The sequence below is a fragment of the Hassallia byssoidea VB512170 genome (genome assembly GCF_000817785.2).
Classification (GTDB): domain Bacteria; phylum Cyanobacteriota; class Cyanobacteriia; order Cyanobacteriales; family Nostocaceae; genus Hassallia; species Hassallia carrinoi.
The window spans coordinates 57,672-115,342 of record NZ_JTCM02000004.1; the positions used below are offsets into that span (position 1 = coordinate 57,672).

39 protein-coding genes (1 of these 39 only partly in view) are annotated in these 57,671 nt (G+C 41.1%); 9 read left to right on the top strand and 30 right to left on the bottom strand.

All coding sequences use genetic code 11. From position 1 onward, the window contains the following. From PI95_RS03175 to PI95_RS03230, 12 genes are all read right to left on the bottom strand, one after another. Positions 1 to 952, bottom strand: partial view of a glycosyltransferase family 4 protein gene (locus tag PI95_RS03175; RefSeq protein WP_039752631.1) — the 5' portion only. It extends 233 nt beyond the left edge of the window; only the first 952 of its 1,185 coding nucleotides appear in the window; its start codon is at positions 950 to 952; its stop codon lies beyond the left edge, outside the window. Positions 953 to 1,008: 56 nt separating this feature from the next. Beyond that, complete coding sequence (locus PI95_RS03180; protein WP_039752632.1) at positions 1,009 to 2,154, bottom strand: glycosyltransferase; 1,146 nt, start codon at positions 2,152 to 2,154, stop codon at positions 1,009 to 1,011. Next, complete coding sequence (locus PI95_RS03185) at positions 2,151 to 3,491, bottom strand: glycosyltransferase (protein ID WP_039752633.1); 1,341 nt, start codon at positions 3,489 to 3,491, stop codon at positions 2,151 to 2,153. Before PI95_RS03185 ends, PI95_RS03180 begins: the two co-directional genes overlap by 4 nt. Position 3,492: 1 nt before the next feature. Continuing rightward, on the bottom strand, positions 3,493 to 4,470 hold the full coding sequence (locus PI95_RS03190) for a glycosyltransferase family 2 protein (RefSeq protein WP_039752634.1): 978 nt from the start codon (positions 4,468 to 4,470) through the stop codon (positions 3,493 to 3,495). Positions 4,471 to 4,656: 186 nt separating this feature from the next. Then, the gene (locus PI95_RS03195) at positions 4,657 to 5,586 is read right to left on the bottom strand and encodes a glycosyltransferase (RefSeq protein WP_039752635.1); all 930 of its coding nucleotides are present in this window, start codon (positions 5,584 to 5,586) and stop codon (positions 4,657 to 4,659) included. A 73-nt stretch (positions 5,587 to 5,659) separates the two neighbouring features. Continuing rightward, the gene (locus PI95_RS03200) at positions 5,660 to 6,664 is read right to left on the bottom strand and encodes a glycosyltransferase family 2 protein (RefSeq protein ID WP_039752636.1); all 1,005 of its coding nucleotides are present in this window, start codon (positions 6,662 to 6,664) and stop codon (positions 5,660 to 5,662) included. Further along, on the bottom strand, positions 6,661 to 7,680 hold the full coding sequence (locus PI95_RS03205; RefSeq protein ID WP_039752637.1) for a glycosyltransferase family 2 protein: 1,020 nt from the start codon (positions 7,678 to 7,680) through the stop codon (positions 6,661 to 6,663). Before PI95_RS03205 ends, PI95_RS03200 begins: the two co-directional genes overlap by 4 nt. Positions 7,681 to 7,702: 22 nt before the next feature. Beyond that, a complete protein-coding gene (locus PI95_RS03210; RefSeq protein ID WP_039752638.1) occupies positions 7,703 to 8,995 on the bottom strand; it encodes an ATP-binding cassette domain-containing protein in 1,293 nt (430 codons plus the stop codon). 73 nt (positions 8,996 to 9,068) lie between these two features. Further along, entirely contained in the window at positions 9,069 to 10,127 is a 1,059-nt protein-coding gene (gene wecB, locus PI95_RS03215) for a non-hydrolyzing UDP-N-acetylglucosamine 2-epimerase (RefSeq protein ID WP_039752639.1), read from the bottom strand. Beyond that, positions 10,124 to 10,921: a glycosyltransferase family 2 protein gene (locus tag PI95_RS03220; RefSeq protein WP_052325740.1), complete on the bottom strand. Its 798-nt coding sequence runs from the start codon at positions 10,919 to 10,921 to the stop codon at positions 10,124 to 10,126. The genes wecB and PI95_RS03220 overlap by 4 nt, the downstream gene beginning before the upstream one ends. Before the next feature lie 485 nt (positions 10,922 to 11,406). Continuing rightward, positions 11,407 to 12,390, bottom strand: a complete 984-nt coding sequence (locus PI95_RS03225; RefSeq protein ID WP_039752640.1) for a hypothetical protein — start codon at positions 12,388 to 12,390, stop codon at positions 11,407 to 11,409. A gap of 219 nt (positions 12,391 to 12,609) precedes the next feature. After that, positions 12,610 to 14,829, bottom strand: coding sequence for a N,N-dimethylformamidase beta subunit family domain-containing protein (locus PI95_RS03230; RefSeq protein ID WP_039752641.1), 2,220 nt, complete (start codon positions 14,827 to 14,829; stop codon positions 12,610 to 12,612). 221 nt (positions 14,830 to 15,050) lie between these two features. Between PI95_RS03230 and PI95_RS03235 the strand changes: the two genes are divergently transcribed. Beyond that, positions 15,051 to 17,018, top strand: a complete 1,968-nt coding sequence (locus PI95_RS03235) for an ArnT family glycosyltransferase (protein WP_039752642.1) — start codon at positions 15,051 to 15,053, stop codon at positions 17,016 to 17,018. A 188-nt stretch (positions 17,019 to 17,206) separates the two neighbouring features. Here the strand turns inward: PI95_RS03235 and PI95_RS03240 are convergent, their stop codons facing one another. The 14 genes from PI95_RS03240 to PI95_RS03305 form a co-directional block, all read right to left on the bottom strand. Next, positions 17,207 to 19,840 (bottom strand): N,N-dimethylformamidase beta subunit family domain-containing protein, encoded by a 2,634-nt coding sequence (locus tag PI95_RS03240; RefSeq protein ID WP_063842446.1) that lies wholly within the window; start codon positions 19,838 to 19,840, stop codon positions 17,207 to 17,209. A gap of 103 nt (positions 19,841 to 19,943) precedes the next feature. Continuing rightward, on the bottom strand, positions 19,944 to 21,116 hold the full coding sequence (locus tag PI95_RS03245) for a DUF7453 family protein (protein WP_039752643.1): 1,173 nt from the start codon (positions 21,114 to 21,116) through the stop codon (positions 19,944 to 19,946). A 218-nt stretch (positions 21,117 to 21,334) separates the two neighbouring features. Next, complete coding sequence (locus PI95_RS03250) at positions 21,335 to 22,639, bottom strand: NAD(P)/FAD-dependent oxidoreductase (protein ID WP_039752645.1); 1,305 nt, start codon at positions 22,637 to 22,639, stop codon at positions 21,335 to 21,337. A 12-nt stretch (positions 22,640 to 22,651) separates the two neighbouring features. Continuing rightward, positions 22,652 to 23,422: a class I SAM-dependent methyltransferase gene (locus PI95_RS03255; protein ID WP_039752646.1), complete on the bottom strand. Its 771-nt coding sequence runs from the start codon at positions 23,420 to 23,422 to the stop codon at positions 22,652 to 22,654. Positions 23,423 to 23,575: 153 nt separating this feature from the next. Beyond that, positions 23,576 to 24,568, bottom strand: a complete 993-nt coding sequence (locus PI95_RS03260) for an NAD-dependent epimerase/dehydratase family protein (protein WP_039752647.1) — start codon at positions 24,566 to 24,568, stop codon at positions 23,576 to 23,578. A gap of 44 nt (positions 24,569 to 24,612) precedes the next feature. Further along, complete coding sequence (locus PI95_RS03265; RefSeq protein ID WP_039752648.1) at positions 24,613 to 24,972, bottom strand: EamA family transporter; 360 nt, start codon at positions 24,970 to 24,972, stop codon at positions 24,613 to 24,615. A gap of 30 nt (positions 24,973 to 25,002) precedes the next feature. Beyond that, positions 25,003 to 25,404, bottom strand: a complete 402-nt coding sequence (locus tag PI95_RS03270; protein ID WP_039752649.1) for an SMR family transporter — start codon at positions 25,402 to 25,404, stop codon at positions 25,003 to 25,005. Between the two features lie 36 nt (positions 25,405 to 25,440). Then, positions 25,441 to 26,556: an aminotransferase class I/II-fold pyridoxal phosphate-dependent enzyme gene (locus PI95_RS03275; protein WP_039752650.1), complete on the bottom strand. Its 1,116-nt coding sequence runs from the start codon at positions 26,554 to 26,556 to the stop codon at positions 25,441 to 25,443. 1 nt (position 26,557) lies between these two features. Then, the gene (locus PI95_RS03280) at positions 26,558 to 27,169 is read right to left on the bottom strand and encodes an acyltransferase (RefSeq protein WP_039752651.1); all 612 of its coding nucleotides are present in this window, start codon (positions 27,167 to 27,169) and stop codon (positions 26,558 to 26,560) included. After that, positions 27,156 to 28,166 (bottom strand): Gfo/Idh/MocA family protein, encoded by a 1,011-nt coding sequence (locus tag PI95_RS03285; RefSeq protein ID WP_039753930.1) that lies wholly within the window; start codon positions 28,164 to 28,166, stop codon positions 27,156 to 27,158. The genes PI95_RS03280 and PI95_RS03285 overlap by 14 nt, the downstream gene beginning before the upstream one ends. A 48-nt stretch (positions 28,167 to 28,214) precedes the next feature. After that, complete coding sequence (locus tag PI95_RS03290) at positions 28,215 to 29,525, bottom strand: nucleotide sugar dehydrogenase (protein ID WP_039752652.1); 1,311 nt, start codon at positions 29,523 to 29,525, stop codon at positions 28,215 to 28,217. Positions 29,526 to 29,739: 214 nt separating this feature from the next. Then, complete coding sequence (locus PI95_RS03295; RefSeq protein WP_039752653.1) at positions 29,740 to 30,582, bottom strand: ABC transporter permease; 843 nt, start codon at positions 30,580 to 30,582, stop codon at positions 29,740 to 29,742. A 10-nt stretch (positions 30,583 to 30,592) separates the two neighbouring features. Beyond that, positions 30,593 to 31,021 carry a hypothetical protein gene (locus PI95_RS03300; protein ID WP_039752654.1) on the bottom strand — a complete coding sequence of 143 codons (429 nt, stop codon included), beginning with the start codon at positions 31,019 to 31,021 and terminating at the stop codon, positions 30,593 to 30,595. A 716-nt stretch (positions 31,022 to 31,737) separates the two neighbouring features. Further along, positions 31,738 to 33,087 carry a glycosyltransferase family 4 protein gene (locus PI95_RS03305; protein ID WP_039752655.1) on the bottom strand — a complete coding sequence of 450 codons (1,350 nt, stop codon included), beginning with the start codon at positions 33,085 to 33,087 and terminating at the stop codon, positions 31,738 to 31,740. Between the two features lie 1,578 nt (positions 33,088 to 34,665). Here PI95_RS03305 and PI95_RS03310 point away from each other — a divergent pair. The 7 genes from PI95_RS03310 to rppB all read left to right on the top strand — a co-directional run bounded on the left by PI95_RS03310 (position 34,666) and on the right by rppB (position 45,522). Then, positions 34,666 to 36,810, top strand: coding sequence for a GumC family protein (locus PI95_RS03310; RefSeq protein ID WP_039752656.1), 2,145 nt, complete (start codon positions 34,666 to 34,668; stop codon positions 36,808 to 36,810). Positions 36,811 to 36,982: 172 nt separating this feature from the next. Further along, complete coding sequence (locus PI95_RS03315; RefSeq protein ID WP_039752657.1) at positions 36,983 to 37,669, top strand: DUF305 domain-containing protein; 687 nt, start codon at positions 36,983 to 36,985, stop codon at positions 37,667 to 37,669. Positions 37,670 to 37,794: 125 nt separating this feature from the next. Beyond that, a complete protein-coding gene (locus PI95_RS03320) occupies positions 37,795 to 39,441 on the top strand; it encodes an efflux RND transporter periplasmic adaptor subunit (protein WP_039752658.1) in 1,647 nt (548 codons plus the stop codon). Between the two features lie 2 nt (positions 39,442 to 39,443). Next, on the top strand, positions 39,444 to 42,608 hold the full coding sequence (locus PI95_RS03325; protein WP_052325741.1) for an efflux RND transporter permease subunit: 3,165 nt from the start codon (positions 39,444 to 39,446) through the stop codon (positions 42,606 to 42,608). Between the two features lie 149 nt (positions 42,609 to 42,757). Continuing rightward, the gene (locus tag PI95_RS03330; RefSeq protein WP_039752659.1) at positions 42,758 to 43,237 is read left to right on the top strand and encodes a hypothetical protein; all 480 of its coding nucleotides are present in this window, start codon (positions 42,758 to 42,760) and stop codon (positions 43,235 to 43,237) included. A gap of 183 nt (positions 43,238 to 43,420) precedes the next feature. Next, a complete protein-coding gene (gene rppA / locus PI95_RS03335; RefSeq protein WP_039752660.1) occupies positions 43,421 to 44,140 on the top strand; it encodes a two-component system response regulator RppA in 720 nt (239 codons plus the stop codon). Beyond that, positions 44,137 to 45,522, top strand: coding sequence for a two-component system sensor histidine kinase RppB (gene rppB, locus PI95_RS03340; protein ID WP_039752661.1), 1,386 nt, complete (start codon positions 44,137 to 44,139; stop codon positions 45,520 to 45,522). The genes rppA and rppB overlap by 4 nt, the downstream gene beginning before the upstream one ends. 109 nt (positions 45,523 to 45,631) lie before the next feature. Here rppB and PI95_RS03345 read toward each other — a convergent pair whose 3' ends face one another. Beyond that, the gene (locus PI95_RS03345) at positions 45,632 to 47,689 is read right to left on the bottom strand and encodes a substrate-binding domain-containing protein (RefSeq protein WP_201280277.1); all 2,058 of its coding nucleotides are present in this window, start codon (positions 47,687 to 47,689) and stop codon (positions 45,632 to 45,634) included. Positions 47,690 to 48,104: 415 nt separating this feature from the next. Beyond that, complete coding sequence (locus PI95_RS35005; RefSeq protein ID WP_201280278.1) at positions 48,105 to 52,700, bottom strand: rhoptry family protein; 4,596 nt, start codon at positions 52,698 to 52,700, stop codon at positions 48,105 to 48,107. 503 nt (positions 52,701 to 53,203) lie between these two features. Between PI95_RS35005 and PI95_RS03355 the strand changes: the two genes are divergently transcribed. After that, entirely contained in the window at positions 53,204 to 54,076 is an 873-nt protein-coding gene (locus PI95_RS03355; protein WP_039752662.1) for an S-methyl-5'-thioadenosine phosphorylase, read from the top strand. Between the two features lie 94 nt (positions 54,077 to 54,170). Here the strand turns inward: PI95_RS03355 and PI95_RS03360 are convergent, their stop codons facing one another. Further along, positions 54,171 to 55,259 (bottom strand): tetratricopeptide repeat protein, encoded by a 1,089-nt coding sequence (locus PI95_RS03360; protein ID WP_052325745.1) that lies wholly within the window; start codon positions 55,257 to 55,259, stop codon positions 54,171 to 54,173. A 198-nt stretch (positions 55,260 to 55,457) separates the two neighbouring features. Beyond that, entirely contained in the window at positions 55,458 to 57,623 is a 2,166-nt protein-coding gene (locus tag PI95_RS03365) for a caspase family protein (protein WP_039752663.1), read from the bottom strand. Positions 57,624 to 57,671 lie beyond the last annotated feature (48 nt).

Below are 57,671 nucleotides of genomic sequence, written 5' to 3' on the forward strand. Positions count from 1 at the left end.
CAGCTTTGCCTGCATTCATCACTTCATTAATTGCCAATCCCCAAGGTTCAAAATTAGATGGTAAAACAAATACGTCACACAAATCGTAAATTGCAGGCATTTCTGACTGATTGCGAAAACCCAAAAAGCGAATTGACTGCCAATTTGTTTTTTTCGCTTCGGCTTCTAAAGTTAAGCGCAAAATGCCATCTCCCACAAACAACAAATAAGGTTTTGGTTCGATCCCATCAGATGAAAGCAAGCGATAAGCTGCAAGCAAATCTTGCGGACGTTTCACCTCAATCAGTTTAGCAGCGTAGAGAATAATCGGTCTACCAAAATCTAAATTAAGCGATCGCCGCAGTTCTTCACGGTTGGGACGTGCTAATATTACTCGCTGCTGAAAATAGTCATTGTCAACCGCATAAGGCACGCAAAACAGGCGATCGTCCTCAACACCATAGTTTTTATAAAATTGACGGTTGAGAGTTCCGATGTAGAGAAATGCTGCAATCTTCGGAAATAGCCAGTTCAAAAAAGCTCTTTTCGCCCTTTTTTTCAAAGGATGAGTTGGTTCCCCCAAACCACTAGTTTCTCCCCGCAGCAACACTGGAATACCTAAGCGATTGGCTGCCAACACTACTTGGATGCTGCAAAGCCAAGACCATCCATGCACCCAAACAGCATCAAATTGTCCTTGTTTTAACTGTTTGCTAATATCTTTGGCTAGGGATTGTTGGGACATTTGTTGCTGCTTGCTACCCCAAGAGTTTAAAAAACAGTAATCATAACCTTCTATTAGTGGCACATCCCACTCAATTACACGTCCAAATCCCAAATCTTGATAAGGTTTTAAAGAAAAATCATTGTAGAAAAAAACTTTCAGTTCAATTTCTGGATCGGCGGCTATGAGTCGCAATAAAGGAGCTTGATATTGAATCGGATGAGATACAAAGTAAGCAATACGCAGCATAAGTTAAAATTTTCATCTAAAAGTATGGGCATTGCAAAACAAATGATGAAAAAAATTTATTTTAATGATATTTTATTCATCTGATTTTTAACGACTTCAAATTGAGTTTCATAATTCCATTTTTCTAAGATGCATTGCCGACCGCGATCGCCCATTTCTCGCATTTCAACCGGATGCTCTAAATACCACTTTAAAGCAGCAGCAATACTTTCTGGGTCTTCAGGATTACAAGCTAATCCGTAACCAGGTTCAACATACATTTGCTTCCAATCGGGTAAATCTGAAACTAGCAATGTTAAACCGCAAGCGAGGTAGTCAAAAGGCTTGTTAGAAGCACCCACCATGCGTTGCAGGTTAATATCTTCGCTACTTATCGGCATGAATGCTAGCCCTATATCACAGTCCAAGCTTTTTTGCAATAGTTCATATCTAGGCATAGCGCCAAGAAATTCAACTTGCTTGCCAATTCCCAGTTGTTCAGCGATATCTCGCAATTGTTGTGTATAATTTTGATGACCTACTGTGTCATAGCCAATCACGCGCAATTTGACATTATCAGGCAGCATTACCAGAGCCTTTAATACGGCTGTTGGTAGTCGCGATGGCACGATGGAGCCGTGGTATAAAATTTGCAAATTATCACTTTGAGTAAATGAGCGCTTGGCGATCGCTTCGGCTTGAGTGGGACAATTCCAGACGCATAAAAGCTTGCTAGAAGCGTTGGTTTCTAAAGCAAACTGCTCGAAGCGCTGTTGATTTGGCAGAATGCACATCTTCGCTTTGCTTGCCAACCATCTGCGAGTTGTTAAACAAAAGCGAATAAAAAAGCTTGAAGATGTATCGTTTGGCGAGTCATGTTCGTGATAAATAACATTAACACCCGGTAAAAAACTTAACAGCAAAGCCACAGGGCAAGATAACAAATCAGAGGCATATACCCATCGCGGTTGCCAGCGTAATGTTTCAATTAACACCCAAAGACAAAATTGCAGATAATGCAATTTCTGTCGCCAACCTGACGAACAATAGGGCATTAGTTGTACGGTGATGTTGGGATGGGGTGGAAAACACAAAGCATCTGTTCCCAGCGCTTTTGTACCGAGAAAAAGTACCTCCCAGCCATCAAGTGCTAGTATGCAAGAACTTTGTTGAAGGGGTGGGTATCCGGCTGGATTTGTATATTGAATGTATAAAATTTTCATAATTTTAGGCGATCGCTTGAAGAAAGCAATGCCGCATCATAAATTGACAGCATCTGGCTTGCTACTGTCTCCATTGTTTGGGGAGGCTGGATGCCAGCGCTAAGTCGCGTCAGCAAATCTTTGTTTTGGCACAGTCGTTGCAGGGCTTGACTCCAAGCGGCAACGGAAGCAGGTTCTACTAGAATGCCGTTAACTTCCGATTGAACCAGTTCAGCAATACCGCCTAAATTAGAACCTATGACTGGAACTTTTGCTGCAAACGCTTCCAGAACCACCATTGGTCCAGTTTCCAACCACTGGGACGGAACCGCTAACAAATCATAATTTGTCAGGGTTGCTGTTACTTGTTCAGCGGGAACGGCAGGTTTGAAATCGATGCGCGGGTCGTTTGCTGCCATCTGCAATTCTTGCTGGTAGGTAGCATTGCCTGCATGAGAAATGCCATAAATGTCTAATTTAATTGGTAAGTCAGGCACCCCAAGCATTGCTGCAATTAAAATATGGATTCCTTTAGTGGGGTCAAGCCGACCCAAAAAAGCAATTTTTAAAGTTGGTTGTATACCGCTTTGCTGTCTAGAGATAATTTTTTCTGGTAAATCGTGACAAAGCCCTTGACGAATAACAGTTATTTTCTCAGACGGAACGTGGTTAACTAGCAGAACATCTTTGACCCAGTTACATACTGCCACAATGCGGTCAACTTCAGACAGCAGATTATCTATGGCAGCGTGGCGAAGTTTCATTAATTCTGTCATTCGCAAAGCTGTCCAAGCTTTTCCCTGTAAGTTGAAGTTGCTTAACCAGTACCCTATCTGAGGTGGCAGACTACCGATCGCGATCGCAGCAGTTTTAGGCAGTCCCAACCCTTGTAATGTACACTGGGCGCAAGTGTGTAAATTCAGTTTGCCATCGCAGATTTGAGTACCCCAATGCATCAAGGTTCCTCGCTGGCAAGTCACTGTGGGAGTATGGTAGGTAAACACAACCGGAATTTGCCGCGCTTTGGCAGCTTGCACTAACCGCAGAGAAACACCACTGGTAAAAGCATGGAGATGCACCAAATCAGGCTGTTCTGCCTCTAGAATGCGGTTGAACTCTAAGGCAGCTTGTAAGTCTCCTTCTCCATAAATTTCTCGGATATTTTCGACTTTGTTCGAGACTGCAAAACGGTATACAGGTATGTTGTGATAGAAGTAGGATTGACTAACTGCTGCTGGGGCTGCAACTATAACTGAAACTTGTTGTTGTTGCAAGTAGCCAGATAACGCTGCAACATAAACTTCAGTACCACCTACAGGGTCAGGATAAAAACAAAAGGGGACTTGAATGACTTTCACATCAGTGAGTTAATTGCCGAACAAAGTATTTGAACCGACGAAAGTTGAGAGCGATCGCCTCTGCCTGTTCATATCCAAACCATTTTGCCAGAATTCGCAAACTTTTTGGACCATCAGGAAGATAATTCGGATTTAGATTGCGAATTCTGGCAAGTACTTCATAGAATTTTAGGCGGTTATGCTCAAAGTAAAATCGGGCTATTTGCCCGTAAACTTTTTCTAGTGCGACGCGACGCTGTGGAGTTATACTGCCATTAGCTTTCCATATCTCTTCTACTTGGCAAGCATTATCAAAGCAATCTTTAACAAAGCGATCGGGCTGACGGCGCGATAAACTAGTAGCGGTTTTGTGAACTCGATAATCTGCTTGTACACCTGGTACATAAACAAACTTACCCCCTACCAAAGCTGCATCTAAGAGAAAGCGAGCATCCTGAATAATCGGCAGAGATTCATTCCAAGATCCAATCGCCTCGACAATCCGACGGTGGTAAAGTAAGGCAGCAGGTGGTGCCCAAAAGTCTGTAAATATGGCAATTTGCGGATCGTCATGTACATCCTCAATTTGCCTAGCTACAACGTTTCCTAAATTAAACTTACCATCTTCCCCTTCTTCTAGTTTATGCCAATCGGAATAAGCTACATCTGCACCGCTATTAACAAGAGCATTTACCCGTTTTTCTAATGCGTCTACCCGCAATAAATCATCTGCATCTAAATATTGAATAAATCTACCTTGAGCAAGCTGTGTACCTCGATTGCGTGCAGCACTTGCACCTTTATTGAAGGTAAATTCAGCTTTCACTCTTGAACCAAAGGCACGAATCAAACTGGCAGTATCGTCAGTTGAACCGTCATCTATTATAATAATTTCCCAGTCATTTAGTGTTTGCTTAAAGACACTTTCTAGTGTTTCTTCTAAAAAGCGTGCTGCGTTATAGCAGGGAATAATTATTGATACTAAGGGCATTTTAATCATTCAAATTTTGGCGTTGCTGATTTGAAATATTAATTTGAACTTTTTCAGGATGACTGTAACATTAAAACCATTATTTGTAGAGACGTTCCGGCGGAACGTCTCTACGAGTAATTAGAAATTTCAGCCTTTATAGGACTGCAACGCCCAAATTTTATTCATGCAAGAATTATTTTCTCATTCTGGTAATTAACTTTTAGAACAATTTTCCCAATCGGCGATTTTTTCTTGAGCTAGCCTGAAGCCTTTTTGCGAAGCTTCATAAAAGCGACATCTTCTAGAACCATATCGCAAGCGTAGATATAACAGATATGTCTTTGATGCTCTCCAAGCTGGCTGAAATCGCCGTTTACCTCGCAGATAGTCCAGGATAGTTCCTGAATAACTAAATCCTTCTGCCAGACGCAGAAAATAATCTTCTTCCAGACGACTAGCTCGGATCAAATGAGTCAGCTTTAAAGATGTAAACAGTCCTGTGCCTAAGCCTATATCGCAAGCCGTAAGTGCTAAATCTGTGTCACCATCAGAGGTCAACAGTTTACCTTTGCGATCCATATCTGCACGTCTGGGGTCTGTATGAATTAATTCAGCATATTTTTCGGCAACTATCTTACGAACACAAAGTCCTGCTCCGCAAGGAGTTGTTTCACGGTGATGTATTAGGTTTGACCAAATGTCTTGTTCAAATTTTGTAATTGCTAAAGCTGTTAGGTGAGGCTTTGTCCATTCTGGAGGTGGTATTTCAAATTCAGGTATAATCTTTCCACCCCAAGCACCAATCATTGAGCAATCTTTGCTGATTTTGAAAGCGGCTTCTAAATAATCTGAGTCTAAAACATTGTCATCATCAACAAAGACTAAAATTTCACCTGCGGCTTCTTTAACACCTCGTAATCTCGCAGGAGTTAGACCTAACTGTTCTTCTCGAATGTGACGAGCATTTAGATGCCAGCTTAAGTCAATTTCTGAAGACAGCAATTGTTGGCTTGCGTTATCAATTAGCAAAAATTCCCATTGCTCTAGTGGCAAGGTTTGAGATTTTAATGCTGATAATACTTTCTCAAAATAATCACGCCGGGGGTTATGCGTGCAAGTTATAACGCTAATTGGTGCTTTCATAAAATAATTTTTATTTTGAGTTTTTTATTCTGTAGATAGCGCTTTTTAAGTTTATATATTCGGTAAATATTATCTAAGATTTAGGTATTTTATCCATAATTTTTCGGTAATATAATTTTGTGCTTAACTTTAATGCCGATAAAATAACCTTCAATGACGATTGGCAAAGTAAAGCTTCCCTAATTTGGTTTTTAGCACCATAAGTGTCTCCTTTGGCAGCTAATTGCCTTGCATAACCAAGGGCAAAAAGCGCATAGTGTGTTAATGTTTTTTGAGTAAGTTGTTTGGCACGCTCTTTTGGCAAATATTCTCGTACCATCTCAATTGCTTTACGGATGTCTTGAATATTCTTACCAGTACGCACGGAATTTCCACTTAATGAAGTCGATCTTGTGCGGTACAAAGCCAGTGGCTCAACTTCATACCATACTGGATAGTTTGCTGCAATACGAACCCACATTTCCCAATCTTCACCCCAGCAGGAAAAGCGACGGTCAAACCCTCCAAGCTGCTCGTATACTTCACGCCGTACTACAATAGATGGTGTTTGAATACGCTGCCGCACGACAATTTCCTCTAGCCAATTGCTCAAAATACCACTTTCAAGCTGTTCTAGGTCGGAAATATAAGACCAATGTCCTTGTTCGTCCATAAACATATGGCGACAAAAAGCAGCTCCGATTGACGGGTTTTGGTCAAAACCACGTTGTAATTGGCGATAAAAGCCATCTCTAACGCAATCATCACCGTGCAGTAAATGAATCAATTTTCCCCGAGAACGCTGCAAGCAAGTTTCAAAATTTCTGATGTGACCGACATTCTTTGGCTGTTGATAAAACCCAACGCGATCGCCACCCAATTCTTCAACTACCGCAGCAGGATCGTCTTGGGTCGAGCGATCGTCAACCACCTCGATTTGCATCATGTCCGATCCCGGATCTTGTGCCAATACACTCAAGAGCGTCTCCCGCAGATAATTCGCACAATTATACGTAGGAATCATCACAGACCAAATCGGGCGCTGTGTATTATCTGATACTGGCAGTATCGTCCCCCGATAAGGATGTAAATCGCTCATACTAAAGATTGCGCTGCTGTTCGTAATATTCGCTTGATTTGGGCGATCGCTACCGATCGCACAAAGCGAATCAATTGCCTGATTACTTTCATCGACTTGCTACATTTGAGTGCTTCTTGCACCTGAATTAAAGCAGCATTTATATCTCCTAGATCCAGCATTTCCCGTGCATAGCAACTCACGGCATAAACTGCCCAATCTTCTCTACATTGACTTAATAATTCATCAGCCTCTGTCGGAGGTAAGTAATATTTCAGTATCTCTATACACCTACAAACATCTCGAATGTTCTCACCAGTACGCAGATAACGTCCAGTATTGGAAGCAGAGTGCGTGCGATACAATGCTAGCGGCTCAACTTCGTACCATACTGAGTAGTGTGCAGCAATTCTTACCCACATTTCCCAATCCTCAACCCAGGATAGGCGATTGTCAAACCCTCCTAGCTTTTCATACACCTCACGTCGTACTACAATTGATGGTGTTTGAATTCGCTGTTTGACAGCAATTTTTTCTAACCAATTATTCAAAATACCACTTTCAGTTTGCTCCAACATAGAAATATGTTGCCAATGGCTATGCTCGTCCATGTAAATATAGCGGCAAAAAGCAGCACCAATATCAGGGTTCTGCTCGAAAGCTCGCTGTATTTTTCGATAAAAGCCATCTCTAACACAATCATCACCATGTAGCTGATGAATCAATTTTCCGCGAGCGCGTTTTAAGCAAGTTTCAAAATTTCTTGTATGACCTACGTTCTCTGATTGCCGATAAAATCCAACACGTCCCCGACCGAGTTCTTCAACAACTGCTTGGGGATCGTCTTTGGTAGAACAATCGTCAATCACCTCAATTTGCATCACTTCAGCACCAGGATCTTGAGCTAACACACTCTTCAAGGTTTCGCGCAAATACTTTGCACAATTATACGTAGGAATCATTACAGACCAAAGAGGACTTGGTGCTTTTTCTGGAACTGGTGGAATTGTTGCCCGATAAGGATGTTGTTCGCTCATTGGAATTAGCGTATCAAGCTTGCTAAGAAGAGAAAAAAGATATCTCAGTAGACCACTGAGCCTTAGTTAAAATTTTGCAGTGATTGGGAAGACCAGGATTACCTGTACCAAAAAAATCACCTCCCTCTACAGTTACAGATGCTGCATCTTCAATCCAATCAAGTAATTCTTGATCTGCATGTGATAAATATATCGACACTCGGTATAAGCTGTTAACTAAAGGTAAGTTGTTGATTCCGCAAATAATATATCCTTTTTCCGCGTCTATAGTTAGATTACTATTTGTAAAGTTAGTTCTTAGTAAGAGAACTCGAATACCTTTGTCATCAAAAAAATCAAGACTGACTACAACATTATTGATACGTTCTTTTGTATAATTTAAATAACCTATTTCTAAGTAATAATTTTTACCTGATTGTAAGGTATTTTCTTCTGTACCTTCCTGATTTAACACTCTAAAACTAGCAGATTTTACTTTTCCAGAGCCGCTACGATCTTTTCTTTCAATTAAAGGCAATTGAGCAACGTTATAAGACTTATCCAGATAAATTCTGATAGCTTCTTCGGCGTCACTATCTACGTACAAAGTGCCAGATTCTAACAAAATACCGCGACTGCATAAGTAGCTCACCGTACTCATGTTGTGACTGACAAACAAAACTGTACGTCCTTCTCTACCAACCTCTTCCATTTTCCCCAGGCACTTTTGCTGAAAGCGGATATCTCCCACTGCCAGTACTTCATCTACAATTAAAATCTCTGGTTCAAGATGAGCAGCGACTGCAAAGGCAAGACGCACGTACATTCCAGAAGAATAACGCTTGACTGGTGTATCTAAAAACTTTTCTACTTCTGCAAAAGCGACAATTTCATCAAACTTCTTGACGATCTCAGCTTTGCTCATGCCCAAAATAGCACCGTTGAGATAAATGTTTTCCCGTCCAGTTAATTCCCCATGAAAACCTGTTCCTACTTCCAACAGACTGGCTACTCGTCCAAAAATGGAAATTCTCCCAGTAGTTGGTTCGGTAATACGGCTCAATATTTTTAATAAAGTTGATTTGCCTGCACCATTACGACCAATGATACCAACGCGATCGCCTTGCTTGATTTCAAAAGAAATATCTTTGAGTGCCCAAAAATCTTCAGATGTTGGTGAGATATGTTTATATGTAGAAAAATTTAGTAGTTTGTCACCCAGAGATTTGGCTCCATAAACCAAAGCATCTCTTAAAGTTGAATGTTTCTCTTGCTGTTGATGACCGATTATATATTTTTTGCTCAGGTTTTCAACCCGAATCACAGTATCTGACACGCTCTCTATCCTTGGTGTGAAATTACACTAATGCTCGGTCTGCTTGCCTGTGCATATACTTGTTTAATAATAATTATAAGTTAAGTAGTATTTGAGTAATTTGGGTTGCTGCATCACCATTTCCATAAAGTTTAGGGCATTCAGATGGTCGCGTGAAGTTTGCAATTGATTCACTTAAATTTTCTGGTTGTACTAATTGATTCCAGCCGATATCTACAGTTTCTTTCCATTCAGTTTCATTTCGCAGAGTAAAGCAGGGACGCCCAAAAATATAAGCCTCTTTTTGTATACCTCCAGAATCGGTAATTATACAACGGCAGGCACTTTCTAACGCTAGCATATCAAGATAACTAACTGGTGGTATCGCCACAATTGAGTCAGCAGCCAGATAATGACTCAATTCCATCTTGTCAATTTGAGCTTGGGTTCGAGGATGGATCGGAAAAACAACCGGATGATCTAGTTTCGTGAAACTGTCCAGGATATAACTCAGACGCACGCGATCGTCTGTATTGCTGGGTCGGTGAACAGTAGCAAGGTAAAATTCATTCCGGCTCAACTGATGTCTTGCGAGAATATCAGATGTTTGTTTTGCTTTAGCCTGATACTGCAAAATAGCATCCATCATTACGTCTCCAACTAAGTGGACTCCTTGAGAAATCCCCTCGTTTTCAAGACATTGAACTGCCAGATTTGTCGGAGCAAAAAGAAGTTGTGCAAGATGATCGGTTACAACCCGATTAACTTCTTCAGGCATTTGCCGATTAAAGCTTCGCAGTCCAGCTTCTATATGTGCTATTGGTATATGCAGCTTTGCTGCAACCAAAGCACCTGCTAATGTTGAATTCGTATCTCCGTAAACGCACATCCAATCAGGTTTATCATCAAGTAATTCCTCTATTTTCTCCATCATTCTACCTGTCATTGCTGAATGATTCAGGCTATGAATGTTTAAGTGATATTGGGGCTGAGGCAAGTTTAAATCTTGAAAAAATATATCGGACATTAATGAATCAAAGTGCTGCCCTGTATGAATAATAATTTCGTTTATTCCAGCACGTTGAAAAGCAGAACTGACTACAGATGCTTTAATAAATTGTGGTCTTGCACCCAATATAGTAACGATTTTCATAAGTCCTTTTTAGTATACTTGTAATATTGCATTTTGATTTTTTTCTGTTGAAACATTTGCCGGACGATCAGCTTCCTAATATACTTTAAGTGATTCAAAATAACTCTAGCTACACGTAACTTCGACTGCCCAAAAATCCGACTGCTTAATTCGGCTGGATACTCCACAACCTTATATCCGCGCAACATCGCTTCAGCTAAAATCTCTACAAGACCGAGAAAGCCTGGATAAGTAATTGGTACTGTCTCTAGAACTTCACGACGATATGCTCTAAACATAGCTGTATAGGTATAAAGCTTTTGTGGCAATACAAGTCTGTAAAGCAGTGATAACCCTTTACTGAGAAATAGACGCCAACCCGGAACATTTTTTACGCGACCTTTGGGATGATATGGAGATGCTGTGACAATATCAACATTAGCACGCATCAAATCTAGAACCTCAATCAACTGTTGGGGATCGTAAGTGCAATCACTATCGATTGTGCAAACAATATCATTTATAGAGTATACTAATCCTGTTTGTATGGCTGCCGAGAGACCTTTGTTTTTCGGATGGCGGATTATTTGGGCAATTTGTCCAAAATATTGCTCTAACTTGAAAAAAGTATCGTCTGTACTACCATCGTCAACTAAAATAAGTTCGACTGACCTAGTTAAGCGCAGCTTTATCAATACTGGCATTAGTTTTTTCTTTAAAGATTCAATTCCTTCAGACTCATTAAAGCAGGGAACTATAATGCTTATCGATTGTCTATTTTCTGTTATTTCCAACTCTAAAGGTTGTAAATGCATATTTTTGCCTCCTAATAGCAAGTTGCGGTATATAGCGAACGTTCCGAAGAATATTTAATTTTTTCACCCAACTGAGAACTGTATAGTTTATATCTGGTTGATTACCCACAGTCGCTAAAAACCCCTCTGCCAAGAGACAAAGGGGTTAAGGATAAATGCTTGTATGATTAGGCTGTTTTGATTATGTTGCCGAACATTTGAGTATCTTTGATTTACCTAAAGTAGATGGGTATAAATAAACGCGCTTCTTAGTAGTAAGGGCTACCCTACGGGAAAGCTCCGCTAACAGCCCTTTAATGTGAAAATATGAGCGGTAAACCGCTCACCCTCCGGGTTCTGAAGTCGCTCATGGGGGAGACCACGCCAGATGCTTCAAGCCGGGAGACCCGTCCAACGCACTGGCTCCCCTTGGCGTTAGCCTCTCCCTTTGGGAGAAGACCGCGCTGGCTCACTACGATATTTTACGTTTAATTTCGCCCACTTACTTATGCACGAGCAAAGGCAATCTTATCAGCCGCGAATTTTCTCACAAACTTCATTTCTCCACTTTTCACATCGACACTAAATAGAGAATTGGTTTTCTCATTAGTGGGGTTAGCAAGGGCAAATACTTCACCGGATCTAGAAACGGCTAGGCTGAGTAAATCATTTTCCAAAGGTTTACCGTCATATTTCAATTCCGACAGTCTGATAATTTTTCCTCTACCGCTAACGATCGCCTTATTTTCTAAGTCCACCTGTACGAGAGTTGTACCACCTTGCGAACTGAGAAGGGTTGCGTAAATTGTACCATCTGGGGCTTGGGCAAGATTGCTAAATCGCAGGTTCGCTGCAAGTATTGGTAGATCGTCACTATAATTTAATTTGCCGGAGTTCAAGTCCAAATTTACCAAATCAAAAGGCGGAGTGCCTTCATTGAGGCTAACTACACCGAGAAAGTTGTTTTCTTTGATTGCTACTAAACTTTCAAGCGTGCCATTTACTCTTCTGAATCCTGATACTCTTAGAGCTCTTAGAGGTCTAGTAGACTTAGCATCAATAAGTATGATGCGATTGACATTACCCGTCCTTGTGGATGCAACAGAGGCAATAACGAATGAACCATCGGCTAAGGGAGTCAGAGCAGTTAACCGCTCGCTAGGCTCGGTATATAAGGCTTTATTCGCAGTCTCAATCAGCGTATCCAGGTTGTTAAGACTTATACCCGGTAGTTGAATCGTTGCCAGATCCCTACCACTCACTAAGTCGGAACTAATTAGGGTTACTGCTGGGGTAATGTTGACATCGATGAGTTCTCCAACCTTGATGCCGATGTTGATAATGCTGCTGCTACTGGTAAGACTCACTCCATAAATAATTGATTCTGCTTGCTGTGCAACGGTCTTACCTGCGAAGTTGGCGATCGCACTTAATGCTGCACTTAAGATCGCTATCTGCCCAAATCTTCGTCGTCTGATTCTCAAATTCATTTTCTCTTCCCTCCTGTGCTATAGCAATAAGCAATGCGTCAACGAAGAGTTCTTGAAAGGGTAAAGGGAAAAGGTGTAAGAAATAAAGAGTTTTATTTTATTTTTTCATGCGGATTTTTCTTTACATGAACCCCTTTTTTCCTTTCACGGCAGATGCTCCACGCAGGTGAACCCCGCTCCCCGCACTGCCTCCCCTTTCAAGAACTCTTGGTCATATTGTTAAGGGACAATTATGCCAGCTCCTGGAGTCTGAGGTTTAGCTCCCATATCTGCAAAGACGTTGACAGCAATTTGTTTAGCGCGGTTATCTTCTTTGGCTGGAGTGATGCGATCGCTATCTAATCCCCACATCCACTGATTGGAACCAGTGGAAAATACTTTGGCTCCACTGGCGGCGGTGTAGCGGACTGCATGAGATACTTGTGTATTAGTACCAGCAGGCAGATCGTCATCCACATTAATTGGGCTAACTGTGGACTGTCCCAGAATCACCAAACCACTTGGAGCCGCACCGTTGTTAACAACCGCATCCCACTCAAAAGCGACCAGCTGAGTCAATTTGCTACCGTTGGTCAGATTGGTGTTGGCGTAATATGGGTCTGAACTATTGGCAACTACAAAGTCGTAGCCACTGTAGCTGTTGGTGCTACCGTTAGGATCGCCCCAAGTGTAATACAAGTCATCGCGATCGCCTGTGTACATAATTCCCAGCAATGCGTTTTCTGGTCGGTTGTTCTGGGTACTTCTCCACTTATTTGTCGGCGCAACCGTATCTGCCGTGTTTTTGTAACATGCCATAACTCGGTTGGCTTGCCCTCCATTTGAATTTTCAAAGCGCACCCGCCAATAAGCAGTATTGGATGAGAAAAACGCCAAGTTGATTTTAGAACTGCGGGCTTGTTCAACAGCATTGCGCTGTTCTAACGACCAGTACTCGTCATGACCAACTGATAAAAATACTTTGTGCCCCTGTAATATTTGCGAATTGGTCTGAAAGTCGATATTTGTGATATAAGAAACGTCATAACTTTGAGACTCCAACCAACGCACCATATTGCGTTCCCAAAGAGTCATTTGGTTGTAGTGATGCCATTCAGAGGTGGTCATTGACAGGGGGCGATCGCTAGAAACCTTGTATCCTCTTTGACCGCCGACACTCTGATATGCGTAGGTGCTGTAACCACCAGTGTTATTGTATGCAAAGTAAGTAGTAAAGCTGCTTTGGAAGACAATATCTGAGTTTCTGCTGTCGTCGCGGACAACAAACCACACCTGTGACTGCTTACCTGTTGCCTGTTCTGTTAATTTGGCAATATACAGCCCGCTCGTCCAGTTATTGCCGACAGCAACAGTATAGGAGGTTGACCAGTTCGTAGCTTCATATAGCTTGGTAGCTGAGTCTGTAAGTGTCAAGGCAGGTTGGGTGATGCCACTGAGCGATCCGCTGCTAACTATCAGTCGCCCTCCATTACCTTGGTAGTAACCCAAGCGGTAGATATCGATTGTAAATTGTCCGGGCTGTGCTAGGGAAACCTTGATTGGCAGCGAACCGCCCTTATTGACGCTAGTTGCTGTAGCATAGCCGACAATTTCATTACTAGTAGACTGGTTGGTGATTTTCCAGTTTGTAGTGCCCGGTTTTTTGTTTTCTAGATAAATAGGATTGGGGTTCTTTGGCTCCGCTAAGGCACTGAAAATAACCGTGCCAATGTTGGCAGCTGTTGCACTCACGGTATTATTTGTTGCAGGAGTTGTTCCCAAGGTCAGCACCGTGCTTGCCTTACCGTTGGCATCAGTTACGGCACTGGTGGGTGAAACAGTTCCTCCGCCATTAGTAACTGTAAAGTTGACTGTAACTCCCGCTTGTGGATTGCCAGAACCATTTTTAACTTGGACAACCAATGGGTTGGGTAGCGCAGTTCCTACTGCTCCCTGTTGATTATCACCGCTGACTTTGGTGATACTAGGAGGAAGTTGAGCAGTAAATACGATGTCGCGGAAATAGTTGGAACTATTGTAGGAATTAGTAGGCATTGCATTCACATTGCCGTACACTCCATTAGAACCATCAGCAACTGAACTCACATTTCCATTTACCACCGAGCTTGTCAATCCTTGAACGGTAATTGGGAAATAGGTATTGGCTGTGTTAACGCTTATCACATAAGTAGTATTAGCGCTTATTGTCAGCGGAGAAGACAGAGTTTGCTGCTGCCAACCCGAAGCCGTCTCGTTGGCGAAAGTTATACTTGCCAAAAGAGTATTTGATGTTGACCAGATTTTGCCTACATGAGTGCCACTCTCGCTGGGTGCTTTCCAAAAGCGAATCGCGACAATCTGACCATTCTGGGCGCTTCGGAACTTCATTCCGAGTTCATATTCCACACCATCGGTGGCGTTGCCATTATTTGGCTGTTGAGTTGTAAAGACGCTATCCATTTGCTCAAAGGATTTGTTATGTTAAGGAACTTTGTATTAGCTGACACTTTGCTTGGTTATATTACGAAAAACTGTTTTAATTTTATATATAAATATCTAAGCATATATAGTGCGTATATATTACTTAAGTGCAAACAAAATTGACAATGAAATTAAGCCGATCTGCCAAGATCGAGTATTAGCTTTGCATTCTTATATCAGCCAAAAAGATAAAAATAAATATGGTATATCCTGCTGACTCTGGCGTGCCGAGTGTTAAAAAGCATCGAAAGATAAATATTCTGCAACGTGACCCGTGGTTATTTTTTGTACTTGCTTGTTTTATCTTGCTGGCGTTTGTCAGTTGGGGCAAATTAGCACATCCGATATTTGATACCGGGCAAGAAGCCGAGATAACCGCTCGTCTGCTGGCAGGGGAAGTACTATACCGCGACTTGCAAAATTACTACGGACCTCTCCCTTACTACGTCAATGCGCTTGCACTGCTGCTGTTTGGGCATCACTTAGAAGTTTTCTACGCAGTTGGTTTGGTCTTGGCATTGGCAGTTACCTTGCTAACTTATCAATTGACTATAAGGCTTACCAATAAGCCTTGGGCAGCACTTTGCACAATTTGCGTGCTGATATACTGTGCTTTCGCTCCCGGAGGGCTGTTTAATCTGATCGTTCCTTATAGTTACGGTAGTGTCTATGGGACGGTATTTTGCTTGCTGGCTTTTACTGCTGTTGACCGCTACGGACATACTGGCAAAACCAGATGGTTGGTAGCAGCTGCGATCGCCTGCGGATTAGCCGGACTTTCTAAGCAAGAATACGGAGTATCTGGGCTTGTTGGTGTGTTGGTTGGTGCAAACCTGCGTCCGAGAAATCTCAAGGGCGTGGTAGTACGTAGCATTTTAGTAATTTTAGTTGCAAGTATCTGTGTAATAATACCATTCGCATTGCTTGCCCATCAAGTTTCCTGGGAGACGCTACAAACTTCAATCCTGCCAGTTTCCAAGTCCCAGGTTCTTACCAAAAGCGGACTTTTTGATGTTTCCGCTGGCAAAACCCTGAATATCACAAGAAGTACTTTCAACGTTTTTACAGCTACTTCAATCGTGATTTGGCTAGCACTGGCATTTGCTGGCTGGCTTTCTAGACGCGAGTGGATACCCAATAATCGATACAAGATACTAATTGAGGGAATTGTAAGTATCGCTTTCTCTTTATTAGGTTTGGTTTTGTTGCGAATCAACATTTGGGAGAATGCCTTCAAAATTGGTTTAGTTGTTTTGCTAGTAATTTGCGTTGCTTCCCTAGCTACGAGGTGGCTTTCTAGACGAGAGTGGATACCCAATTCTCGATCGCTTCGGCTTGCAGTCAAGTCGCTTGTGGTTCTATGTTTTGTATTTTTATGCTTTTTAATACTGCGTCGGTTGGCTTGCTGTTCTGATGTTGTTTTCCACCCTTTGGGGAATATGGCTTGGCTTTTACCGTTATTGGTGGCATGGTTTGCTTTGAGTTTCAGGGAGTTAATTCAGCACCGACATGCACCTCTACTGTATGCCTTGTTCGCTTTCTCTATGTTGCTCAACGCTCGCTTTTTGTTCTACATCGGTTTTTATGGAATTTATGCTGTAACAGCATTAATACTGTTTTTCACGTTTTTATACAATTTGGCTGAAAAAACTAGTTTGCCAATCTCAAGGTTTTTGTTGATTTGCTTGCTGATTGGTGGTGGTATGAACTTGGTGGAGTTAGGACAGTATCGCTATGCAGTGCGATCGCCTGAAGGAACTATTTACACTAAATATGCTGACCTCGCTGTTGCCTTCAACCAAACTATTAAATATATCAACGCTTCTAAAGCCAAATCTGTACTGGTAGTTCCCGCTGGAGCCACTTTAAATTTTCTTACCAAAACTCACTCACCCAGTCAAGAAACTATCTTTCTTCCAGGGGTTGTTCCTACTCCAGATGCAGAGCGGGAGTTTATCGATCGCATGAAAAATAAACCTCCATCCCTCATAGTTTACGTACATGTTCCTTTTTGGTGGCTTCAACCAGGCTATCAGAGTTACGCCGAGTTCAACCCGCTGATTGACCAATGGATTACTAAAGAACATCAGTTAGTTTACTCATCACCTCAAATACTAGGTTTTGGAAATGGCAAAGAGTGGGCTATAAATATCTATGCTAGTAAATGAGAAATTAGCTTGCTGTATTTGCCATTTTGATTTCAGCTAGGCTGACCGAATAATTATTAATTCATAATTCATAATTTAGGGTACAGAGCAAATCAATTTATTGATGGTAATAAATTTTATTCCTCACTTTCCGTCCCTACCAAGAGGCGTGGGATAATAATTATGAATTATTAATTATGAATTATTAATTATATTGACACCGCTGCTTTCTGCTCCCTGCTTTCAAAGTGGCTGGAAGTATCAACCTTAAAGTTAAACGGTATCAGAGGCTTGGCACCCATATCTGCTAAAATGTTGATAGCCATTTGCTGGGCGCGAATATCTTCTTTAAAAGGCTTGACGCGATCGCTATCCAGCCCCCACATCCACTGAATAGAGCCGCTGGCAAAGACCTTGGCACCACTATGCGCTGTGTAGCGGACTGCATTGGAAACTTGGGTATTGGTTCCAGGGGAAAGATCCAAATCTCGAGATTTTGGCTCAACTGGTGAAGAAGACAAAATAACCAATCCCTTAGGAGAAAAGCCGTTATTGACAACTCCATCCCATTCAAAACCTACTAGTTGACTCAACGAATCGCCATCTTTCAGGTTGGTGTGGGCATAATATGGATCTAAACTATTGGCAACTACAAAATCGTAGCCGTTGTAGGTATCAGTAGTCCCGTTAGGATCGCCCCAAGTGTAATACAGATCGTCGCGATCGCCTGTATACATTACTCCGATTAATGCGTTTTCCGGTCGCTGATTTTCTCGACTTCTCCATTTATTTGTCGGAGCAACCGGATCTTGGGTATCCTTATAGCAGACCATTACCCGATTGGCTTCTCCACGACTCGATTTCTCAAAGCGAAATCGCCAGTAGGCTGAATTTGCCGAGAAAAACGCCAAATTGACTTTCGCATCGCGGGCTTGTTCGACACCATCCCGTTGTTCTTTCGACCAGTATTCATCGTGACCAACAGAAAGAAATAATTTGTGTCGCTGGAGAATATAAGGATTAGTATGGACATCCACATTAGTAATGTATGATACATCATATCCTAAATACTCCAACCAGCGCATCATATTGCGTTCCCAAGACAAAAAGTGATTGTAATCGTCATGTCCAAGAGTTTGGGAGAAGGGTCTGTCGAAGGAAACTTTAACAGCTTTTTGGTTATGTTTTGAGCTGTATTCATACAAGCTATAACCACCGTAGTTATTGTAGGCACAAAAGGTGGTAAAGCTGCTCTGGAACAATATATCAGACTGACTGCTGTCATTACGGACAACAAACCATATTTGTGACTGCTTGCCTGTTATTTGGTCTCTAAGGTTAGCAATATATAGTCCGCTAGTCCAGTTCTTGGTTACTTTGAGAGTGTAGGAAGTTGACCAGTTACACTCAACCAACCGGGTATTGGCATCTGCGATCGCACAAGCAGGTTGAGTGAAGCCGTTGAGTTGACCGCTGTCTTTTATCAGTCGCCCTCCTTTGCCACCGTAGTAACCTAAGCGGTACACTTTGATCGTAAACTTTCCCGGTTGTGCCAAAGAAACTTTTATGGGCAGCGACTCGCCTTGATTTACACTAGTTGCTGTAGCATAGCCAGCAATTTCATTGTTGGTAGCCTGGTTAGTAATTTGCCAGTCAGTAGTCCCAGGTTTTAGGTTTTCCAAATATATAGGATTGGTTGTCGTCGGTTGAGCTGTAGCACTAAAGCTGACGCTGCCAATGTTAGCTGCTGTGGCGATCGCGTTAGTTACACCAGCGACTTGCCCCAAGGTCAGCATTGTGCTTGCCTTACCGTTGGCATCAGTTACGGCACTGGCAGGTGAAACAGTTCCTCCCCCATTGGAAATAGCAAAGTTGACTGTAACTCCCACTTGTGGATTGCCAGCAGAGTCTTTAACTTGAACAACTAATGGATAAGGTAAAACAGTTTTGATTGCTCCCTGTTGATTATCACCGCTGACTTTGGTGATACTAGCAGTCACTTGAGCAGTAAATACGATGTCGCGGAAATAATTGGAACTCATGTAGGAATTTGTTGGCAAAGCATTCACATTGCCGTACACCCCATTAGAACCATCAGCAACTGAACTCACATCTCCATTCACCACCGAACTTGCCAATCCTTGAGGGCTAATTGGGAAATAGGTATTGGCAGTGTTAACGCTAACTACATAAGTAGTATTAGCTTGAATGACAAGTGGTGTACTCAAAGTTTGCTGCTGCCAACCTGAGGCTGTTTCGTTGGTATATGTGCAACTTGCTAAGAGAACACCGTCTGCCGTCCAGATTTTACCAATATGAGTGCCACTTTCGCCCGGTGCTTTCCAAAAGCGAATCGCGACAATATTACCATTCTTGGTGCTTCGGAACTTCATTCCCAGTTCATATTCCACACCATCGGTAGCATTTTCATTATTTGGCTGTTGATTTGTAAAGACGCTTTGATTGTTGGTAGCCTGGTTGGTAATTTGCCGCTCAGTAGTCGCAGGGTTTTGCTTTTCTAGATAAATAGGATTGGTTGTCGCAACAGCTGTAGCACTAAAGCTGACGCTGCCAATGTTAGATGCTGTAGCGATCGCGTTAATTACACCAGCTTCAGTCCCCAAGGTTAGCATCGTGCTTGCCCTACCTTGGGCATCGGTTAAGGCAGTGGTTGGAGAAACCGAACCACCACTTTTGACTGCAAAGTTGACTGGCACATTTGCTCTTGGATTGCCAGCACTGTCTATTAGCTGCACTACCAAAGGTTTGGGTAACACAGTTTTTATGACACCGCTTTGGCGATCGCCGCTGATGATTGTAAATTGACTCTGAGGTAGATTCATTGTGGATTGCCCTGTTGATTTAACAACGATTCCCTACTTGGTTGAAATTGGGGAATCTTAATGTTGAAATCACACAATCAATACCCATTTCCAGAATTATATGTTATTTTGGCAGTCCACCCCTACAATCGCGCTTGCGTCGCAAAACTGTACCCAACGCACCTACTGTCAACAAACCCAACGCAAAACCTGGTTCTGGAACAGAAGTAGTTGGCTCTTGATGATCCGAGTCTGCGCGGAATACCCCAGTTCTACCATCTGCAAGTTTGGCATAAAAGGCAAACTGGTTCTTATCGTTTAACCCGCGATTGGAAAAATAAAGGTCTGTTACTGTCGAGCCAAACAGAGAATCACCCAAAGCAATGACTTTATCAGTTTCCGGGTTTGCTCCTGTGTAAATACCCAAACCCCCTCCCTTAAGGACACCTTTAAAAGCTACAGTACCCCGTTCGTTAATTGCAGGGTTCTCGAAAAAGTCAAAAACACTGCTGTTGTCAGCTATTTTGGTCAGAGTTTGACCGTCACTAGTATAAATGCCTTCACCTGCCAATTTATCAAGAACACCCTTAAAGGCTACTGTGCCTGCATTGTTGATGGCAGGGTTGAACAAAAAGTCAAAGTCTCCATTCGTGTCAGCGATGGTGGTCGTATTTCCACCATTAACACTGTATATACCACGACCTCTATCTTTAAGTTCGGCTGTGAAAGCGACGGTGCCTGCGCTATTAATTGCGATTCCCTCAAAACGGCTATAGGGACTGGTGTCACTGGTATCGGCGATGGTGGTATTGATTCCGTCGTTATTGGTTAAGACGGCACGGACTCCTTGATCTAGAATTTGCGAGAAGGTTACAATACCTTTACTATTGATGGCGAGATCGCCTAAAGCAGCAGGAACTCTGCTGTAAGCAATGGGAGCAGTATTTTCACCCGTATAAATGCCAACACCCCCTTCATCCAAAGCAGCTTTAAAAGCGACAATACCTGTGTCGGCGATCGCAGGAGTAAAAAATGAGCTAAACTGACCGCTGCTGTCAGCAATCAGACTCGTATTCTCCCCACTACCAATGTAGATACCACTTCCCCCCGCATCTAGATCGGCAGAGAAGGTAACAGTGCCTTCGTTGTTGATCGCAGGGTAGAAACCGAACTTACTAAAAAGGTCATTGCTGTCAGCAATTTTAGTGTAAGTGAAAGCAAAAGCCTCACTGTTAACTAGCAAGCTCAAAGCAAGACCAACAGCGGTAGCCACTGATAACCGTTTTATTGCAATCATGGAAATTAATAGTATTTAAATATACACTATGATACCAAGTTTCCTGAATCCAAAAATGATTCAGACAGGCAGGTTAATTAAATTAATCTTAATATACAAAGTAATTAATAAATCTTCAATACACTTCAGCATTTCTACTGAATAATTTCCTACTGCGTACAAGCAAACTTAAAATACTCTTTTTCGTAGTGAGCGGTTTACCGCTCATATCTTCAATTTTAAGCACTGAAGTGCTTACTACTAAATTTTTCGCTAAATTCGTTAACATGCCCGACAACTGTATTGTTATTTAAAGTGTCATTGACAAACTGTGAAGTGTTGAGAACGAAAAAATCATCGTTTTCGGTGACTATCTTTGGTACCAGGTGGGAATAATTTAAAACCTGTAGTGGTTGCATTTTCATCGCACGATTAATATGTGCTGCCACGATGTCATCTGCCTTAAGTTGTGGAAACATTAAATGCAAACCCCGAAAAAACAATGAGCGCAATTCATCGTCTGTTTGTTTTAAGAGAGGATCGTCGGAATGTACGTATTTCGGTAAGTAGGTAAGATGCAGTCCTGCTGTCTCCTGTAAAGAAACTAAATTACTCATACCCAAAACCCCGGTAAAGGGAATACGTAGATCGGCAAGATTGACTATGTAATAAGGAACCAAAGCCTTGCGGGTAATCAGTGACATGCAGATTACACCGAGATATTCTACTGTAGAGTCGCCAATTTGCACCAAGCTGCGATCGGCAATTTGTTGGAGAATATTTACAGGTCCGGTAAAGATTACTTTGTCAAAATGCTCCTTTGCCTTATTATGTTCAACCCACAGTCCACCTTTTGAATCTGGTTTAACATATTTAACTGCAACACCAGTGCAAATATTACCCCCAGCAGCACAAATTAATTTTTCTAATTGGTCAAAAACAGTTTTGTAACCACCCGCAACATAACCAAGTTGTTCTTTATGCAACTTGCTATCACGAGCGGAAAACAGCCGTTTAATATACGACCAAATAAAGACTGCTGAGACACGCTTATAATTCTCTCCTAGTTTGGCTAACAATAAAGGTTGCCAAAGCTTTTCGTATGTATTTCTCCCGGAGATTTTTAACAGCCAATCTTCAACAGTAATTTTCTCCAACCGTCGCCAATTCTTCATTCTCGAACCATATAGCAAAGTTAAAGCTAACCGAAACTTGCCGATAATAGTTAGCGGTGGAAAGCGGAGAAATTCTATGGTATTGCTAATTGAATACAATTTCTGGTCTATGTAACATCCTGTAAGAGTAGGACGCCAACGCAGCTTATCCCCTAAATTAATTTCCTTAATAAAATTTATTAACTGAGTATCAGATGGTAGAATAACATGATAAAATCGATCCCAAACGAAGGAACCGTAATCATGGTAAGTAGCAAGTCCGCCGAGTTGGTTGTTGCTTTCAAAGACGGTTACTTTATGACCTTGCTGCGAAAGTCGATAGGCTAATGTTAGCCCCATCATTCCGCCGCCAATAACGGCAATATTCATGATTTAATATATTTACTTGATTGCTTCAACATAAAGACTCTCGGAGGCTCTTATTTGTTGGTCGATAGATAATTCATCCATCAACGACTTACCAAAAGCCTGCCTTTGCACTTTTGAGAAACCATATTTGTACAAAATAAACTCAAGGGTTTCATAATCGTATGCATATTTATGTTCATAGTGTTGGCGAAATACAAAGTTGATTAATTCCATTCTGGTATTATATTTAAATTTAAAGTGGAAATCTGTGAGATCCGAATCCAGAGGTCTAATAATACTTAGTTCTTCCCAACCTCCCTGACAGTAAGCATACAAATACTTTTCAATATCTGGAACAATTATACGTATTATTCCTCCCGGTTTTAAGACTCGATAACATTCGGATAAAAATAATGGTACTTCCTCTACATAATCTATATGTTCAAAGAAATGTTCAGTAAAAATACCTTTTACTGAATTGTCTGGGAACGGAAGACTCTTGCGACAATCACAAACACAGTTAATACCTGGAGCTTCGGAAATATCTACATTAATCCAGTCTGCTTTAGCATGAGGACCTGCACCCACATTTACTAATAAATCCTTAGCATTTTCATACTTCTGGGATAATTTTTTGCTTTTAGCTTTTATCAGTGCCGCAGATATCTCATACTGAGAATTTAAGTATGCATATTGTGGGATTAATTGCTCTTGCCAAAATCTATTAATTATCCTATGGTGATAGTTTACATACGTTTGTAGAGGAATGAGTTTATATAGTAAACGTTTAACTAGCTGTTTCATAAGATTTGCTCTTCGACTCAGAATTACAAAACATACTTTTTGTTGCTTCAATAAGAGAACCCCTGCGTGCGAGTGGCTTCCAAACGAAAAATTTTAGTTTAAATTCAGTACGATTCGAGAAGCGATCGCTTTAGAGCAACGCTTCCCAATCATTTACACGCAAGCTCTAATAGTGCGATGCCATGCAATAGTTTTAGACAACCCTTCTTCTAATTTCACCTCAGCTTTGACACCAAGAATTTGTTCGCAACGGGTGCTATCGGGTACACGTCTTCTCACATCTTCATATTTGTTACCTGTAAAAGATTCATAGGGAACAAATTTCACCTTGAGTTCTCCAGGTGTGTTACTAAGTCGCTTGATAGTTTTAGCTAAATCAAGGATGGTTATTTCGCGATCGCTACCAATATTGAAAATTTCCCCATTAGCTTCGGGTTTAATCGTCGCAGCGTAAATACCTGCTACAGTATCGCTCACATAAGTAAAACTCCGGGTTTGCAGTCCGTCACCATGAATAGAAATTTCACCATCGTTTAATATTTGTTCAATAAAAACTGATTGCGGTCCCCCCCACCAAGACAGGTGATGGCGCGGTCCATAAGAACCAAAAAAGCGTAGAATGACAACTGGAATATCATAGCTATCTTGATAAGCAAAAGCTAAATGTTCATCAAACAACTTAGATACAGCATAGCTCCAACGAGCTACTTTCGATGACCCAATAACTGAGTTATCGTCTTCGTTAAAAGGTAGTTTGGGATTGCGTCCATACACGTCAGAAGTTGAGGCAAGTACGCATTTACAATTTAATTTTCGGGCTAATTCTAAAACGTTGTCTGTACCTTGATAATTAATTTTCAGAGTATCAATTGCTTTGCCGTAACGAGGTATTTTGAAAGCAGCAAGGTGAACGATGCAATCGATATCCTTTTCTAAATTTTCAAATGTGCTTTTTTCCGTGACATCTTTTTGGAGAAATTGAAATGCTTTATTGCTCAAATGTTCAGCAATATTTTCTAATTTACCCATTGAGAGGTTATCGATACCAATAACCTCATGACCTGATGCCAATAGCTTGTCTAGTAAGTGAGAACCAAGGAATCCAGCGACACCTGTAACTAAAATTTTGTGAGGAGCTTCAGCCATATAAGTTTCTCTTTGTTACAATAAAAAAATAAAGATGGGCTTATTTATGTCTGGACAACAAGAATTACACCTGCTACAATAACAGCTATTCCTAACCATTGGCTAAACACAACATTCTCACGCAGAAAACGATGAGAAGCCAACGGTACGAGAGCAAATGTTAATCCTAGCGCTGGAAATGCCTGACTCAGAGGAATTGTCCGCAATACAATCAGCCACAATACAGTCACAACTACATAAGAGATAAACCAAATCCAAAAATAAGGAGAAAATAACAAGTCTCGAACTGAGTTGCTTGTTTCCTTAGCAGAACTAGAACCTTGAAATGCATACTTGAGCGAAAGTTGCCCTACTGTACCCAGCACAACTACAAATAATAAAATCAGCCAAGCAATTATATTCATTTCTGAATACCTTTTGTGTTTACTGTAACTTTAACTAGCTTTTTTGTGGATTTGGCTATTCTTAATTGGAAGCGCTACCAAAAGAACTCCGATAAAAATTAGAACTACTCCAACTACTCTAATTAGAGTAATTTTTTCATCAAAAAAGTAGTATGAACCCAAAAGGATGCCGACGTAGTTTAAGCTAGTAAGAGGATAAGCAATACTTAGTTTGACAGTTCGCAGAGCAAATATCCAATTGACTATTCCGAGACTATAAACACTCAAAGCTAAAACTAATTGCTGAATAAATGTCCAAGTAAATAATTGTTCGGTTTTATTGCTCATCGTATGTTTCATCAGCAATTGTCCAACGATACCAAAGGCAATGCTGAGAAACAAAGTTAGATATGAAATTAACTTCAAACGAGAAGGAGATGATTCAGCGTTCATCACAAATTACCATGAAAAATCAACGAAATGGTGCTGTTAAGTTAATGCAAAAAAAGCTTGACTTACAGACTCAACAACTACTTTTTGTGCGGATGCAGTCAATTCTGGAAACATCGGCAAAGATAAAACTTCATCGCTCAATTGTTCGCTGATTGGTAGTGAACCAAGGGCATAATTCAAGTTAGAGTGTACCTGCTGTAAGTGGAGAGGGATAGGATAGTACACCATTGAACCTATTCCTTTTTCTTTGAGGAATTTCTGCACCTTAGCGCGTTGTTTATCTAAAACCCTGATGGTAAACTGATTCCATACCGATCCTGACTGCATTGTAGGTAGGACAATGCCTTTAACATTTGCGAGTTGATTGATGTAATAATTTGCAATTTCAACCCTGGCAGAATTCCACCGATCCAAATACTGTAACTTGACTAAAAGAACTGCTGCCTGTATAGTATCTAAGCGGCTATTCAGTCCTAATTCTTCATGCTGATATTTAACTTTACCCCCATGTCGGCGTAAATACTCAACTCGCTCTGCAATTACTTTATCAGAAGTAGCGATCGCCCCTCCATCGCCAAAGCATCCCAAGTTTTTGGTAGGGAAGAAGCTAAAACAACCAACGTCTCCAATTGTCCCGACTTTTTTACCTTCCCAGACAGCACCTGTAGCTTGAGCGCAATCTTCAATCACTTTTAAATTATACTTGCGGGCAATTTCCATAATTACCGTCATATTGCAAGGACGACCGTACAAATGTACTGGTAAGATAGCTTTGGTGCGCTCTGTAATTTGAGACTCAATTAAGTCAGTATCGATATTGTAGGTATTTAAATCAACATCGACAAAGACAGGAGTCGCTCCCACTATACCAATTGCTTCTGTGGTGGCAATAAATGTGAAAGGTGTCGTTATCACCTCATCACCAGCACCAATCTTCAAAGCTCTTAGAGCTAAATGTAGCGCATCTGTGCCAGAGTTACAAGAAATTACTTGCTCGCAACTCAAATATTCAGCAAACTGTGCTTCAAACTCTTTGACTTGCGGACCCATTATATAGCGTCCACCTGCCATGACTGCACAGATATTTTTTTCTATGTCAGCTGCTATACTTTGATATTGACAAGTTGCGTCAAATGGGGGAATATTCACAATGTCATTCTATCCTTTTAATTTGATTTTCACCGCAATATTCATACGTGCGATCGCAAGCTTTACAAACAGTAGTTTTTTCAAATTCATCTAACTTTGCACCGCACTCACACATCCAACCAACTTGCTTTGCCGGATTTCCATAAACTAGTGCGTAATCGGCAATATCTTTTGTCACAGTTGAACCAGCACCGATAAATGCATAACGTCCAATTGTATGACCGCAAACAATTGTCGCGTTTGCACCAATTGTCGCTCCTTGCTTCACCAAAGTTACTAAATAATCATCGATTGTATTGCGAGGAAAAGCAGAACGCGGTGTATTAATATTGGTAAAAACACAACTGGGACCGCAAAAAACATCATCTTCTAAAATTACACCCGCATAGACAGAAACGTTATTTTGAATTTTCACATTTCGCCCAATTTTCACCTCAGAAGCAACAAATACATTTTGTCCAATTTTACATTTTTCACCAATCACCACATCTTTCATAATGTGGCTAAAATGCCAGATTTGACTTCCCGCACCAATAGTACACGGCAAATCAACATAAGCTGATTCATGTACAAAATAATCTAAACTTTTTGCTGTCGAAGTACTATCCGTTGACAACTTGAACCTCCTTTAAGTAAACAGCTTTTCCTGAAGATTCTAGCGATTCTTGAGCGGACTGTAAAACAGTCAAAACATCAATCCCGTTTTTAACGCTGGTTAAAGGTGTCTCTCTGCTTTCTACACAACTGAGAAAATGTTTGCATTCTTGCGTGAGAGGTGATGCTGCCTCAAGAGGAATGACAATTTTAGAATTTAATTTGAGTACGGGAATATTATCTTGCAATTCAGCTTGCTGGTCGTAAAAAGTCAGCTTGGCATCTACAGAAACATCATCAAAGACTAATGTACCAGAATCTCCAACTACTACTAACCGCTGTTCTTTAAAAGGATGCAACCAACTGACAAAAATATGAGCTTTGATTTGCTCAAATTCCAGATTTACAAGGCAAAAATCTTCAACTTTACCTAAGTTAGCACTACCAAGAGCTTGTACAGATACAGGTAATTTGCCAACGAATCCGAGAATTGAACATATATCATGAGGAGCAAAACTCCAAAGCACATTTTCTTCAGTTCTAACTTTACCAAAACTTAAGCGATTGGAATAAAGATATCGCAGTTTACCAATTTTTCCTTCAGCTACAAAAGCGCGAAGTTTAACTAAAGCTGGGTGGTACTCTAGTAAATGTCCAACCATGAGAATGGCATTGCTTTTTCTCGCAGCAGCTTCTATCAAAAGTGCATCTTCTAACGTTAAAGCCAAAGGTTTCTCAACAAACACATCTTTGCCGGCAGCTAATGCTTGCACTGCCAAACTTGCATGAGTTGGCGCTGGTGTAGCTATTATTACCGCTTGTACATCTGGCATTGCTAATACTTTGGCAAAGTCAGAAACTGCCTCAACATCATATTTTGTTTTTAAGTCTTCTAGAATTTGCTGGCTGGAATCACAAATTATCCGCAGTACACCTAATTGAGCAAATTCTCGAACTAAATTTTTACCCCAGTATCCACAGCCTATTACTGCTACATATTTATCACTCAGAGGTATCATAAACAATTCAAAATCCCCAATAAAAAAAGATAGCAGATTATTTGGCACTCAAGCAACAACGGTATTTTTTGTTTTTAAACCTTTTGCCGCTAAAACGTTGCGGGTATCAACAATTAAGGATGAATGTTCGGCAACCAAATCATAATCTACATTATCATGATCGGTGGTAATGATGACCGCATCAAACTTCTGCAAATTTTCTGGAGTTAAAGATACAGATTGTAAGTTGATTTCTGGATAATGACGATGATTGGAACACGTCAGAGCATAAGGATCGTGATATTCTATATCTGCTCCTTGCCTTTGTAAAAGCTGAATTATTTTCAAAGAAGGACTTTCTCGCTGATCGTCCACATTTTTCTTATAAGCTACTCCTAAAATTAGAATTCGAGAATTTTTTAAAGGTTTGCTGCGATCGTTCAGTGCTGCAACTAACTTATCGACTACATAGTTAGGCATTAAAGTGTTAACTTCACCTGCCAATTCAATAAATCGTAAAGAAACATCATATTCTCTGGCTTTCCATGTTAAATAAAATGGATCTATAGGAATACAATGTCCACCCCATCCGGGACCTGGATAAAAAGCATGAAAACCAAAGGGTTTGGTTTTTGCGGCTTCAATCACTTCCCAGATATCTATATCCATTTTTTGAAGCAAAATCTTTAATTCATTTACCAAAGCAATGTTGACTGCACGGTAAATATTTTCGAGAATTTTAGTTGCTTCTGCGGTTTGAGTTGATGATACGGGAACAGTTGTGGCAATTATTTGATTGTAGAGAGTTTCCGCTAAATCGCGGCATAAAGTTGTGATTCCACCTACTACTTTTGGGACATTAACTAAAGAGTAGTTTTCATTTCCCGGATCTTCGCGTTCGGGAGAGTAAGCAAGCGAAAAATCTTCACCTACTATAAAGCCGCTGCGAGAAAGTATGGGTAACACTACTTCTTTGGTTGTACCTGGGTAAGTTGTACTTTCTAAAATAATCAACTGTCCTATTTTTAAAGAACGAGCGATCGCATAAGTTGTATCGACAACATAACTTAAATCAGGCTCTCTATGTATATTTAAAGGAGTCGGAACACAAATGGCGATCGCATCAACTTCCCCCAAACGACTCATATCGCTGGTGACATCAATTAAGTGATTTTTTAAATCTTCGTCAGGAATATGTTTTATATACGATCGCCCAGCTTGAATTTGATTAATTTTCTGTCGATCTACATCAAATCCTAGTACTGAAAAACCTTTTTTGGCAAAAGCTGTTAAAATTGGCAATCCTACATATCCCAATCCAATAATTCCAATTTTTGCTGATTGATTTTCGATTTTATCTTTGAGTTCTTTTAAAAGCATTTTTATTTACTCCCAAAAAAGGATTTTAAATTCAGTTTACTCGCAGAAGAAATTTGAAGTTTTACTATATATCCAACACCCTATAGGACTCCTCGGAAGATTTTTTAAATACACGTAGGGTGCGTTAGCGGAGCGTAACGCACCCTACAAAACTTATCAGCAACGCCTTTGAATTCTTTATCGATATTATGAATTATGAATTATGAATTCCTATCTAAATTACGTCAGCAAATGTCCGTTCCATTTTGCGGAAATACCAAATGCCGCTTATTAATAAAAAGAAAACTAATCCTACAGATAGCATGAATCCAGGCATGTAAATTTTTGAAGTTCCACCTAAAATAGCCCAGCGAAAGCCATCAATTACGCCTACCATTGGGTTTAAAGAATACAGTAAACGCCATTGCTCTGGAACTCGGTTGCTACTAAAACCTACGGGCGATATATATAAGCCAAATTGCACAATAAATGGCACAATATACCGAAAATCTCGGTATTCTACATTTAACGCTGCTAACCACAAACCGACTCCGATTGATGCGGCAAAGGCAATGCCGATAAATAATGGTAGTGTGAGTATGCGCCAACTGGGAACAAAGTTATACCAAGCCATCAGCCCCAAGAGAATCATGCCGGAAACCATGAAGTCTACAAAGCTGACAATCACTGCACTAATGGGTACAATCAAACGCGGAAAGTAGACTTTAGAGATTAAGTTGGCATTGCTAACCAGACTGTTGCTGCACTCAGCTAACGCAGTGGAAAAAAACTGCCAAGGTAGCAGGGCGGCAAATACTAAAATCGGATATGGCACTCCCTCCGACGGTAATTTTGCAATATTTCCAAAGACCACGGTGAACACCACCATTGTCAAAAATGGTCGGATCAATGCCCAAGCCATGCCGATCGCAGTTTGCTTGTAACGCACCAAAATGTCACGCCAAGCAAGAAAATAGAACAGTTCGCGATAGCGCCACAAATCTTTCCAATATTGCTTTTCGGCGCGTCCGGCTTCAATCACTAACTCGTGCTTGGAGGCAATCTCTTGACTACTCATAGATTGATGCTTAACTGACAAATTTGAAATCTTTGATGCCACTGCAACCAACTAGCCGTGAATGCCTGCGAGTAAACTCTCCCACAGAAGGGTTCCCCTGAGGATCGATTACTCCTGATACCTGTTGCCAAAGCTCGCGTGGCGCTGCTGAAAGTTCATAGGTGCGCTCATCGGACTTACGAACGTGATACCATTTTGTCGCTTGGCACTGCTCGCACCAAAAAGCTTCTAACCATTCTCCATCTATAGGAACTGTAGTTTGGGACGCTACGAGCATCAATGCACTTCGCCGGCTCATACCCCGTTGCTGCAACTGCCCCGGGCGATCGGCAAACAACTGATATTTTTGACTCATGCTATCGAGATAGCAACTATGAACTGGACAATATATGGCTCGTCGTTTTGAACGTTTCCGATTTCGGTCACACCTTCTCTGCAATTTCGACCTCCCACGATAAAAGATTAGACAATCATGAAGGTTACGTTGGAGGGACTGAGATCGAAAAGACCATCGAAGCCCAAACTCCTAATTCATAAATAATTATTCAATTTTCGTTTTTCATGCCTTATCTGTTTCCAGTATCGGCATCAATTGAGAATAATCTCAATAAAAATCAATGTTTTTTTATTTTAGCGATATATGTAATATCTTACACTTTTTTCCTCACATTTTTACTCTTAACTCAATTAAATATGAAAACAAAATAAACTTATTTTCCAGTTGACAACAAGTTAGAAAGTAAGAGAAACTTAGCCCAAGCAAACAATTGCAAGTGCTGTTACTATCTGGCAATAACTTTTCTTAACCTGTTAAGTGTTCATAATATTTAATCCTTCAATATCTAACTGTTTCGCCACAAGAAGATGGAAATTGTCGGTTAATTTGAGCCTCATTATCTGACTCAAATTAAAAAGGTAAATGTTTACTCACCGGAATTTGACAGGTTTGTTGCTCCAGTAAGTATTCAGGATGACAATTCATAGTAATATAAGTATTACTAATCTTATTTTTGATGGTAGATACTTTGTCAAAACGTGGTAAATTCTATTGCCTCCACTCAAGAGAATATTTAGATTGGGTAACAATAAAAGCGCAAATATTTATGTTCCCAAGCTGAATATCTATTGGCAGAACAAAACAATATCCCCAATAACTTACTCTGTGAGATTTTGAGACATAAATCTCACATCTTCAGATAATATCACTCTTGCCAAAACATCAAAGTATTGTTTGGAGATAATTTTGGGTGTGAAATGCGATCGCAAATATTGACGTCCGGCTTTACCCATGCGTTCCCCTAGTTGGCGATCGCGACTCAGCAAGCGAATAAATTGAGCTAGACCATTACCGTCTTTATTCTCAAACGTGCCACCACAGTTGGCTTCGGCAATGAGTTGTCTCAGGTATGAATACTGTGAGCAAATCACTGCGATCGGTCTTCCCGATGCTAAAGCTGAGTAAAGCTTGCTTGGCGTGACTAAATTTTCCGTACACTCATCCACACTCACGAGCGACAGATCGCAAGCTGTTAGTGAGTAGGGCAACACCTCCTTGTCTTGATAGGGTAGAAACATAAAATTGCTCAACCCTAATTGATTCACTTGCGAAATCAACTCATCGCGTTTTGCTCCACCACCAATGCAGACGAACTGAATTGGCTCATCTTGCAGTTGCTTTGCCGCTTCTAGGATGGTATCCATGTCATGACACCGACCTAGATTACCGGAGTAGAGTACGGTAAATTTCTTAACTAGGTTGTACTTCCAGGCAAACCAGTTTTCTTGCTTGGCAATTGGCACAATCGAGTCAGGGTCTGCCCAACTGTGAATCACAGAAATCTTATCGGCTATCTGCGAACAATGCGCCGCTACTTGTAGTTTCATCGCTGGACTGAGAACGACGATCGCCTTAGCGTTTCGCCAAATTTTTTTATTCAGCGCTTGCCATAATCGCACTAGCCAGTGATGCTTGGGAATTACACCCAGAGCGATCGCTATATCCGGATAAAGGTCATAGAGGATGCAAACATAAGGAATTTTAAACAACAGATAACCCAGATATCCCACAAGTGGCAAAAATGGCGGAGCTGTTGTCACTAATAAGACATTGTTGCGATGTCTCGCCCTAAATAGATGCAGCCCTGCCCGCAACGTATACAAAATACCATTGACAGCTTTGCCGCGAATTCGCCCAAGCCAAAGTTGAGCAGTGCGCGATCGCTGAATTCGCACTCGACCTATCCGTTCAACTGCTGGAGCGTATTGAGTCCGAAACGCATATCCAGGCTGACTGGTAAAAACCTCAATGTCTATCCCAAGATACCCTAAATGTCTCACAAGTTCCTCAACCAACTGTCCTGTTGCCGCATAGTCTGGCGGGAAAAACTGAGTAATTACAGACAATTTGATCGACTGTTGATTTTTTAGAGAATGCTGATTCTTACTTTCTAACCCAGAAGAGAGCGATTGAAATAACTTGATATTAATCCATTCATTAAGTCTCATCGGCTACACCCTAATCTTCTTTAAAACGCCACTGAAATACTCAAGCCAAGCTATTAATTCACATGAAAAATTTACCCGGCTTTATAAATCTGTACAATTGCTTGACTGCGATGTACGAGTGTTAATTAGCGGGTAAAATCCCAAGAGTCACAGAAAGTAACGGCAAGCCGACCTAGTGGTGCAGATTAATACAAAGCTAAACTCATTCGAGCTGGGCGATGTATTAGTCTGTGCAAAATTTTCCTGAAACTCACAGGACGTATCTGCAAGCTTTGTAGCCTATTTATACAAAGCAGCATGTCATTTGAGTTGATAATACGTACTTCTTTTGGACAGAACAACACATGACACAGACATGAAAACACACAACACAAAAACAAATCTGATTAACAACATTTGCTACTACTCAAACCTTAGACTTTAAGGAAAGTCCCTATGCTTTCTCTGAATACAGAACTTTTCTTGACTTTTTTTCCAGAGACTATTAAGGTAGTAGCCGCCATTCTAAACTGCCTTCTGGTTAAAGAAGGAGGAGCACCTCTAAATTAAATGAGATTGGCATCATATCATATTAGCCTTCAAGTGATTTTTTTTACTATTACATGTAATTCTTGTCCAGAATATGCTGTTCCTTTTTTATCTTTACATGTAATTTTTAATTAGAATACCATGTTTGAAATTTACTTATGTACTTCATGAAAAATTTATATAAATATGGTTCTTTTTTACATTATCTTAATAAAATTACGATTCATTTATGTATAAATCCCTAATGAGTTTATACAAAAAGTACAATACCTAAGTATTTATTCGGTCAAAGCCTCAAGAGATTTATTTGCTCAAATATAAGTATCATCTTCATTTTTAATTATTTAATCTGCGATATCAATTATCGTCAGCACCAAAAATAAATAGTATAAAATACAACTTAAAGTTGTCTAATCAGCCAAAGGAATTATTTTATTAACTGTATAATATAGATGCGTAATAGCTTGAGCTAAAAAAATTATGCGTTTTTTAGATGTCTAATAGTTAAATCTAAAAATTCTTCAAAAACCTGGCAAAATAGTTCAATAAAATGGAAAAAAGTCAAGCTAAGAGAAAATCAGAAAAATAAATTACTTTCAGCGTGTTTTGGGGTTTATGAGGAGTGCGATCGCACTCGCCAAAAGTTGCTACCCTTGGATCTGAGTCTGACGGCGGGCGATTTATTTACCTACAAAGTACCGTGGACCGTGGGGTTTCACAAACGATAGACAAAAATGGACAGCCTTTTTTAATAGATCCGCAACACCCCACGATACCAACAGATGAAGGCTGTTCATTTTTGTCCAGGTTCAGCCCAAGGGGACGAGGGCACTTATAGCGTTAAGAATCACAAATAAAATATATTAATTAATGTCATAATAAGTGATAAGCCGTGTTATATACGGATTAAAATAAGCTTGTCAGGCATCAGCTTGCAATAACCTTCTACCATAGTGCTTGCATCACTAAGATTGCTGTTCTGGTTGAATTATTATTGCTGGAAATTTTTAGAAAAATCTTATTTGACTTGTTAGCAAGTATTCAGAAATAATGGAGAATAATTCTTCTCAACCCTCAAGTTCTGACCAAAATAGGAACTTTAGCTCTCCATTTCTTCAGACTCAACCTTTTACGGAGTCGGAAGGACAAGAAAATGATTGGAATTTTCGTGATTTTCTGGGTATTTTACGGCGGCGATCGCTTATCATTGCAGGGGTAGCCACTGTTGTGATGGCAATTGTTGTCAGCCAAGCACTCTCGCAAAAACCAGAATATGAAGGCAATTTTCGGCTATTAGTGGAACCTGTTAATGATGATACCAAAATGCTGGATGTTGTCAAAGACGCTAACGTAGCCAAGTCTAGTCTAGATTACGAAAGTCAAATTCAAGTCCTCAAGAGTCCTGAACTGATGGGGAACATTGTTAAGCAATTGCAAGGTTCCTATCCAGAAATAGATTATGATTCTCTTCTAAATTCTCTGACTATTATTCGCTTAGGTACAACCAAGATTATAGAAGTTCGCTATCGAAGTAACGATGCAAATAAGACTAAAGTAGTACTAAATCAAATTGCTACAGATTACTTAAATTACAGCCTGGAAAAGCGGCAAACCAAGTTGCGTCAGGGGATTCAGTTTGTTGAAAAACAACTGCCATCCTTACAGAAACGAGTTGATGAAATTCAAAAAGATTTGCAAAATTTCCGGCAAAAATACGACTTTATCGACCCAGACACCCAGGCAGAGCAAATCGCCAGTCAAGTCAACATATTATCTGGGCAACGATTAGCAGTTAATCAGCAATTGGCACAAGCTCGTGCTAATTTAGCTGGCTTACAAGCACAAGACGGAGAACTGGCAGCGTTGAATAATGCTACTGTATATCAGCAGTTAATTATTCAGGTGCGTCAATTGGAAACTCAGATTGCTGCGGAGTCAGCTCGTTTCCAGTCAGATAGCCCAAACATGCGAACATTAAAGGAGAAACGAGACAACCTGCTGCCTTTGCTACGTCAGGAAGCGCAGCGCTTTTTGGATGTAAAAGTTGCAGACGTAGCGACTCAAGTTCAAACTTTAGAAGTGCAGAGCCAAGAGCTTGCCAAAGCCGAACAGAAACTTGAAGAAAGACGCAAGCAATTGCCAGTTTTGACACGACAATATACCGAAATGCAGCGAACATTGCAGGTTGCAACTGAAAGCTTGAATCGTTTTCTTGCTACCCGCGAAACACTGCAAATTCAGGTGGCTCAGACAGAACTACCTTGGCAGTTAATTCAAGCCCCAAGTAAACCTGAAAGTCCTTTATCTTCGGATATCAAACGTAATTTGATTTCGGGATTTTTCGCTTCGCTAGCCATAGGAATTGGCATCGCCATACTAATTGAAAAACTGGACAATACCTATCATACCGCCGCTGCCCTGAAAGAGAAAATCAAACTGCCGTTGTTAGGAACTATTCCATTTGAAAAGCAACTCCAAAATGGTCAACATGGCACAACCAAACAAAACATTCCCATAGTCAGAGTAACAGATTCGCTGCGTGAGAGTGTTCCTGGGTTAGCTGTAATACCCGACCAGGACTATAGCAATTATTCCCCCAAATTTTTGGAAGCTTTACGGGTACTTTGTACGAATATTCAACTGCTCAGTTCCGATCGCCCAATTCGCTCGATAATTATTAGTTCAGCTATGTCTGGTGACGGTAAGTCTACAGTTGCATTTCATTTAGCTCAAATAGCTACAGCAATGGGGCAACGAGTACTACTTATAGATGCCGATCTGCGTCAGCCGACGATTCACACTTTATCAAATTTAAATAATCTTTGGGGATTGAGTAATTTGATTTCGACAAACTTGCCAGTCAAAGAGGTGATTCGGCAACTACCTTCTATGAACGAATTATCTGTAATTACTTCGGGACCCATACCACCCGATCCCACCAAGTTGCTCTCCTCGGAAAAGATGAAGCGACTGATGGAAGAATTTCATAATAGCTTTGACTTGGTGATATATGACGCTCCTGTATTAGTTGGACTAGCTGATGCTAGCCTGATAGCACCCCACACTAATGGAATTTTGCTGGTGGTAAGGATGGACAAAACAGACAGTTCTGTTCTCAAGCGAGCTTTGGATAACTTGAAACTTTCGCGAATGAGTGTTTTAGGCGTCGTTGGTAATGCTCAGAAAAATAATTAAATAGTTGCAACCGTCGTAGAGACGTTCGGTGCGGAACGTCTCTACAATATGTGTAATTAGATGCATATTTCTCGGAAAATTCGCTTTTTTTAAATTTTCTTTGCAATCTTGTTGACTCTCTAGCTGAGTGGAGAGTTGACAATGGAAGAACGCAAATCAGACGAAGAAAGTTATGCAACTCCTGTCTTTGAAAAATGGCTTTTTGGCGTTAACCTTGAGTGCGATCGCCTCAACTAGCGGGTTACTTGCAGCTTGTACTGCTGACCAAAATCAAGCTCAAACACCAAACACCACCGCTACCAATGCTAGCGACAAGCAACAGATGCACGGAAGTGGCATGAATCACAGCATGGCAATGGATTTGGGTCCAAGCGATGCTAATTACGATTTGCGGTTCATCGACGGTATGACACCGCACCATCAAGGAGCGATAGAAATGGCTAAGGAAGCACAGCAGAAATCAAAACGTCCGGAAATCAAAAAGCTAGCAGACGAAATCATCAAAGCGCAAAACCAAGAAACGCAAGAAATGAAGCAGTGGCGAACAGCTTGGTATCCTAAAGCTGGTGATAAACCAATGGCTTATGACGCTCAAATGGGTCATATGATGGAAATGTCATCTGACCAAAAGAACAGCATGATGATGAACATGGACTTAGGCGCGGCTGATAAAGATTTTGACTTGCGCTTTATCAATGCAATGATTCCTCACCATGAAGGCGCTGTCACAATGGCAGAAGATGCGTTGCAAAAGTCTCAACGCCCGGAGATTAAGAAACTCTCCCAAGAGATTATTAAATCACAAAATGCCGAAATTAATCAAATGAAGCAATGGCGTAAAACTTGGTACAACAAGTAAGCTTGATTTCATCTTGATTTCATTTCTCAATGCCAAACTGAGAGATAAGCGCAATTCCAACTCCTAGGGAGTATCGCGCTCTAGATAGCGCATGAAACCCAGTACTCAAGGATTATTGAATCGCCATGCCTAATCTGCGTTCCCAAACAGCGATCGCAATTCGCACGCTATCTGGCACAATCTTAAGTGTTTTTTTGCTGGCTTATCCCGCAGCAGTTTTGGCACACGCCGGACACGGAGATGAATTTCATCAAGAAAGTCAAGCTACTCAATCTAATGGCTCGATTCAAGTTGATGCCCAAACTGCTCAACGTATAAAAATTAAAATCGAGCCAGTTAAGCGCCAGAAGCTCGCTGTAGGCATTAAAACCACCGGACAGATTGAAACTCTACCCAGTCAAAAAGTGGAAGTAACTACGCCAATTTCTGGCGCGAAAGTGGTTGAGTTATTGGTCGAACCTGGTGCGACAGTCAAACAAAATCAACCTGTAGCCGTTTTAACCAGTCCTGACTTGGTGACGCTGCGTGTAGAATCTCAAGAAAAACTTGCTCAAGGTCAAGCTGATTTACACTTCAGCCAAGCTGACTTAAAGCTAGCACAACAAAACTACGAGCGATATCAGCAAATAGCGGCTGCGGAAATCGCTCAAACACAAAGTCAAGTGGCATTTGCTCAAGAGAAATATAACAAAGATAAGCAGTTAGCCGATGCTGGGGCTTTGCCAAGACGCAATGCTTTGGAATCTCAAACCCAGCTAGCAGAAGCCAAAGCCGACCTCGCTAAAGCTTCCAGTCGTCGAGATGTAATTGAGGCGGAAAATCAATTGAAACGCGCTTCCGCCGCCGTTGAAGTAGCTAAATCACGTATTAATCTCAGTAATAAGACGTATACAACTCGGCTGCAACAACTGGGAAATTCTGCTAATGCCAAAGGATTGGTGACGGTGACGGCTCCGATTTCTGGTAAGGTTGCCGACAGGGAAGTTACCATCGGTCAATCTTTTGAGGATGCGGGTGGCAAGTTGATGACGATTGTCAATGACAGTCGAGTTTATGCGACTGCAAATATTTATGAAAAAGATTTGAGCAAGATAAAAACAGGTCAAGCAGTAAATGTCAAAGTTGCTTCTGTACCTGACCGTACTTTCACTGGTAAAATTGCTGTAGTTGGGTCAGTGGTAGAAGGCGAAACGCGGATACTACCAGTAAAAGCGGAAATAGTCAATTCGGGTGGAGTTCTCAAACCAGGGATGTTTGCAGAACTTGAAGTTTTAACTGACAAAACATCGACAGCTATCTTAAGTATTCCCAACTCGGCTGTAGTTGAAGCGAATAATAAAAAACAAGTTTACGTCCAAAATGGTAACGCTTACCAACCAGTTGAAGTTACTTTAGGTCAAACTTCTGGGGATATGGTTGAGGTGAAAACTGGTTTATTTGAGGGAGATTCAATAGTTACCCAGCGTGCTACTCAACTTTACGCACAGTCTTTGCGGGGGGGTAGCAAAGAAAGAGAGCAAGAAAGCAAGAAAGTAGCCGAGAAAGAAGTAATTGGTAATTTCCCACTGTCTTGGTTGGTTGCAATTTCTGGAGGAGCTGCGTTAGCAACTGTAGCTTTTATGGCTGGTACATTTTGGTCTGGTAGACGCACAAAACATCAATTAATTTCAGTATCAGAAACACAGGTATCAGAATCAGCCAATAGTTCGGCAATGCCAGAAACAGCATGGGATGATAACCACCACTCTCATCAGCATAAAAATTATAAATAACAATGCTCAGTGCGATTATTAAATGGGCGATCGCTCGTCGTTGGCTTGTCATTTTGGGTGCAATTGTCGTCACGTTTTGGATATTTCGGACAATCATCCAAATGCCTTTGGATGTCTTTCCCAGCTTTGCACCACCTCAAGTCGAAATTCAAACTGAAGCACCAGGACTCGCACCAGAAGAAATTGAATCTCTGGTAACTTTACCAATTGAAAGTGCAATTAACGGTACTCCCGGAGTTACGGCAGTCAGGTCTTCAAGCGCATCAGGAATTTCCGTTGTCAAAATCATTTTTAACTGGGGAAGCGATATTTATCAAGCTCGTCAACTGGTAACAGAGCGATTGCAACAAGCGCAAAGTAAGCTTCCCGAAAAAGTAGAAACACCGCAAATTTCCCCCATTAGTTCCCCCATTGGTACTGTACTGCAATATGCTTTCACAGTTGATGAGGAGGGGAGGAATTCCCAATCCAAAATCGACTTGATGGAAGTGCGGCGTATTGTTGATTGGCAAGTAACAAACCGCCTTTTGGCTGTCCCTGGTGTTAGTCAGGTAGTGGCGTATGGCGGTGATGTTCGTCAATATCAAGTGTTAGTTAATCCCGAAAAATTGAAAGCTTTTAATATTACCTTAGAACAAGTTGTAGAAGCAGCATCGGCTGCAAATGTCAATGCTCCTGGTGGCTATTTAATAACTAGCGATCGCGAAAAATTAATTCGAGGTATTGGGCGGATTGAATCTATCGAAGATTTACAACAATCAGTAATTACTGCCCGTAATAATACGCCTATCAAAATATCCGATATTGCTGATATTCAAATTGGTGCAGCTATTAAACGGGGTGATGCAAGTTTTAACGGTCAAAAGGCAATTATTATCATGATTAATAAACAGCCTCAAGCGGATACCCCCACCGTTACCCGTGCCATAGAGGGGGCAATGAAAGAAATTCAAGCAGGCTTACCCAAAGAGATAAAAGTTACGCCTACATTTCGACAAAAAAACTATATTGATTCTTCGATTGAAAATGTTAGAGAAGCTTTAGTTGAAGGCAGTATTATTGTTGCGATTATTCTCATCCCGTTTTTGATGAATTGGCGCAATTTAGTTATTTGTTTAACTGCTCTACCCTTATCTTTGCTGCTCGGAGTGTTGGCTTTGAATTGGTTGGGACAAGGCTTAAATACGATGACTTTGGGAGGGTTAGCAGTAGCAATTGGTTCAGCGGTGGATGATGCGATCGTTGATGCTGAAAATGTCTATCGTAACCTGCGCGAAAATAAATATTCTCCTCAGCCGCGTCCAGTTTTAGATGTGGTATTTGAAGGTTGTCAAGAGGTGCGTGATTCGGTATTTGGAGCCACCGTAATTACAATAGTTGTCTTCTCTCCAGTTTTTGCTTTAAGTGGTGTAGAAGGTAGTATTTTTATTCCGATGGGGTTGGGATATCTAGTAGCGGTTCTCGCTTCGAGTGTGACAGCATTAACGGTGACTCCGGCTTTATGTGCAATTTTATTGCCTTACGGTAATTTGCCAGAAAGGGAACCTTGGGTAGCGAGATTTTTTAAGAAGCTTTATCAGCCTCTGTTAACATTTTCTCTGCGGCATTCTGTAATTATTTTAGTAGCAGCCACTGTTAGTTTGGTAGCAGCCACGGTGATTTTTCCTTCGTTTGGAAGAGTGTTTTTACCAGAGTTTCAAGAACAAACTTTAGTCAATACATTAACACTTTATCCAGGTGTGTCACTTGAAGCGACGAATAGCGCAGGTTTTGCACTACAAGATGCATTGAAAAATGATTCGAGATTTCCTTATGTGCAATTGCGTTCTGGACGGGCGCCTGGAGATGCAGACGCAGCACAAGTGAATTTGGGACATTTGGATATCGAGTTAAGCGATGAAGGATTGAAAAATAGAAAAGCGACTATCGAGAAGCTACGAGAAGAATTTGCTAAATTACCTGGGGTAGCACCGAATATTGGCGGTTTTATCTCTCATCGGATGGATGAGGTGTTGTCTGGGGTGCGGAGTGCGATCGCTGTCAAAATTTTCGGTTCTGAATTAGAACAACTCCGCGCTATTGGGAATCAAGTAAATGAGGTGATGAAAACCGTTGATGGAATTGTCGATTTGCAACTTGAACCCCAAGTACCTATCGAACAGATTCAAATTAAGTTCAACCGCAGGGATGCTTCAAGATATAATTTGACGGTAGGCAAACTTTCGGAAATTCTTGAAACTGCCCTTAATGGACGAGTAGTATCTCAAGTTTTAGAGAAGCAACAAACCTTTGATTTAGTTGTCTGGTTAAAGCCAGAAGCACGTCAAAATCTGGATACTATTCGCAATTTATTAGTTGATACCCCTGATGGCAATAAAATTCCTTTAGCACAAGTTGCCACAATTGAAAATGGCACGGGTCCAAATACAATTAATCGAGAAAATGTATCTCGTTTTATTGTAGTTTCTGCTAATGCTAGCGGCAGAGATTTGCGCTCTATCGTCAATGAAATTCAAGATAAAGTTAAGCAGCAGGTGCAGATACCCGCAGGTTACTATATCCAGTATGCGGGTCAATTTGAAGCGCAAGAAAGAGCTACTCAGAATATCTTAATTACTAGTGCGATCGCATTTGTGGTGATTGCGGTAATCATGTATCTTTCAGTAAAATCTATTCCCTCTACTGCCATGATTATGATTAACTTACCTTTAGCATTGGTGGGGGGTGTCTTTTCAGTAGCTTTGACTGGTGGCGTTATTTCTATCGCTTCTTTAGTTGGCTTTATTACTTTATTTGGCGTTGCTACTCGTAATGGCTTGCTGTTGGTAGACAATTACAACACTAAGTTTGGCGAAGGGATGCCTATTAAAGAAGTCTTAATTAAAGGTTCAATGGAACGTCTGAATGCCATTTTAATGACAGCGTTTACCTCAGCTTTAGGATTAGCACCGCTGGTAGTTGACAGTGGTCCTGGTAAAGAAATTTTGCAACCACTTTCGATAGTAGTTTTGGGGGGATTATTCACTTCTACAGCTTTAACGTTAGTTGTTTTACCCGCATTGTATGCGAAGTTTAGTAGGTTCTTGTTGCCTAAGCGAGTGTCAGTTGTCAAGGATAATATAGCAGTCCTAAATCATTCTGAAAAGCTAGATACCCGACTTCTTTAATAAATCGGGTATCTGGATGCGTAAATTTCATCTTGATTTCATCTGATTATGAGAAATTAGGTACAGCAGTGAACAATGCCCAAGCTTAACGAATAATATTTTATTCGCATCGGTCTACTTATTAATTATTTAAAATTAGGAGTAAAGCAATGATACCATTCAAATCAAAGTTAATTATTCTAGGTAGTGTCGGACTTTTTTTCTTGCAAGCTTGTAGTAACGCAAATCAAGCAACTAATACAGAAAATAGTCCAACGACTTCTACCTCAACTACTCAATCTTCGGCTTCACCCATTGCGACAGGGGGACATGGTGAATCTCATGGGGGACAAGTTGTAGAAACGGGAGCCTATCATTTAGAGTTTGTTCCGGAAAAAGAAGCTAACGGAACACATATGGATTTTTATTTACAAAAAGGAGACAATCACGAAGCAATTCCTAACGCCAAAGTAACCGCTCAAGTTCAATTACCTGATGGAACTCAGAAAAGTTTCAATCTTAAATATGACACTGAAGGCAAACATTATACAGCTTTGCTTCCTGTAAATGCCACTGGTCAATATCAAGTGAAAGTTACTTCTGATATTAACGGTCAAAAGGTAGACGGGCGTTTTAATTTTAATAAATAAATTGCCAGTGATGCACTTCTTGATGGAAGATTTATTATTAATAAATAAATCTTCCATCATGTAAAAAGACCAACTATTAGTAGTAATTCTATCTACCGCTTATCGGTTAAAATAGTTGGCAGCGATGCAGAGATTCCCATAGGTGTTGCTGAGTTTCACACATATTAATTATGGGTAATTTTTATGAGGGTGCTGTTAGTCGAAGATGAACCAGATTTAGGTGCTGCTATTAAGCGAACTCTGACGCAGCAAAAATATTTGGTAGACTGGGTTTTAGATGGTAATGAAGCATGGGCATATTTAGATAATAGCTGGACGCAATATACCTTAGCTATTATCGATTGGATGCTTCCAGGATTGTCAGGGTTAGAGTTGTGCAAACGGTTACGCCAAAATAAAAATCCTTTACCTGTGTTAATGCTGACGGCAAAAGACACAATGGAAGATAAAGTTACTGGACTGGATGCAGGTGCTGATGATTATTTGGTGAAGCCATTTGGAATGGCGGAATTATTAGCGAGGTTGCGTGCTTTGCAAAGGCGATGTCTGATGACAAGCCGCTCCGCGTCTACGCCTAATTTTCAACCCCAACAACTTTCTGTTGGCAACCTAATTCTAGATTACAGCAATAGTACGGTTAGTTACAATTTTCAGGGAGATAAACAGGTGATTCTCCTAACAAATAAAGAATTTCAATTATTAGAATACTTTATGAAGCACCCAAACCAAATTCTTACCACTGAACAAATTCGCTATCAGGTTTGGGAAGTAAGTTCAGAAGCCATTAGTAATGTAGTGGCAGCGCAAATGCGTTTGCTGCGTCGCAAGTTAACTAATAGTGGTTGCGCGAACTTGATCGAAACTTTGCATGGTCTGGGATATCGTCTCAATCTCACGCCATGAATCAAAATAAACTATTTAATTTGACCCGGATTCGTTTAGCATTGTCATATGCAATGGTCATGGGTCTGATTTTAAGTTTGTGCGGATTTGGTGTCTATAAAGCAGTATCTCATGCCCATTGGGTAACATTAGACCAAGAAGTAGAATCTGTTGCAGGAACTTTACACGATAGTATTGAACTGAAGTTAAAGCAGCCTGGACGCTTAGAAACAGTCATACAAGAGCTTTTACCAAATATCTGCATAGTTGGAGACAAATGCATTCAAGAACAATCAAATCCCAAACGTCATACTCTTAGTGCCATCAATCAAGGCTACTATTATGTGCGTTTTTTTGATAATTCCGGACGCTTGATTGCGATCGCAGGTTCTTATCCAGAAGGACTGTCTCCTGTTTTGAATAAAAAACTTTGGCAAACTCTCAAAGATAGCCAGGGCAAATCATACCACCAAATTTCTTTTGTACTGCATACCCAAGATAATCGCAATTGGGGATACATCCAAGTGGGGCGAAGTCTTGAAGACTTTAATAGTTATCTAGATGCGGTAAAATTGATTTTAGCATTGGGATTGCCATTAGCAATGGGTTTGGTTGCTGTTGCTAGTTGGTGGTTAGCAGGATTAGCGATGCAACCGATTTACCAATCTTACAGACAGATTCAACAGTTTACAGCGGATGCGGCACATGAATTGCGAACACCTTTAGCAGCGACACAAGCAACGGTGGAATCAGCACTTTTAATGCCTTCTCTGGATGAAGCAGAGGTGCGGGATATTCTGCAAACTCTACAGCGTCAGAATTTACGATTGATTACGCTGGTTTCAGATTTGCTGCTGTTGGCTCGTTTGGATAGACAACCGACACTACGACAGAAATGTTGCTTGAATGAAGTTGTCAGTGATTTAATTGAGGAATTTGCAGCGATGGCGTATACTGCTAAGGTGACGCTGACATCTTCTATACGAGTGGATGAACCTATCAATATTGTCAGCAATTATGACCAGCTTTATCGTTTAATTTCTAACTTAATTGTGAATGCAATTCAATATACACCAACTGGGGGGAAAGTTACTGTTATCTTAGATCGCAGTGAGAATTATGCTGTGATTCAAGTTGAAGATAGTGGTATTGGCATTGCACAACAAGAGATACCGCGAATATTCGATCGCTTTTACCGAGTGAATAGCGATCGCTCGCGTAGCAGTGGTGGTTCTGGATTAGGTTTGGCGATCGCTTTCGCAATTGTTCAAGCAAACCAAGGCAACTTTAACGTACAAAGCGAATTAAATAAAGGTAGCACTTTTACCGTTCAATTGCCCTTCGATGTCGCTCGACTTAACAGCATTCGTTCTCAATTTAAATCGTTGATAGGTAATGGGTAATGGGGATTTTTAAAAGGGAAAAGGGAAAGGGGAAAAGCCCAATTACCAATTCGCAATTCGCAATTCGCAATTCGCAATTCGCAATTCGCAATTCCCGTAGTTCTGGTTATTAGCTTTTTGGTAATTGCTGCGGTTGTTGCTTCTGATCTATCGACATAGGTTTGAACGGCTTGAATGTCTTGATGTCCACGCAGGCAGTACCATCCAGCTTAGTTCTGAGTTCAGCGCTGAAAGTGACTAGCTGCTCGACAAGAACCTCACGGTCGCTTAAGCAACCTTTGATTACCATGAGTTCTCCCAGAGTCCACTCGTAGAGATTTCTGTCTGAATTGTTCATGAGCGCAGTCAGTTCGTTCTTGGTTCTTATGAGTTGGTTGATATAAGTGTTGTCGATTTCCTGGCTAATATTCTGGGTAATCACAGAGATATAATTTTGTATTTTTTCGTCATAAATGTTGTCGATTTGCTGGCTGATGTAGTGCTGAAGTTCAGCATTATTATTGACAAGCTTCTGGGTAATTACTTTGTTGAATGTCTCTCGGCTACCTATTGTGTTGATCAGTTCATCGACGTGCTGTATAACCAAACTCATAAAAGTCCGATTCCAATCGTTGCGGAGGTTCTCAATTTTGTTGTTAGTTTCAGTACTGTTGGCAACTAAGTTCAGAATCTGGTTGTTCATTTCAGTGTTGCTGGTTACACTGTGCTGTAAGCGCTGGTCGATGTACTGCTTTAATTCCTCATTATTCTGAACAAGGTTGCGAGCAATCACTTGCATGTGATTGTGTATTTTTTGCTCAAAAATGTTGTCGATTTGCTGACTGATGTAGTGGTTAAGTTCAGCATTATTATTGACAAGCTTCTGAGTAATTACTCTGTTGAATGACTCTCGGCTAGCTATTGTGTTGATTACTTCATCTCCGTGCTGTGTAAGCAGACTCATAAAAGTCCGATTCCAATCGTTGCGGAGGTTCTCAATCTTTTTGTTAATTTCAGTACTGTTGGCAACCAAGTTCTCAATCTTGTTGTTAATTTCAGTTCTTCTGCCTCGACGTTCCTTAAGTAACCACCAAAGTAATCCTAGTAAAGGAATGGAGGCTAGCAAGAGAAGCCACCACCAGGCAAATCCTTGCTCGGTTGCCTCACCAGTAGATGTAGGTACAAGCGCAATTTGACCATTAGGTGCAGGACTGGGAGAAGAACCAGTGGCTACTACTGACGTTCCTGAAGTTGAAGCACTCGTTATAGATTGACGCACTGCTTCAGCTTCCTGCTGTTTGGCAACTGCTAAAATTTCCTGTCCCGGTGCTGAAGTTGCAAAGCCCAGAAAGGCAAGCATTCCTGGAGTGGCAGTTTCCTTTCGATAGACATAGCCCCGAGGTTGGGAGTAGGGATAACGGGGGTCCGAGGGCATGGTTTTGTGCATGGGAATGACCCGGACATTCGGCAAGTTGAGTACTTGATCTGCGATCGCATAACTGATTCCATCCTTGCCGAGTGCCGGCACAATGGTTGCAGTGTCGTCCTGGGACAGCGTGGTTGTGTTAGCTCCATTCTTAAACGGGGCTTTTTTGAAGATATCGTAGGTGCCTAGCGATCGCCGCGTGTCCCCCCACTCTGGATGGTCAATAAATCGAATCTTACCAGGAGCGCCTCCTACCTGTGACCAGTTAGTTATCTCGCCTCGAAACATCTTGGCGAACTGCTCGAAGGTGAGGTTTTTCTTAAATGGATTGTCAGAACCTACGATAATCGCGATCTTCTCCCGACTAACAGGAGTGGCAACGAGTCCCTGAGCCTTCTCCTGAGCGGTGAGTGGGCGTCCAACCGCTGCCATATTAATGTCACCTCGCAGCAGTGCTGCTAATGCTCCATCCGTTCCACCCGATGCTAGGTCAACTTTAGTGCCCGGAAACTTCTCTTCAAACCGTTTTCTCAATGCTTCGTTAATTACTCTCATGCTGCTGGAGCCATCCACTTTCACTGTTGTCCCACTCGGTAGTGATTTGGGAAGTGGGAAAGAGGGACTTGGACTGTTAGATTGGGCAACGACAGGAGAAAGTATCGATGGGAAAGATGCCACTAGCTTGGGAGTAGCTGTCAGACCTAGCACTACCACCGCAATCTGCACGAACGTTTTCTTAAAGCATTTTTTAGAGCGAAACATCTTAATTGACCTCATTCTTGGGATTAGTATGACGTTTCATTAGTTTCATTTTTAAGTTCTCCTTTTTTAGTAAAGGACGGGCATTTTGCCCGTCCCACAATCAAATCATGTAATTCTCGTTATTAACCTCCTGGCTACTACTGCGGTTGCACGGGTGACGGCGCTCCGCGCAGGGTGTAGGGTGCATGGGTGTAGGGTGAAGGGGGGAGACGGCGTTGGTTGGGGCTTCTAACCCCAACCAACGCAATCGCCCTTTAAGGGCGAGGCTTCTGACCAAGGCGGTTGTTGGGGCTATTTCTTCCCCCACACCCCACACCCCACACCCCGCCCCCTAGGGGCTTGGTGACAGTTTGATGTAGTTCTTGAAAGTGGCAATTACATTGCCTTGCTCGGACAAAGTGCAGTTATGAACCAATTACTGCTTCGGCTCAATCATAGGTTTGAACGGCTTGAATGTGTTAATGTCCACGCAGGCAGTTCCATCCAGCTTGGTTCTGAGTTGAGCGCTGAAGGTGACTAGCGTCTCCACAAGAACTTCACGGTCGGTTAAGCAGCCTTTGATTGCCATGAGTTCTCCCAGAGTCCACTCATAGAGATGTCTGTCTGCGTTGTTGATGATTGCAGTCAGTTCGTTCTTGGTTCTCAAGATTTGGTTGAGAAGCTCGTCCACCTTGATGTTGATGATATTTGCGACCTGGATGTTGAATGTGTCTCTGCCGCCTATTATGTTGATCAGTTCATCGATGTGCTGTGTAACCAGACTTATGAATGTCTGATTCCACTCGTTGCGGACGTTCTCAATCTTGATGTCAATATCTCTGTAGACGTTATTAATCTTGTTGTTAATTTCAGTACTATTGGCAACCAAGTTGACAATCGAGTTGTTAACATCAATGTTGTTGGTGACATTTTGCTGTAAGCGTTGGTCGATGTACTGATTTAATCCCTCATTGTTATTGACAATGTTCTGGGTAATCACAGAGATGTAATTTCGTACCTTTTGCTCATAAGTATTGTCAATTTGCTGGTTGACGTAGTTATTAAGCTCAGTATTGTTATTGACAAGCTTCCCAGTAATGACTCTGCTGAATGTGTCTCCACCACCAATGATGTTGCTCAGTTCATCGACATGCTGTGTAGCCAGATTGATGAATGTCCGATTCCATTCGTTGCGGAGATTCTCAATCTTGTTGTTAATTTCCGTACTGTTGGCAACGACGTTGACAAACTCGTTGTTAACTTCAGTGTTGGTTACAGTCTGCTGTAAGCGTCGGTCGATGTACTGATTTAATTCCTCATTGTTATTGACAATGTTCTGAGTAATCAGATGCAAGTTATTTTGTACCTTTTGCTCATAAGTATTGTCAATTTGCTGGCTAATGTACTGCTCAAGGTCAGTATTATTGTTGACAAGCTTCCCAGTAATCACTCTGCTGAATGTGTCTGTACCACCGATGATGTTGCTCAGTTCGTCAACGTGCTGAGTAGCCAGATTGATGAATGTCCGATTCCATTCGTTGCGGAGATTCTCAATCTTGTTGTTAATTTCCGTACTGTTGGAAACTAAGTTGACAATCGAGTTGTTGACATCAGTGTTGTTGGTGACAGCTTGCTGTAAGCGTTCGTCGATGTACTGATTTAAGTTTTCATTGTTCTGAACAAGCTTCCCAGTAATGACTCTGCTGAATGTGTCTGTACCACCGATGATGTTGCTCAGTTCATCAACGTGCTGAGTAGCCAAACTTAGGAATGTCTGATTCCACTCGTTGCGGAGGTTTGAAATCTTGTTGTTAATTTCAGTACTGTTGGAAACTAAGTTGACAATCGAGTTGTTGACATCAGTGTTGTTGGTGACAGCTTGCTGTAAGCGTTCGTCAATGTACTGATTTAAGTTTTCATTGTTATTGACAATGTTCTGAGTAATCAGGTGCAAGTTATTTTGTACCTTTTGCTCATAAGTGTTGTCAATTTGCTGGCTAATGTACTGCTCAAGGTCAGTATTATTGTTGACAAGCTTCCCAGTAATGACTCTGCTGAATGTGTCTGTACCACCGATGATGTTGCTCAGTTCGTCAACGTGCTGAGTAGCCAAACTTAGGAATGTCTGATTCCACTGGTTGCGGAGATTCTCAATCTTGTTGTTAATTTCAGTACTGTTGGAAACCAAGTTAACAATCGAGTTGTTAACTTCAGTGTTGTTAGTTACAGACTGCTGTAAGCGCTGGTCGATGTACTGATTTAATGCCTCATTGTTATTGACAATGTTCTGAGTAATCGCTGGGATGTGACTTTGTAGCTTTTGCTCATAAGTATTGTCGATTTGCTGGCTGACGTACTGATTAAGCTCAGTATTATCATTGACAATATTCTGAGTAATTAGGTTGATGTTATTGCGTATCTTTTGCTCAAAGGAGGAGTCGATTTGCCCATCGACATGGCGATCGATGTACTGGTTGAGTTCCTGCTTATTTACAAGGTTGTTGATAATTAATTCGACGTTGTTACGTATCTTTTGCTCAAAGGAGGAGTCGATTTGCTGATCGACATGGCGATCAATGTACTGGTTGAGTTCCTGCTTACGTACAACGTTGTTAACAATTAATCCGATGTTGTTACGTACCTTTTGATCGAAGATTTGGTCGATTTGCTGATCGACATGGCGATCGATGTACTGGTTGAGTTCCTGCTTATTTACAATGTTGTTGACAATTAATCCGATGTTGTTACGTATCCTTTGCTCAAAGGTTTGGTCAACGTACTGGTTGATCTGCTGGTTAATTTTCCTCGATATCTCAACGTTGATCCTATCTTCCACTAGCTTGTCTAAGTAGCTAGACCAGCCTTGCAATTGCTGGTTCAGACTAAATTCCATCTGCTGTGTATAGGCATCCATCGTAAACCTGACCTTCGCTACTTCTATAGCCAGGTTCTTGAAGTGCTTCTCGTAGTTCTTCAGGAGCCACTGTTCGAGCTGATCCCAATACTTAGCCTCCAGTGTCACATCGTTTTCATCTATCACCTTGATAGATGCATTAATCTGCTGTAACTGCTCCTCCCACTTCTTCTTTAACTCGTCTTCGTTAAAGCGGAAGGTGAACTCTGTCGAACTGCTCGCACCCACTGCTTCACGACTGGTAGATCCACCTGAGCCTTGAATATTTGTAACAGTCTCCGAGCTGTTCGCACCCACTGCTTCACGACTGCTAGATCCACCTGAGCCTTGAACATTTGTAACAGTCCGGGTTGTAGTAGTCTGTTGTTGATTTGTAATCTGGCTTGTAGTAGTCTGTTGCTTCTTCTTCTGGGTCAGTTCAGTTGCACTCACTGACTCTATTGCCAGGATAATTTGTCCTTCGTTATCTTCTTTGTAGGTATCAACAAATAAACCTGTTAAGGTAGTTTTTTCTTTGACTTCTAAAATGACTTCATCTTTGAGACCATTCAATGAAGTCCAAGTTTCTTCAACTTCAATGCCAGTCAGTTTTGTAATAAATTTTCCGCCTTTGACCCAAATTAAAGCCCAAGGTTCTAGGTTAAACTTCTTGTTATCTGACCAATAAGTTGCATTGCCTTCACGAATTTTGAGGCGATAGTTTCCGGGACTTAATTCAATGGAGTTAGTACCGGATTGCTTCAAACTTGACAGGTAATTTTCATCCAGCACATAACTATTGCGTTTGCTATCTACTGTTAAAGTATGAGGATTGAAAAATGGCTTATTACTGGTAATCAAAAGGTCAATTGAGCCATTATTATCAGCATTGTTAACATCAAAGAACAAGGCATTGAGAACTGCTCTTTGTTTAACTTCTAACTGCAAATTATCATTATATCCGTTTAAGGTTGTCCAGGTTGCGCCTACCTCATAACCTGTGGTTTTATTGATAAATTTACTACCATCAGCTCCATATATCCAGAGCAAGACAAAAGGTTCTCCTTCTGTTTTAGCCTTGGCATATTTGTAGCGACCGCCAATAATTTTGATATCAAAAGTACCTTTATCGAAAGTAAAGGAAGTTGCAACATTTTGTTGCAAGTTGTTCATTTGGTTGGCGTCGATAACATAACAATTGTTTTTGGTATCGATGGTTAAAATGCTCATACCTTCCTCCCTGATAGTTTTGCTTTCTTGAGAAACTATTGCTGGTGTACCTTGAGAAGTTTTTTCTTGTTTTACTGCTGGTATGCGTTGAGAAGTTTTTTCTTGTTTTACTGCTGCTGGTGTACCTTGAGAAGTTTCTTCTTTTGTTGTTTCAGATTTTTCGTCCGACTTGACTTCTGGGGTAATTTCCGTTGTTACTGCCGTGGCTGGTTCATAAATAGTAATCCCTGCCCAACGACCCTTAGGTTCGGTCATGGTGACTAAAGTTCCCTTACCAGTAGTCGTGTTTATGCGGATTAGTTGACCGTCTTTACCTAAGTTAAAGAAGTTACCAGTCACGCCATAGAGAACATCACCAACAAATTCCATACTGGCAATATTGGGAAAGCCTGTATCACCAATGATCTGGACTTTACTAGTCTCTAGATTCCAACTTACTAATAACTTCTTCTTGTTGTAACCAATCAAGGTAATATAAGCTTTGCCATCAGCATCAAAGGCAACTTCAGCACAGTTGTAGTCTTTATCCGCTACTGTTACTACTGGCGTACCTTTACCTGTTTCGAGATTAATGGCAATCAGTTGTTTCGCTGTTGTGGCGTAGAGGGTTTGACGCTGGCGATTATATGCTAAACCAGCACAAGCAAAGCCAATATCACCAACTACGGTGGCATCACCTGAATTCAGGTCAATTTTAACTAGTTGAGTCTTGTCACCGTCTCGATCAAGTCCATATAGTTGCGAACCGACAAAAGCAATGTCAGAGACTTCTGTAACTATCTCGCCAATAAACGTAGCTTTACCTGTAGCTAAATCCAGGGTATAAAGTTTGCTTAATTCATTGGTGACACAATCTTGGATATAAACTGCCCCTGGTTTGAGCTTAATAGTTTTAGCTGTGCGACTCATACTTTTCTCTTTTTTCTTTCGGTTGAAATTGAAGAAGTTCATACTTTAAAAGATCCATGAGTTTCAATTTCGTAAAGGAATCAAAACCTAAGCAATAAACATGAATTTTCTACTTGGGATTGTTCTTCTAGGCATAAGGGTATGCTTAAATATAACAGAACAAAATCAAGTCTGCAATCGTTTTCAGGCAATTTGCAAATCTCAATTTTTGCTGAACACGCGCTCTTATTCGCATAGTTCGTAACTGCGTACCTAACCCAGTTTTATCTGAATCTCCTAAAAGAGACAGACCATTTTTAGATAAATTGTCCTTGAGTTATTTCTGGTATGTATAGAAAGATTCACTGCTTTATTACAATATAATTTGATTATTATCTACACATCGACCGAGAGGAATAGCTCCATAGGAATAGAAAAGTATCATTATAAGTAATGTTTATGTATTTTGACCAATTCCTAGTAAAATAGCTTGGCATTGCCTTTACATCTAGAGGTTCAGAATCATGGCTCAAGCGAAGATTGGGATTATTGGTGGCAGCGGTTTATACAAGATGGATGCGCTGAAAGATGTAGAGGAGGTGCATGTAGAAACACCGTTTGGTTCACCTTCTGATGCTTTGATTTTGGGAACTGTGGACGGGACTCAGGTAGCTTTTTTAGCGCGTCACGGTCGCAATCATACGCTTTTGCCTTCTGAGTTGCCGTTTCGTGCGAATATCTATGCGATGAAGCAATTAGGTGTGGAGTATTTAATTTCCGCTAGTGCGGTGGGTTCGTTGAAGGAAGAAGCTAAACCTCTAGATATGGTGGTTCCGGATCAGTTTATTGATAGAACCAAAAATCGGGTTTCGACTTTCTTCGGGGAAGGAATTGTGGCTCACATTGCTTTTGGCGATCCGGTTTGTGGAAATTTAGCTGGAGTTTTGGGGGATGCGATCGCTTCTCTCAATTTACCAAATGTATGTCTGCATCGCGGTGGCACTTATGTCTGCATGGAAGGACCGGCATTTTCAACTAAGGCAGAATCGCATCTTTACCGCAGTTGGGGTGCAACGGTAATCGGGATGACGAATTTACCAGAAGCGAAGTTAGCGCGGGAAGCGGAAATCGCTTATGCAACTTTAGCGTTGGTAACAGATTATGATTGCTGGCACTCAGATCACGATAGCGTGACGGTGGAAATGGTGATTGCAAATTTACAGCGGAATGCGGTAAATGCTCAAAAGGTGATTCAAGAAACTGTACGTCGTTTAAGTGAAAATCCGCCGTCTAGTGATGCTCATTCTGCCTTGAAGTATGCAATTTTGACTAATTTAGAAAAAGCGCCGGCGGCAACAAAAGAGAAGTTGAGGTTGTTGTTGCAAAAGTATTTGTAGAAACGAACCGCACTTTTATGTGCAGAAGAGAAAGTGTCAGCTAGTAAGATTATCAGATCCCCGACTTCTCAAAGAAATCGAGGATCTTAGTATTTTAGCCTTCTATTAATTTTTTAAAGCGATCGTCTTGGCGAAGTATGTCAAAGTCTGGATTAGTTTTTGCCAATTCTCGGTGTTTATCAACTTTTAAATTAATTGCTTGTTGCAGGCTTTCAAGTGCTAAGTCATGATTACCTTGTAATACGTGACAACGAGCTTTATGATGCCAAGCCCAATGAAAATCTGGTTGAAGTTCTAGAGTTTTATTATAGGACGCGATCGCATCATTATATCTTTGTAATTTTCTTAGGGCATTACCGCGACCAAACCAGGCTATATATTGGTCATATCTTATCTCAATTCCTTTATCATAGGATAAAACGGCTTCTTCGTAACGCCCTAATTTTCTCAGTGTCCAACCGCGATTTACCCAAGCACAATAAATTTCCGGTTGTTTTTCAATTACTAAATTATAACTGGCAAATGCTTCATCATATCGACCTTCAACGAAGAGCGCATCACCTTGTTTTAAATAATCATTTGCTGTAAAAAATAATTGCGGATTGCCACCTTTTAATTTTTCTAGTTGTGTTGTCAATTCTTGGATTTTTTGCTGAATTTCTGGATGAATGTAATCTACAACTAATGAAGGTGCGGGTGTCAATGCAGATAGCTGTTGAAATATTTGCTCCTTTTGAGTTTGGGCATCTACAAAAAGATTATTTAACTGAGATAATTGTCCGACAAAATCTGACTTTAATATTTCTAGTTCTTGTTTAAAAGCTTCTGTTTGTTTTTGCAATTCTATGGCTACTTCTTTTTGTAGTTGTGCGTCTACCTCTTCTTCTAGTCGCTTTTTTGTTTCCGCTACTAATTCACTAATGACGCTGCGACGAAGTAACCAAAGACCAGCCGCTGCTAAAATTGGTAACAAAGTCAATACGACTAGCATAATATTTAATAAAGTTGTAGTGTGCCCAAAAGCACGATCTACTTCGTTGTCAACTTGATCGCCTATTTCTAATTTTTCTTGAGCCGATAGAGTTGGTATCGCTGTCGGTATTTGACTCGGTTGAGCAGTAGCAGCACTAGCAGATAATAGAACCAGAGAAAGCGCTCTTGCAACTTGATTGTTGATTTCCATGAGAATTTACTCACTATAAGCCCAGTAAACACAGTTATATACCAAGCTAACTAAGTGAATTACGCATTTTTTTAAGTAAGAAACGAACCGCAGAGGGGCAGAGAAAGCAGAGAAAGATAAGAGAGAGTGTACGTACTTAATAAGTTCCGACTCGTAACTCCTAACTTTTAACTCTGCTCCTCCGCTCCTCCTAACTTATTAAACCACCTGAAAGATAAAGCTGAGACTTGCCCAATTATTCACATTTAAGGCGTAAAAATCGCTACTTTGGCTGGTTGTCTCGGTGGCTGCGCTGGCGTTGTGCAAGTCTTGCAAAAGGGCTTGGGCTACTTCTAAGGGTTTGGACAATTCGATAATCGGTTGTTTATCTGCGGTGGAATATTTAGCAGCTTGAACGGCAGCGAGGGTTTGGGTGAAGGGTGCGGTGCTAAAAATTACTTGGTGTTCGTATTCGTCAGCGGAACCGGGAATCACCCATTCGGAATTAGTGCCACTTTTTGGTAAGGTGATAATTTCACCAGGGGCGATGACGACTTCTTTCAGGGGTGGTTTTGTTTCGGCGTTAAGTTCTTGACTGCGGGAAGTGGGGTAAAATGCGATCGCTGTCCTACTACTATTCAATCCTAATAGCATCAAATATATCGGGCGATCGCTCAAATTTTCCACGCGGTATTGCATCCGGCTACCTACAGGTACGGTGGGAACATATCCGGCTTCGCTGCTAAGTAATTTCTTATTCGATTGTGCAGTTACTCGCACTGTTTCGCGTTGCATGACTACGCGAGGGGTTATACCGCTAATTATCTCTAAACTAGCTTTGACTCCCAAGCGAGAAGAACCTTCATTTTCTGTCAGTCGCCATAATTTCGCTGCTAGCAAAGTTTGCAATCTTCGTTCTAAGCGTTGTACTGCAACTTTCGCCGCTTCTCCATCTTCTCCTGCGGTGTTGGGAATCAATTCGTAGGAGAGAGAAAATAAACCGTAGCGACTGGGAGATGCTGCTGAATCGGGAATTTTTGTTTCTGGTAATTTACCAAATACATAATCGGCTGGTTGTTCTCCTGCAATTACACTAGATACGCGGGAAATCGTTGCAAAACCACTTGTAGCATCTACACGCTCAATTCTTTCTAGTTTAGTACCCAGAGCAACGCTTAAGTTAATATTTTTGGCTAAAACTCGCTCTTCTTCTTGGACTAATTGCCCGACTTTAATCAAAGTTGCACTTTTAGTTTCGTCGGAGATTTGCGCTTTTGCGGTTAATCCGTTACGCGATCGCAATACAATTTGTATATTCGCATCTTCGCTCACTAAACTCAGTCGCGAATTGACTCCATAATACTCCAGCACTTGTAAAGGTATTCCGCCTAACCACACTTGGACTGTTTTACCATCCTCTTCTGTTGCTATAACTACTCCTTCGGCACCAATGATGCTTTCTGTAACAAAATTATCGCTCAGTAACTTTGATTGATTTTTTTTGCTATTTAATAACGCTGGCTGCTGTTTACCATCCAGTTGGCGTATGGAACTTCCCACTTGCGACAAAGTGTGAATAATTGTCGTTACTGGAGTTGCTTCCCACAAATACTGCGTCAAGGCGTAGGTAAATAATCCTACGCTGAAACCAGATAATAGTATTTCCCTCGCCAACTCTTTGGGGTTCGAGGTGGCAGATAGCAGCAGGGGTGTCGGGCGATCGCTTATACTTTTGCTTTTAAGTTCTTTTTGAAAGTCGAGTTCTGCTGTTGCGAATTCGGCTTGTGCTGGCATTTGGTAGGCGCGAATTCGCGAAGCTGTTGAAGCAGCTGTTATTGGCGCATGATAGCTTGTATCGAGTATTGCTGTTACTCGTGTGGTCAGCTGTCGCCACAATAACATCAATGTTTCTTCTAATAAACAATTGACTGTTGGACTGTTTTCTGATATGTAAGTTCCATCAAAGGGAATGAGAGTGTTTACCAGGGATTCTTCTGCTGCGTTTAATTTGACGCGGCTGCCATAACCGCTAAAGTGGAAGACAACCACATCCGATGGTTTAGCATCTTGAACCAGATGGTCTAAAAAAGCATTTTCAATTTTTTCTCTGGTAGCTTGTTCATCAGTCAAAGTCAAAATATCTGACTCTTGAAAGCCAAAGCGGTAAATCAAAAGTTCCTTTTGCAGTTCGACATCAGTTAAACAGCCCCCAAGTGCTAAGGAATGCGGATATTTATTGATACCGATCAATAACGCTAGTTTACGCCGGCTGGGTTGTGCCAAAGCTTGGTAATAGCGATTTCCTAAGGAAAACCAACCAGCCTCAGTCACTCCCAACGCCGCGAGTATAAAGCCAATCCGTTGTAAAAACGTTCGTCGCTTCATCATTAGTTATTAACCTACCCTACTGCAAGCCACTTCGGGTCTAAGGAA

Excerpts from the sequence above, each read along its gene's own strand:
- PI95_RS03180 (WP_039752632.1), bottom strand. The coding sequence starts at position 2,154 with ATGAAAATTTTATACATTCAATATACAAATCCAGCCGGATACCCACCC.
- PI95_RS03190 (WP_039752634.1), bottom strand. The coding sequence starts at position 4,470 with ATGATTAAAATGCCCTTAGTATCAATAATTATTCCCTGCTATAACGCA.
- PI95_RS03195 (WP_039752635.1), bottom strand. The coding sequence starts at position 5,586 with ATGAAAGCACCAATTAGCGTTATAACTTGCACGCATAACCCCCGGCGT.
- PI95_RS03200 (WP_039752636.1), bottom strand. The coding sequence starts at position 6,664 with ATGAGCGATTTACATCCTTATCGGGGGACGATACTGCCAGTATCAGAT.
- PI95_RS03205 (WP_039752637.1), bottom strand. The coding sequence starts at position 7,680 with ATGAGCGAACAACATCCTTATCGGGCAACAATTCCACCAGTTCCAGAA.
- wecB (WP_039752639.1), bottom strand. The coding sequence starts at position 10,127 with ATGAAAATCGTTACTATATTGGGTGCAAGACCACAATTTATTAAAGCA.
- PI95_RS03220 (WP_052325740.1), bottom strand. The coding sequence starts at position 10,921 with ATGCATTTACAACCTTTAGAGTTGGAAATAACAGAAAATAGACAATCG.
- PI95_RS03225 (WP_039752640.1), bottom strand. The coding sequence starts at position 12,390 with ATGAATTTGAGAATCAGACGACGAAGATTTGGGCAGATAGCGATCTTA.
- PI95_RS03230 (WP_039752641.1), bottom strand. The coding sequence starts at position 14,829 with ATGGATAGCGTCTTTACAACTCAACAGCCAAATAATGGCAACGCCACC.
- PI95_RS03235 (WP_039752642.1), top strand. The coding sequence starts at position 15,051 with ATGGTATATCCTGCTGACTCTGGCGTGCCGAGTGTTAAAAAGCATCGA.
- PI95_RS03240 (WP_063842446.1), bottom strand. The coding sequence starts at position 19,840 with ATGAATCTACCTCAGAGTCAATTTACAATCATCAGCGGCGATCGCCAA.
- PI95_RS03245 (WP_039752643.1), bottom strand. The coding sequence starts at position 21,116 with ATGATTGCAATAAAACGGTTATCAGTGGCTACCGCTGTTGGTCTTGCT.
- PI95_RS03250 (WP_039752645.1), bottom strand. The coding sequence starts at position 22,639 with ATGAATATTGCCGTTATTGGCGGCGGAATGATGGGGCTAACATTAGCC.
- PI95_RS03255 (WP_039752646.1), bottom strand. The coding sequence starts at position 23,422 with ATGAAACAGCTAGTTAAACGTTTACTATATAAACTCATTCCTCTACAA.
- PI95_RS03260 (WP_039752647.1), bottom strand. The coding sequence starts at position 24,568 with ATGGCTGAAGCTCCTCACAAAATTTTAGTTACAGGTGTCGCTGGATTC.
- PI95_RS03265 (WP_039752648.1), bottom strand. The coding sequence starts at position 24,972 with ATGAATATAATTGCTTGGCTGATTTTATTATTTGTAGTTGTGCTGGGT.
- PI95_RS03270 (WP_039752649.1), bottom strand. The coding sequence starts at position 25,404 with ATGAACGCTGAATCATCTCCTTCTCGTTTGAAGTTAATTTCATATCTA.
- PI95_RS03285 (WP_039753930.1), bottom strand. The coding sequence starts at position 28,166 with ATGATACCTCTGAGTGATAAATATGTAGCAGTAATAGGCTGTGGATAC.
- PI95_RS03290 (WP_039752652.1), bottom strand. The coding sequence starts at position 29,525 with ATGCTTTTAAAAGAACTCAAAGATAAAATCGAAAATCAATCAGCAAAA.
- PI95_RS03295 (WP_039752653.1), bottom strand. The coding sequence starts at position 30,582 with ATGAGTAGTCAAGAGATTGCCTCCAAGCACGAGTTAGTGATTGAAGCC.
- PI95_RS03305 (WP_039752655.1), bottom strand. The coding sequence starts at position 33,087 with ATGAGACTTAATGAATGGATTAATATCAAGTTATTTCAATCGCTCTCT.
- PI95_RS03310 (WP_039752656.1), top strand. The coding sequence starts at position 34,666 with ATGGAGAATAATTCTTCTCAACCCTCAAGTTCTGACCAAAATAGGAAC.
- PI95_RS03315 (WP_039752657.1), top strand. The coding sequence starts at position 36,983 with ATGCAACTCCTGTCTTTGAAAAATGGCTTTTTGGCGTTAACCTTGAGT.
- PI95_RS03320 (WP_039752658.1), top strand. The coding sequence starts at position 37,795 with ATGCCTAATCTGCGTTCCCAAACAGCGATCGCAATTCGCACGCTATCT.
- PI95_RS03325 (WP_052325741.1), top strand. The coding sequence starts at position 39,444 with ATGCTCAGTGCGATTATTAAATGGGCGATCGCTCGTCGTTGGCTTGTC.
- PI95_RS03330 (WP_039752659.1), top strand. The coding sequence starts at position 42,758 with ATGATACCATTCAAATCAAAGTTAATTATTCTAGGTAGTGTCGGACTT.
- rppA (WP_039752660.1), top strand. The coding sequence starts at position 43,421 with ATGAGGGTGCTGTTAGTCGAAGATGAACCAGATTTAGGTGCTGCTATT.
- rppB (WP_039752661.1), top strand. The coding sequence starts at position 44,137 with ATGAATCAAAATAAACTATTTAATTTGACCCGGATTCGTTTAGCATTG.
- PI95_RS03345 (WP_201280277.1), bottom strand. The coding sequence starts at position 47,689 with ATGTTTCGCTCTAAAAAATGCTTTAAGAAAACGTTCGTGCAGATTGCG.
- PI95_RS35005 (WP_201280278.1), bottom strand. The coding sequence starts at position 52,700 with ATGAGTCGCACAGCTAAAACTATTAAGCTCAAACCAGGGGCAGTTTAT.
- PI95_RS03355 (WP_039752662.1), top strand. The coding sequence starts at position 53,204 with ATGGCTCAAGCGAAGATTGGGATTATTGGTGGCAGCGGTTTATACAAG.
- PI95_RS03360 (WP_052325745.1), bottom strand. The coding sequence starts at position 55,259 with ATGGAAATCAACAATCAAGTTGCAAGAGCGCTTTCTCTGGTTCTATTA.
- PI95_RS03365 (WP_039752663.1), bottom strand. The coding sequence starts at position 57,623 with ATGAAGCGACGAACGTTTTTACAACGGATTGGCTTTATACTCGCGGCG.